We start from the raw sequence: 57,671 nt of genomic DNA, 5'->3' as shown, positions 1-57,671 counted from the left end.
ATAGTTCGGTTTTCTCGTGGAACAGTTTGTGTCCCTTGCTGACGTTGCCTCCGCTGAGCGAAGGTAGCCACTTTCCAAGTGCGTCTGTTTCAGCGAGCGAACGTTGATGTTCGATCAATTGCTGGTTCATCGCATCGTCCAGCTTGCCTTGGGCGGCTTCGATCACGTTCAATTCGACTTCAGCCGCCATCGATCCGTCGAGATAGCTTTGGACGCCACCAATGATCGTGGCCAGCGCTTCGGGCGAATTGCTGGTGCCGAGCAAGTCCCATCCCAATTGGCGGGCTTCGACGTTTCGGCTTTGGGTTGCTTCGATGAATTTGCCGATCGAATTTTTCGAATCGTGTTTCGCCAGAACTTCCAGCGCCGCAAGCAGCAGTTCGTTGGCCGGTTGCATGGGCACCTGATTGGCCAGTTGGACCGCGTCCATTGCGTCCAATTTCGCCATCGATGCCAGCGCGGTCGCACGCAGTGACGGTCGCAATTTTCCGTCGACGACTCGTTGGGCCAGCAACGGAACGATCTTTTGAATGCCCAGTTCTGACGCCACTTCGATCGCCTTTTCGCGGACCGATTCTTGCGAGGTCATCAAGAGGTCGATCTGGGGCGATAAAGCACTGGCGGCATCCGACAGCGGTCGTTGTTTGGGTTCACGATAAACGTTCGTCACGCGGTCACGAGGATCTGGGATCGCCCAGTCGGCCAACATGTCCATCGCCTCGATTCGCATTTCGGCAACGGCCGAAACTCGGCCCGCATATCCGGCAAGCGCGACGGCCGATTCGGTCGTCCCCAATCGAAAGTTGGCGTTCAAAATTCGACGGATCAGTTCTTGATCGCTCAGTTCCGCGCCCGACTCCGGAACTTTGATCAGCGAGGCAAGCGACTGCAGCGCCATCGGCACCGGTTCGTCGTGGATCGCGCGAGCTGCTTCCGAAACGACCAACGGGCTGGCGTCTTTGAGGAATCGCGAGATCAATCCACTTTTTTGCCGGCGGAGCGCCACCACGGCGGCGCGACGCACTGATTCGTTGGGGTGCGTTGCCAATTCGCCGATCGATTGGGGGGTGATCGCGGACGACAAATACATCACGCCGGCATGACGGAGCGCCGGATCGGCGTTGTCGTTGTTGGCCAGGATGTCGACGACGAAACCCATTGCGGTCGCATCCTTTAGCTTTCCAAGCGACAGCATCGCCGCGTACTGGACGCGAGCGGAATCGTCGGTCAATCGTTCACGCAGGCTCGCCGCCGATGCGGTCACACCACGATCGCCCATGATTTTGGCAACGGCAGCGCGAATGATCGCGTCATGTTCGCCAAGCAATTCAGTCAGATCGTCAAGTGCGGAAACGGCGGTCGACGTATCGATCGCATCCGTGCTGGGTTCCCCGGATTCTTCGGTCGTTGCTCGGGCAGTCGCGGCGCTCGCTTTGGCAAGTTGCATTCGCGAGACTTGGTCGATACCCCAAATCGCGTGTAGGCGAGTGGTGGTCGGTGCCTGGGTGTCCATCGCGATTGTCGAAAGGGTATTCACGTCGCTGCGGCGAGCCAATTCCCATTGGGCTTCGAAACGAACCCGGCGATCGACGTGTCCGATCAGTTTCGACAGCTTGGCCGATTCTTGCTCGGTCCAGTCGTCGGCGAGCAGCGTTTTCACTTCGGACACAATCGGTTTGGCGATTTCGTTGGGGTCGCTCAATCGGTACACGCGGCCCTTGCCCAGGCCTTCCCATCCGTCGACCCAGTCGCTGACATATATGTGACCATCGGGACCGAACTTGATATCCGTTGCCAACACGGTCCAGATCGGATCCGAGTCTTCGCCCATCTTGTAAAACGCGCCGTCGTTGTCCAGCTTGAACGAACGAATGCCGCTGTTGGCCGGACCGCCGCGGAAGTCGCAAATCAGAAACTGGCCGTTCAGTTGGTCGCCGAAACCGGTGCCCGGGTAATGCTCCAGTCCGCTCGGGCCGTCGGTGAAATTGATGATCGGCGGCACGATGTAGGCGGGTTGTTCGTTGTGGAACGGTTCCCAGATTTTATCGCGATTGAAGGGGCCACGATCCGCCAGATACTGATACTGCATCCGCCATCCGGAATCACCGCCTTCCAAAATGTTGATGATCCGAGCCTTGTCGCCGCTATCGCTGTTGTTGTCGACCGAGAACAGATCGCCGACGTCATTGAAAGCCAATTCTTGTGGATTTCGCATGCCGGTGGCGAATACCTCTAAGCCCGATCCATCCAGTTCGCAGCGAAACACAGCGCCCGATTTTGGATTGGCTAACACTCGGCCGTCTTCGGTTGTGACGTGATAACCTCGGTCACCGATGCTGAAGTACAGACGCCCATCGGGACCGATGATCAAACCGTGCATGTCGTGACCGCGAAACGCTACGCGAACTCCGTATCCATCCGACAGAACGACTCGCTCGTCCGCCTTGCCGTCATCATCGGCATCGACCAGTTTCCAAAGCTTCGGAATGCACGTGTAGTAAATGTTCTCGCCGCGAACCAGCACGCCGGCGCCGGTACCCTCTTCGATGCGGTTGAATCCGTTGGCGACCACGACACTTTCGTCGACTCGTCCGTCGCCGTCGGTGTCCACCAAGCGGCGGATTCGATCGTCGTGTTGGGCGTAGGTGACGGCCGCATCGCCGAGCAGGCGTTTGTGGTAATCGATTCGGTCTTGCACCGTCTCGGATTCCAAGTCGGCCAGCAACCATTCTTCGTCATGCCCGCGGTTGTCGGTCACGCCGCGGCTTTGTCGATAGCTTTCACACACAAACAATCGACCGCGATGATCGATGTCAAATGCGACAATGTTGGCGACATCAGGCTCTGCGGCGTAAAGTTCGATCTTCCATCCTTTGGGGATGCGAATGCCCGCCATGGATTCGGTGGCTTCGGCCGACGCTTCGGCGATCTGGGGTTCAAGCGGTTCGGGTTGCTTGAAGTCGCCAGCGGTCGCTGCGCTCACCAGAATCACCGAGTTGGCCAGAATCACCGCCAGGCAGCAAAAATTCCGCAAACGCGTGGCCCAAGACCAATTGATTGCCGTCGCTTCTGGTGCGGACTGGTTAGCGAGGCGAAACCAAGTGCGCCCAGACATGGGATTCGGCATTCAATCGATCCTACGAAATCAGTGGGTGGGATGAGTTTGGAGAGGGATTCTAAGAGAACTGCCACCGATCACGTCGACCGACAATCGGGAATTGCCGGCCGCGTCCCATCACCGTCGTTCATTCGGTTGGGTAAGATCAAGCATAGGGTGTGCCGCGATTCTCAAAGGATGCGTGTCTAGGATAGTCGGCAGACCGTAATTTTGGCAACGAAGTTTCTTTCGGCTGGGCCGCGAATCCATGAACGATAGACAGTCCGATGAGGTTGCGGTTGATCCGGCGACGGGGTTGGCAGCGGAATCCGTCCGAATCGGATCACCGTTCGCCGTCGATCCTCTTCCGCAAACGGTTGCGATCGAACCGTTGTTGGACGTCGGCCCGATGCGCTACACCGCGATGGGTGCGGTTGCCGCATCGATGATGGTGGTCGGGTTTGCGTCGGCGGCTTTGTGGTGGTTTCCCGCCGGCGGAGCATTGGTCGCGGCGCTCGGAAGTGTGCTTGCTATTTCGGGGCTGTTTTCAAATTATCGAACCGCGTCGCTGGTGTTGTTGTTCGTTCATGTCGGTTTGTTTGTGGCCAACTATTCTCAAGTGCTCCGGTGATTCGTCGCTCCACTGGTATTCTTCGTGACAGGGTGAGTCTGTGAATTCTATCGTTTGGTCGTCGATTGATACTTGGATCATTGTGACCTCATCGCTGGTTGCGATGGCGAGTGCGATTCCCGGCTGCTTTTTGTTTCTGCGCAAGCAAAGCATGATCGCCGATGCGCTGACGCACGCGGCGCTGCCGGGCGTCGTTGGTGCGTTCATCGCCGTCGGGATGTTGCAAGGTTGGGGCTGGGTCGACCCGGATGCCGGTTGGGCGTTTCGTCAAACGATGATGTTCGGCGGCGCTATGGTCGCCGGGCTTTTGACCGCATTTTTGACGCAGTGGGTAACGTCGGCCGGTTGGATCCGCGGCGATGCGGCGCTGGGCGTCGTGTTCACAACTTTGTTCGCGATTGGGCTGATCATGTTGCGTCAATTCGCCGACCAAAGCGACGTCGATCTCGAATGTGTATTGTACGGTCAGCTAGACACGATCGGGTTGTCCAAGGGCATTCCCTCCGAAGCGATCACGTCCGCAATCATGCTGGTGATCAATTTGGTGCTGGTGGTCGTCTTATTCAAAGAATTGATGATGACGACGTTCGACCCGCAATTGGCCGGCACGCTGGGGTTGGATCCGCGCTGGGTGCACTACGGATTGATGACGATCACGACGGCCACGATTGTGACCGCGTTCGAGGTCGTCGGCAGCATCTTGGCGATCGGCATGTTGGTGATCCCGCCGTCGACGGCGTTCTTCATCAACCGCCGACTGCGGCCCATGATCTTGGTGTCGATGGCCGCCGGCGTTTCGGCGTGCGTGTTGGGGCATTTGGCCGCCATCACGCTGCCCGGTCCGATCACCCGTGCGTTGGGGTTGCCTTACGTCGAGAGTGTGACGACGTCGGGTGCAATCGTGTTGGCGGCGACACTGCAAATGCTGGTTGCCATGCTGTTTGGCCCCGAGCGGGGCCTGTTGGTCGACCGCTATCGCGCCACCAGTCGATCGGTTGGGCGCGAAACCGCGTAAGCGGATTACTCTTCGAGTTCGACTTCTTCAGGTGCTGGGTTTTCGTTGACCCATTGGGACAGTTCGTCCTGGCTGGCGGCAGGCGCGGTTTCGGATGGTCCGCCACAACCGACGATGGTCGAAAGCGTTAGCAGGAACAAAGCGAGAAAGGTGAAGCGTTTCATTTTTGGCGTTTCGGTTTGGAAAACGGGACGGAAATGGATCAGATCTAGAAAAACACGGCCGGCAGCCGATGGGGCTGCCGGCCGTGCGTCGATGGCCAGTGATTGCTCGCAAAGCGAGCAGCCGAATTACTCGATGGTGACGTCGACTTCTTTCGCACCGCGGGTACCCAAGGCACCCCAAAGTCCGAACGGGCTTTGCGATCCGGGCGGCACCAAGTTAGCTCCAGTGCCGACGTGAGCGCTGCTGCGATTGCCCGTTTCGATCGAATCGGTGACGAATTTGACAGCGCCATCGCCCATCAAAACGTGGACCCCACCTTGGTGACGGCTGCTGGCGGGCAGCAGTCCGGTGTTGAAGTTGTTGCTGTCCATGCAGATCAGGCCGTTGGGCGGAAGGATCGTATTGAAAACGCCCCAGATCGAGCGGCTCATCGCCCATTTCAGGCCGCGGCGTTGTTCAGGATCGGTACCGCCACCTTGCAGCAGCACGGGAACGTAATTGCCCGCAACATTCCAAAACTGGGGACGCAGTGGATCCCTTTGAATATCGCACAGTAAGTTCCCACCGGGTTGGCGAACGTTGCCGCCCGAGAGTGCACCGCGGCTTCTGGTGTCGTTGTCGCCCAAGTCGGTGATGATTTCGCCGGCCATGATGGTATTGGACAGTCCGTCCAAGACGTCACGGAAGGCGGCCTTTTCACGCGGTACGAAAAAACCGCGGCACGACGCTTGACGATTGATCGCGGCCTGGGTGCTTGCCACGTTGCCGTTGTCGCCAATGCTGCCGTTGATCTGTTCGGCCGAGTCGCCTTGGCAGGCGATGTAGTTGGTTCGGCCTTGACCGGGCAGTCCGACACCTGGGTCACTCGGGCAACGGAAGCCAGGAACTTCTGTCATCCAGGGATCGTAAAGCGTAACTGCATGGTGAGCGAGCCAGCGTCGTGGGCCAGGGCCCATTGGCGGGAAAATCGCACCTGAGGCAACATCTTGGAACGGATTGGAAATTTGCTCCCACAAAGCTTGTTGTTCGATGAACGGCGTCAGTCCAACCAACCAGCTTAATTCAAGACGGCTGTTCGCCGTCGGTGCACCGGCAACCGTTTGGCCGTCGGGTTGGCCGCCTAGGTTGGGTGTGCCCGTGCCTTGTCGCGGCAACTGCTTGTATGCCGAGTGGTAATTGTGGACGGCCAAGCCGATTTGCTTGAAATTGTTGCTGCAGCTCATTCGGCGAGCCGCTTCGCGGGCCGCTTGAACGGCCGGCAACAACAAGCCAACCAACACGCCGATGATCGCAATGACCACCAACAATTCGACCAGCGTAAAAGCTGATCTGTTTCGAGACGATGACATGTGAAATTCCTTAACAAAAGCGATGAAAAAAGCTCAGTTGAGCTCGGTAACCGATAAGTCGCCTTACTCCGATACGCGATCCCCAATCGTGAGCGACAATGCGACTGGTCGAGCCGCGGATGTTCGCAGCGTTGTGCCACCGGAAGGGCCGGTAAAAATCGCGTTTACGGATCAAAATCTGACTTAAGGGCTAATCATAGGCACACTGCAAGACCGAATCCTTAACAGAAGGGCCGAAAACTAGCACGATGATGCCAGGATACGCTGAAAATCCGAAATTTCGAGAAACAACCGTGAATGTTTTCTCGGTCGTCGCGAAACGCCGTCAATCACGTCAATCCGCTTCGGCCATGGGGGGTGTCCCTTCCAGGGCGGCCGTCGCATCGCGTCCGGCCAGTTCATGGTTCAGGATTTCCAGCAGCGTCTGCAAGAACACCACGACCATCGGGCCCACCAGAATTCCGATCGGGCCAAACACTTTGACGCCTCCCAGCACACTCAACAACGCAAACAACGGATGCAGCGTCGATCGTCCTTGCAACACGTACATCTTGATGACGTTGTCGATCGATGAAACGATCGTCGTGCCGTAGATCGCCAGCACCACCGCCGCCGTCCATCGTTGGTCGACGGTGCCCAAGTAGACGGCACACGGAAGCCATACGGATGCGGCGCCCAAGAATGGCACCAGCGCCATCATCGATGTGATCAGAAACAACAAGATGATCGACTCGAAGCCACAGAACCAAAACGCGATTGCCGATAGAACACCCTGAACCAGAGCGCTAAGTACGCTCGCCAACACGACCGCACGGCTGGTTCGGTCAAACTCCATCAACAACCGGGCTTCGTAGTTGTCATCAAGCGGGCTCAATCGCATCAGCGTTCGAATCATTGCCGCACCATCGATCAAGAAAAAATAAACGGCGATCACCAGCACTGCTAAGCCGACCAGGATCTGGATCAAGTAGGTGCCCGTCGCGCTGGTCAAGCTGACAAATCGCGGTTGCAGTGTCTCGCGAACTCGCGACAACAAATTTTTGAAGTCTTCGGCGCTGGGGTTGGCCAGCAGCCGAAGCTGGCTGGTGAACGTGCCGCCCAGTTTGGCTCGCATCCAATTTCGAATCGATGCCGAGGCCGCCAAGCTTTGTCGATGAAACCGTTCTTCAGCATCAAGCTTACCGATCGGATTCTCTTCATCGACGGCGGGTTCTTCCGTCGCGGGCGATCCGAACTCTCGCAATTGATCCATCGCGATGTCGGCAAACGCAGCCGCCGTCTCGGGGCCTTCGACTTCTCGCTGAAGGAAATCGACCAACGCGTAGGCTTCATTGACATTCGCAACGACGATCGTGGCGTCTTCGGTTTCATCAAGCGAATCGCTTAACTGGTCCAGTCGACGGAACTGTTCGGCATGCGCAAGTGAAATGCCCAGTTGTTCGCGGCCACGATCAAGTGCCTGGGTCAGGGCCTCGAAGTTGACGTGGCTGACCATGGCAGTGAATTGGCTGGTCGCTACCGAGATGATCAGGATCAACGGCATCAGTACCACCGCCAACACCAGGCCCGTCGTCGCAAGCGCCGACACCCGTTTTTTTCCACCGGTACGAAGGAAGATCCATTCGTGAACGGGACGAAAGATCACAACCAGCAACGCCGCCAAAAACAACGGGACGAAGAACCCGGCCATCACTTTGTAGAACAACGCACCGACCGCTATGATCCCCAAGATCAACATCACCACCGACAAGATGCGCGACAACGATGGTAACGCCGTCCGATTTTCGGGCGGATGGGTGTCTGCTGTTTCGGCGGCTTCCACGGAAGCTTTGGTTGTTTTTTTTGAGCGATTGGCCATAGGGGCAAGCTTTGCCGAAGGAACAGACGAATGAAACGCCCGGAAATTGTGGACGATCGTGTCGCCTTTGAACAGCCTTTGGCACTGAAGTGCCGTCGAGACCCAGCCGCCGTGAAAGACAACCTTTGTGCTGAATGAATCAAACGCAACGGACGAAAGTGAGGATCGATCATCCACGCCACATGCGGGTGCGCCGGTTTGGAAACGCGCCGCGCAAGTTGTTATCGCTGGTATTGTCGTCGTCGGTTTGGTGTTGGCGGGACGATCGTCGGTGCAGAACTGGCGTTTGCAAACGACGAAGATCGAAGCAGAAATCGCGTCGCTCGAGAAGGCGATCTCGGAACAACCAGATGACGCGGCGGGCCGATCGATGTCGGACCGTGTGGCGACGCTGAAGACTTCACTTCCCAGTTTCGCGAATATTCGCTGGGGGCGAGTTGCCGCGTCGGCGGTGATCTACGCGTTGGGATTGCTGCCGTCGGCGATGCTGTTGCACCGCGCGGTCACGTCGTTGGGCGGTCGGCCGAAGTGGTCGACGGCGATCGTTGCCCAAACGCTTGGCCACGTCGGAAAATATGTTCCTGGCAAAGCCATGGTGATCGTGCTTCGTGGCGGAGTGTTGGCCCGCGATGGCGTCCAGCCTTTGACTGCGACGATCGGCGTTTTTTTGGAAACATTCTTGATGATGGCTGTCGGCGCCGTCGTCGCCGCCGTCGCGACGGTGAATCTGGAACTGCCACGTTGGATTTCGATCACTGCCATCGTGACGGCGGTGTTGGCCGGATTACCGACGCTGCCGCCGATCCTGCGACGGGTCGCGATACGCGTCACTCGTGTCTCACCACAATCGTCGGATCGCAACATCGGTTGGAGCCTGTTCGCGTCCGGTTGGGCTTGGTCGTTGTTGTCTTGGCTGTTGATCGGCGCGTCGTTCACGGTGCTGATCACGGCGATTCCGTCGGCTGATCCATTGCCGCAGATCACGTCGCTGTATCCGATCGCAACCGCTGCGATCTCACTAGCGATGGTGGTCGGCTTTGCATCGCTGTTGCCCGGTGGGGCGGGCGTACGCGAATTGGTGCTGACGTCGGTTTTGGGGGTTGCGATCGGGCCCGTCCATTCTCTTTTGGTGGCGGTCGCGGCAAGGATCGTCTTCATGGTGGTCGAAGCCGGTTTGGCGGCGGCATGTTGGATTTGGCTGAAGTCGCATCCCGCAGAATGATCTCGCCGTCGATTCCAGAGTATTCGCGTGCGATCGTCCGACCGTTTTCGTATAGTGGAGCGACCTTCGTTTCCCATCAACCCGAAAACAATCGCATGTCGAAAGATTCTGATCATCCGACAGCAGGCCCGCCGGAGGATGCCGACGAGAATCTGCGCCGACTGTTGGAATTACAGTTGGTGAAGATTCGCTGCGAAGCGTCGGCAGCACGCCTGGACGCACAGGCGGCCGAAATCGAGCTGATGATGCGAAAGATGCGCGGCACGCAACCAACGAATAAGTCGACGGAACCGAGATTCGAGGGACCGAAGCACGTGATCCATCGCGTGGACACGGCCCAGTCGCAGCCGATGTCGGCGCCGAAGCGATTCAGCACTTGGGACGAAGTTCATGCTGCCCAACAGCGATTCAAGTCTGTCGCTTTTCGGTCGCCCTCCCCTGCCCCGATCTCACTTACACCGATCTCACCTACACCGATCTCACCTACACCGTTCACGCGATTCGATTCCGCCGGGCACGCAGTTCCCCGACCTCGCTTTCTGGATCTGGATTCGGGCGAGTCAACCGAAGCACCGTTGCCTGAAGTTGATGAAGATGTGTGCACCGAAAGGCCCGGCGTTGAGGCGGATCCAGAACCCAAGAAGCGGTTCATTGGCGAGGAGACTTCTGCGCCGCTGGCGTCGGTTGATCTAGAGGATGTCCAGATCGACGAGGATGATGACGAAGCCGAGCATGCATCCAAACGTCGTCGACCAAGTGCGATCGTCTTCAGCGCCGTGATGCACGTCGTCGCATTGTTGGTCTTAGCCGGTATCGGATTGAAAACGCATACGCCCAAAGATCAAGTCGCGTTGTCAGCTTCCGCGACATCGGCAAGCGAAACGGCGATCGAAAACTTCGAAATCGAAACCAGCGAAGCGGTGCCCGAGACGGAAGTCGCCGATCCGATGGCAAGCGATACGGAGTTCGAAATCAGTCCCATCGGCGAACTTGCCGTGACTCAGTTTTCGCCCGATGCCGCACCGACGGCGCCCACGTCCATGGCATCATTGTCGAGTTCGGCATCCAGCGCGGCGTCGGCGATGTCGATGAAGTCGGTGTCGAACAAGAAGATGGAATTTTGTGGCGTCGAAGGCGGCGGCAATCACTTTGTCTATCTGGTCGATAGTTCCGGCAGCATGCACGAAGCGTTCGATTCGGCGATCGAGGCACTTTTGGGTTCGATCGATTTGTTAACACCGGACCAGCGTTTCTATGTCATCGTCTACGACAAAAAGCCCGACTACATGCGGTTGAGTGACCCCAACGTCGACGAACCACGCAGTGTCTTTGCAACCGACGAAAACAAACAGGCGCTCAAGCGATGGGTCCGCCGCGTGACTCGCGACCTCGGTTGGGCGCCCTATGAACCGGTAAAGTTCGCGCTCGAAATGCGGCCCGATGTGATCTTTCTGCTTTCCGATGGCGAGTTCACCCAGAAATTCGAAGACATGTTGGCGGAAGAAAACGTCGTCACGAATCTGTTCGGCGACAGCAAGCCGATCAGCATCATTCACACGATTGCCTACCACAGCAAAGTCGGCGAGAGCGGCATGAAACGGATCGCCAAACAACATGGCGGCCAATTCCGTTACGTCCCCAAGCCTTAGGATAGATCTTGACCGCGTAGCACGGCGCGAATCGTTTCCATTCGAATCTTCAATTCGGCTTCGAAACCGCGATCGACCGGTTCATAGTAAGTTCGGTCGACGCCCAAGTAGTCCTGTGCCGCAACGCCGCCTTTGGCATCGTGCGAATACTGATAGCCTTCGCCGTGTCCCAGGTCCGCCGCGCCGCCGTAATGTGCATCGCGTAAATGTTTTGGCACCGGCACGATCTTGTTCTCTCGCACGTCGCGACGGGCATTCCCGATCGCCATCGTGGCGGCATTGCTTTTCGGCGCCAGCGCCAAGTAGGCGACTGTTTGGCTTAGCGTCAGTTGTGCTTCGGGCAATCCGATAAATTCGCACGCTTGCATCGCTGATACCGCGACCTGTAACGCTTGCGGATCCGCATTGCCGATGTCCTCGCTGGCCAGAATCACCAACCGTCGACACAAGAATCGAATGTCTTCGCCGCCTTCGAGCATCCGCGCCAACCAGTAGATGCCCGCGTCGGCGTCGCTGCCGCGAATGCTTTTGATCATCGCGCTGATCAAGTCGTAGTGATCGTCGCCGCCCGCATCGTAACCGCCCAATCGGCTGCCAAGCGACTCGGCCACCACATCGCGAGTCACCGTTTGATCCGCCGAACTTCGCACCGCGATCTCTAGCGCCGACAAAGCCCGCCGCGCATCGCCTTCGCACGCTTGGGCAAGGTAAACGATCGCGTCTTCGTCGACGTCGGTGTTGCAGTCGCCCAGTCCTCGATCGGGATCCGAAATCGCACGTCGAAGCAGTCCCTGGACATCCTCCGCCGATAGGGCTTCCAGTTGGAACAGTTGGCTACGGCTCAGCAGCGCGCCGTTGACGGCGAAATACGGGTTGCTGGTCGTCGCACCGATCAATGACACCACGCCCGCTTCGACATCGGGTAGCAATGCATCCTGTTGGCTCTTGCTGAAGCGATGGATCTCGTCAATGAACAGCAGCGGTCGCGGCCCGCCCGACGCGATCAAATCGCCGGCCCACGCAAGCACTTCGCGAACGTCCTTCACGCCGCTCGAAACGGCGCTCAATGTTCTCAAATGGCTTCCCGTTTCGATCGCCAACAAGTGAGCCAGCGTGGTTTTGCCAGTGCCCGGTGGCCCCGAAAAAATGACGCTGCCCAGACGGCCAGCATCGATCATCCGTCTTAGCAGTTTGCCTTCGCCCAAAATGTGTTGCTGTCCCACGTATTCGTCCAGCCGTTTCGGCCGCATCCGAGCCGCCAGTGGTTGAACGTTCTTCAAGTTGTCTTCTTCGGCGTCGGCAAACAACGATCGGTTCTGATTCACAGCAAAATTTCTCGGGTGGGTCGGACGATGGTTGCCGAATTATAGCGGACGAACGCGGGAACTCTGGTACGGCCAAGTCCAGGGTTGTCTTGCCGATGTCCTTTTCCAGCAGCACCCCAAGCTGCTATCCTTCGCCCATGAATGCACCGCAAATCTATCGTTTAAGTTCGCTGTCGATCATTGACGTCGGTGGCGCCGATGCCGCAGCGATCGTTCACAACGTGACGACCAATCAAGTTAAATCGCTCGAAGTTGGCGAAGGACGCGAGACATTCATCACGGATGTTCGCGGCAAGACACTTTGGCATGCGTTCCTGTATCGCCAATCCGATCGCTTTCGACTGATCGGTCCATCGGGCCAGTCGCAGCGTTTCGTCGAGCACCTGGATCGCTACACGATTCGTGAAGACGCAGTGCCGTTGATCCGCGACGAAGATCATTTTGTTTTTGTCGTTCCACCCGGCGGCAGTGATGCGTTGGGGATATCGTGGCCTGAATCGTCCGACAAGGGTTCCATTCATTCGTGGTCACTTTCGATGGGTGATGTCGCGGTGGAAGCGTTTGTCACCCGGTGGCTCGGTGAATCAACCGTCGTCGTGTTGGTACCGTCGGATCAAATCACACGATTCGACCAGTGGATGGTGGAACAGTCGTTGGCCGTCGGCGGCGACGATGGTTTTCATCGCATGCGAATCACCGTCGGCTTTCCGTGGTACGGCGCCGATATGACCGACGCAAACTTACCCCAAGAAGCCGATCGGGACGACCAAACGATCTCGTTCACCAAGGGGTGCTATTTGGGGCAGGAAACCGTCGCTCGATTGGATGCGCTCGGCCAAGTTCAAAAGAAATTGGTTCTTTGGACCATTCGCGGTGCGATACCCGAAGTCGATGCCAAGTTGGAATCCGACGGAAAAACGGTCGGACGTCTGACCAGCATCGCGAAGGTTGATTCACCAGAAGCGGACGCCGTGGCGATCGGATTTGCTCGGCGAAGCCATTTTGAGCCCGGCGCGACCGCCGCGGGAGTCACTTCGGCTGGCGACGCCTTCGAAGCCAGCGTTATCGCGACCTGACGACTGACCGGCAGCGGAACCACTATCATTGTGAGCATGGAAAAATCACCCGAAAGTATCGCCGAGCTTCTCGAACTTGTACGGCAAGGCGACGAAGATGCGACAACACGCTTGTGGGAAAGCTATTTTCAACAACTCGTCCGCGTCGCCGCCAAGCGATTGCCCGCCAATTTACGGCGTAGCGGTGACGAAGAGGATATCGCAATCTCCGCCTTTCACAGCTTTATCGCAGGCGTTCGCCGCGATCAGTTCCCGGATTTGAGCGGTCCCGAGAACTTGTGGGGATTGTTGATCACGTTGACAAGCCGAAAGTCGCAAGCGCATTTGCGAAAGCAAACGCGTCAGAAACGTGGCGGCGGACGTGTGCGTGGTGAATCCGTTTTCATGGATTCCAGCGGCGATCTAAAATCGGGCGGCATCGGCGGCGTTACCGGCGGATCCGAATCGGCTGATATCCACGCCGAACTGGCCGAGGCATGCGACGGATTGTTGGATCAACTACCCGACGAGCAACTTAAACAAATCGCCATCATGCGAATGGACGGTTACTTGGTCGACGAGATCGCGGTGAAACTGGATCTCAGCAAGCGAGCCGTTGAACGTCGTTTGCAATTGATTCGTCGGACGTGGTCCGAACAGGTTCAAGACGAAGATCAAGACCAGGGCCAGGACGGACAAGACGGATGAATTTGGATGATCTACCGGCCAACGAATTGGCACGCATCGACGCGGTTTGTTTGCAATATGAATCGGATCTGCGAAGCGGCGCGTCGCCGTCGATCGATTCGATCGTCGATCGGCACGGTGGATCCAGCGCAGCTATTTTGCGGCGCGAACTGGAAATCGTGCGAGATGAATTGACTTCACAGCGCCCTTCGAACGTTACGTCGCAGCCATTCTCGATCGCGTCCCCACCACCAATGACGTCATCGGAATCCGCATTGCCTGGTACTGGTACTGGTACTGTGATCGGACCATACATGATCGAAGGCATTCTCGGTCGTGGCGGAATGGGCGTGGTCTACAAGGCGACCGATCAACGTTTGGAAAGAACCGTTGCGATCAAGATGCTGGATGCTCGCATCGCCACACGCGACGACCTGAGCGAACGGTTCCAACGCGAGGCACGCGCCGTCGCGGGACTCAGTCATCCCAACATCGTCGAATTATTTGATGTCGGATCTTTTAACGGACTTCCCTACGCGGTGATGGAGCACCTGGATGGTGAGTCGTTGGATGCCAGATTCGAGCGATCGCCTCTTTCGATCGAAGAAGTCCGTCGACTCGGTTCACAGATTGCTGATGCGCTGGAAACGGCCCACGCCGCGGGAGTCGTTCACCGCGACCTGAAACCGGACAACGTGATGTTGGTCCGGCGACGTGTGTCATCGCCGTCGGATTCGGGAATCGGTACGACACCCGGCGGACTGCCTGATGGAAAAAACGATTCAAAATCGACAATCGTCAAGCTGTTTGACTTCGGCTTGTCACGCGTGCCGCCGTCAGCGGTGGCCAACGACGCTCACCAAACGCACGAGGGCACCGTCATGGGCACGCCCGGCTACATGGCGCCCGAACAGGCTCGTGGCGAAGGCGTGACGCCGGCGGCAGACATCTTTTCGCTCGGTTGTGTCCTGTACGAAGCGTTCTATCGTCGGCCTGCGTTCGATGGTGATACGAAAGCCGCCCGCATCACTGCTTCATTGAATGCGGCGGCTGATATCGATCCTATTCGTCGACGGGACGACCCCGATTTGGCCGACTTGATCGATGAGTGTTTGCAGAAGGCGATCGCCGACCGGCCCGCGTCGGCTGAATCGATTGCGCATCGTTTACGATCAGTGACCGATTCAGATGTTGCGCTCGCATCGCGTCGTGGTGTCCAACCAAGTCCACGCCGACCGCTTGGTTTCGGATCGATCGTCGCTGTGGCATTGGCGGGCGTTGTGATGACGCTTTTGGCGTTTGCAACGATGTCGGATTGGATGTCCAGCAAGAATGTCGTTCGTTTGGACCAAATCCGCTCGTTGGCCGTGCTGACGTTTATCGACAAGTCTCATCCGGAATGGATTGCCACGGACACGAAGTCGTCCGACCCACTCCAACCCATCGGGGACAAGCCGATGCACCAGGGCGAACAATTGTCGGCATTATTGGTTCACGAATTGTCGCGGATGGCCAAGGTCCGCGTCCCTCGGTTTCGACCGATGGACGCAGATACGCCCGACCAGTTGCGGCAATTGGGCAAGCAATGGGACGTCGACGCGTTGCTTAGCGGAACGATCGAGACCGTCACCATCGGCGAAGACCCGTTCGTCGAACTGGATTTGGCGTTGATCTCGTCGGCGACGGGGAACCAAATTTGGGGCCGGAAAATTCACTTGCAGGCCGGCGAGAACTTTTTGGAACAGAGTCGTTTGGCGACTGAGGTTGCCACCGTTGTCGGACAGACGTTGACGGCAACCGCGGCGGAAACCGCGCCACCAACGATCGAGTCGTTTCGATGTTTGATCGATGGTGAAACTCGGTCGGATCCCGATAGCGTTTCGGGACTGGCGATGGCGCTTAAGTGCTTTAAAAAGGCACACGAAGCGGATCCTCGTTTTGCCGATCCACTTGCCGGAATCGCATTGACGTCGATCACCTTGGCGGGCCAGTCGTCGATCGATGACACGGCGGGTCTTGTCATTGCGGCACGCACGGCTGCGGAAGACGCGATCCGTCGCGACCCCGGTTCGGTCGATGCCCGATTGGCGATGGCGATGCTTGATTGGCAAACGCTGACTCGATACGACCAAGCCGAACGAGTGCTGCATGAATTGACGATGGTGGATTCGAATCACTGGCAGGTTCAACATCAATATGGTTTGCTGTTGTTGACGATGGGGCGTTTCGATGCGGCGGCGGTAGCACTTCGCGAAGCATCGTTGTTGAACCCGATGTCATTGATTGTGAAGGTCGATCGGGCTCGCGCCGCTTGGTTTGCCGGCGACGCGTCGCGAGCGATCGCGGATGCCAAGACGCTGATCGATCGGTACGGCGACAATCCGATGGTGTCGGGATTGCTGGTTGATATTTACGAGACTCAATCGTTGTATGATGCTGCCGCCGCATTGCAACGAGACTTTCCGAAGCAAGCGTCGTGGACCCGCGAGGATTACTTTGCCGAACGAGAGAAACATTTAGCGTCGTCACCCTATGGACCGTTGGGCGAACAATGCAATCGAGCGATTTGGCAGTCACGTCGAGAGTCGATCATCGATGACATCACGCTGGCACGTTGGCTCGATCCGATGCCGCCCATGATGCCGATGATCTTGGCGAGGCATCCGGCCCTGTCGGAAGTTCGTAAGTTGGACCGCGCCGCCGAGGTGCTGCCGCAGGACGAGGACCTTTAGGCGAAACGCTCGCAGCCTAGATCAACTTAAGATGTCTTTGACAACGTGACCATGAACGTTGGTGAGTCTGCGTTCAAGGCCGTTGTGGTAATACGTCAGCCGTTCGTGATCGAGCCCCATTAAGTGCAGTAGCGTCGCGTTGAAATCGTAAACGCTGGTTTCGTTGACGGCGGCCTTGAAACCGAACTCGTCGCTTTCGCCGTAGCTGAATCCTTTCTTGACTCCCGCACCCGTCATAAAGCAAGTGAATGCATCGGGGTTGTGGTCGCGGCCGGTTCCGTTGGCTTGCAAGAATGGCATGCGACCAAACTCGGTGCACCACACCACCAGCGTGTGCTCCAGCATGCCGCGTTGTTTTAAGTCGGCGATCAGTGCAGCGGTCGGTTGATCCATGATCTCGGCCTGCATCGCGTGCGTCTTCTTGATGTCGCTATGCGAGTCCCAATTGGTAATGCCGTTTCCGCCGGCCGGGTCGCTGCCGTTGAACAACTGTACGACACGCACACCCTTTTCCAACAGTCGTCGGGCCAGGATGCAATTGTTTGCGTAGGCTTTCTTGAGTTCTGTTCCCGTACCGGTTCCATACGCTTCGTGAACGTGCGCCGGTTCGTTGGCGATGTCCATCACGTCGGGCACGGATACTTGCATCCGACCGGCAAGTTCGTAACTGGCAATTCTCGCGGCCAAGTCAGCGTCGCCGGGAAAGTGTTGCAGGTGTTTGGCGTTGAGTCGTTGCAGCAACGACACGCTTGCCCTGTCGGCGGCCGGGCCGTAGGCGTCGGGCCGTCCCAGGTTGGCGGGTGGATTGGCGGCGGTGAAGTCGGTGCCCTGGAAGGCCGCGGGAAGAAATCCGCTGCCGAAATTGTTCTTACCGCTACGTGCCAATCCACGAGGATCGTTGATGGCCACGAACGCCGGCAATTCTTCGGTCTCGCATCCCAACGCGTACGTCACCCACGCACCAAACGACGGGAACCCTTCCATCGTGAAGCCCGTGTTCATGAAGTTCTCGCCCTGGGGGTGAGCACTGGTTTGAGTCGACAGCGAATGGATAAACGAGAAGTCGTCGACGATTTCGGCCAAGTGCGGCAACAGGTCTGAAACCATCTTGCCCGTTTCGCCGCGCGGCTTGAAATCCCAAAACGGTTTCGCGATGTTGCCGGTGGGGCCTTCGAATGTAACTTCGGGCATGCCCGGTGGCTTTTGCCCGTCCAGCTTGTAGAGGTCCGGTTTGTAGTCGAACGTATCCACGTGGCTGACCGCACCTGGGCAATAGATCACCAAGACCTGCTTCGCCGGCATCTCGAAGTGCGGTTTACGCGGTGCGTAAGGTTTCTTGTCATCAATGTTGGGGCGAATCGGTCCACCAGCGCTGTCCGATCCCAACAAGTTGTCTTGGGCCAGCAACTGTGACAACCCGATCGCGCCCATTGCCATGCCGGACTGACCCAGGAAACCGCGACGATCTAAGAGTGATCGTCCGATGGTCGAAAGTCGTTCAGGGTTCATCATCGTGTTCCTGCTAAAGTGTGTCTACGTTTCGCGATTGGATAGTTAATGCCCGCTAAGGCAAAAACGCGAACTCATTGGTGTTGATCAAAGTTCGGCAAAGCAGTTCGAGACTCTGTGATTCGGAAAACTCAATCGCCGTTTCAATTTCATCGTCGCCGGGTTGGCGATCGAGTAGCAACTCGAAACATCTTGCAACCTGCTTAGGCAGCGAATCGCCCGCCTCGTTGCGAGCCCGCTTCGCCAGCAGCACGGACTGTTCAACGACAAAGTCACTGTTCATCAAATTGAGCGCCTGAAGCGGTGTCGTCGAAACCGGCCGCTTCGCGCGAACTTGACCACAATCCGGAAAGTCGAACGCTGTGAAGATGCGGTCATCCACGCGCCGCATCCGTTCCTGGTACAGCATCCGTCGCCACGTCTTGGGGCCGTGGTTGTCCAAAACTTCCCACTGGGCATACGTTTGTTTCTCGTTGTGAATGCGGTAACTACGCCCACCGATCGCCGGATCCAATGCACCCGTCGCCAACAGAACGCTGTCACGAATCACTTCCGCTTCCACGCGTCGCGGCGGGAATCTCCACAGCAACATTGAACTGGCGTCGATGCGAACCGCCTCGGTGTTGGGCGCACTCGATTGACGAAACGCGTCCGACATCACCATCAATCGGATCATCGACTTCATTGACCATGGATTCGCGTCCTTCGCGTCGACGAACTCCGAAGCCAACCAATCCAACAACTGTGGATGAGTCGGAGGGGCGCCGGCGAGACCAAAGTCACTGGTCGTGGGAACGATGCCCGTTCCGAAAATGTGATGCCAAATCCGGTTGACCATGACGCGAGACGTCAGCGGGTTGTCTGTGCTGGTTACCCACTTTGCAAACTCTGCGCGGCGCTGTGCACCCGAAGCCGACGAATCCAGACCGAGATCGCCGCTGAAGATCGCCGGACCGGCTGGTGGCACTTCGTCACGCGGTGTCTCCGGACTTCCTCGCAGCAACACGTGCGTCACATCCGGTTCGACGAATCGACCGACAAAGCTGGGCTGTGGACCGTCTTCGGCCAACGTGTTGATCCATTTTTGAACTTCGTCCAGGATCGCTTTTCGCTCGGGATGGTCTTTGGCAAGTTTTGTCGTGGTCACCCAGGTGCCCGTCCATGGTTTCCAATTGCCCGCTTCGTCCATGATGTCCATGTCATACTGATAGCGAGGCAAGTGCGGCTTCTTGTCCAAGTAATCTGTGTCATAGAAGTACTCGCGATTGCTGCTCAATCGCATGCGGGCGACTTCTTGGGGCGAATCAAATGCGATCTTGACCCACGGTAGTTCGTCCGTGTCCTTGGGCAGCTCAACCCGCCAGTTCATCGTGCCAAATTCGCGATCGTTCAACCGATCGATCGGATAGCGTCCTTCAAATCCATCTTCGGGGAACCCGGTCAGCGTGGCACCATTTTTTGGCAGGGCCAGGTTCTTACGCGAACTTTCCGAACCGAAGACTTCAAGTTCATCCAGGCCGACGTTGGGAGTCTTGAACCGCACGCGAATCGCGCGGGTGGTGATCGGCTTGAAGTGGATCTCGCGATAGGCGCCCCAATCCTCTTCCCAGCCACCGATCGCGCTGAGTTGTTTGCGGTACTTCGAAATTTCTTGTCGAACCTCTTTTCCGCGTTGGCGGCGCGGATGTTCGTCAGCAAACTCGGGAAACCGACTGCCGAATTCGATGTCTTGGAACACGGCCGTCAACGAGTAGTAATCTTTGATCGAGATCGGATCGAACTTGTGGTTGTGACAACGGGCGCATCCGACCGTCACGCCCATCACGGACGCGCCGACGGTTTGCATGACTTCGTCCAACCGATCCGCACGCGCCTGCCGAATGGCTGACGGTTCGCGACCAACCGTCGCGGCCGGGACGTGCGGACCAGCGACCAGGAAGCCGGTTGCCTCACCGACGCCCATCGAGTCACCCGCAATCTGCTCGCGGACGAATTGGTCATACGGTTTGTCTTCGTTGAATGCGCGAACGACATAGTCGCGATAGATCCAAGCGTTCTTGCGATACAAGTTGGCTTCCGAACCGTTCGTTTCGGCCCAACGGATCACGTCCAACCAGTGTTGGGCCCAGCGTTCGCCGAAGTGCTGTGAGGCAAGCAATTCGTCGACAAGCTGCTCGTAAGCAGCGTCTCCATCGGCTTGGCAGGCGGTTACAAACGCTTCGGTCCGTTCCGGAGTCGGCGCAAGTCCTGTCAAGATGATCGACGTGCGTCGAATCAATGATCTTGGATCGGCGGGAGCGGAAAAGTCGAGGCCTTCTTGCGCAAGTCGCTTGCGAAGGAACGCATCGATGGCATGATCTTCGTCACCGCCGACAACTTCAGGAACTTCCGGGCGGACCACCGGCAAGAAAGACCAGTGCTCGGTATCCTCGGTGACGACGTCGTCCATTTGTCCAGGCCACACGGCGCCTTCTTGGATCCATCGGGTCAGCAACTCGATCTCTTCGGCTGGCAGTTTGTCTTCGTCCGGCGGCATCGCGATGTCCGCTTCGGCGTGATTGACCGCTTCGATCAAGTAGCTGTTCTCGGGGTGGCCGGGAATGACCGATGCCAATCCGGAATCACCGCCGCGAAGCATGAACACGCGACGATCTAAACGTAGGCCCGATTCGGACTCGTCTTCGCCGTGACAATGAAGACAGTTGTTGTCGAGGATCGGAAAGATGTCGTTTTCGAAGTCGATGTCTTCTGCGCTGCCTGACGATACGATTCCGCACGCCATCGCGACAAGCAACAGTTTGAGCGAGAGTATTCGGTTCATAGTGAGGCCTCCCAACCGGCTTGCCATTGTTGTGTCAACGATTGTACGAGTTCTGGATTCGCGTCAGCGATGTTCTTCGTTTCATTCGGATCCGTTTGATGGTCGAACAGTTCGACAAAAACCGGCGCGATTGATAAGTCACGGTGATCCTTCCACAAGACCAGTCGATAGCGATCCGTTCGCATCGTGTAGCCCATCAGGTGCTGTTCAAACAGCTCGCGGTCCCATCGATTGCCCTGCTGTGTTTTGATACGGTCTTCCACTTCGGTGATCAAAGGGCCGAACCATGTTTCTCGCATCGCAGGTGAAAGCGGATTGGCCGCCCATTCGCGAAGCGCTGGGTTCGGATACTGGCTGAACGCGGCTTTCTTCCAGGGCTGGTTCGCGTCGTTCATCAGCGCAGCAAAGCTGTGCCCTTCCAAGTGGTCCGGTTTGGACACACCCGCCAAATCGCAAAGGGTCGGATAGATGTCCACCAATTCAACCAACGCATCGGTCTTTGCGCCACGCGACTTCATATCGGGAGCCCAAATCATCAGCGGCACACGCGTCGCAATCTCGTAGTTGGTTGCTTTCCCCCACACGCCCATGTCGCCGAGGTGCCAACCATGGTCGCCCCAGACGACGATGATCGTGTTGTCACGAACGCCAGCTTCTTCCAACGCCGCGATCATCATCCCGATCTGTGCATCGACATAGCTGACGCAAGCCAGGTAGGCATGCTTCAGCGTTCGCGACAGTTCGGGCCCCAGCGGTCCCGACTTTGGAATTCCTGCTCGCGTTCGCAGTTCAAAAGAAGCGTGTAGTCCCATCGCTGCGCCGCCGTCGGGCGGTTCGACTTCCGTTGCCATCGGAATCTTTGCAGGGTCGTAAAGGTCCCAGTATTTCTTCGGTGAAACCCAGTTGAGGTGAGGCTTCTTGAATCCAAGGGCAAGAAAGAACGGCTTGTCATCGCTGGCAACCATCTGCTTCATGGTTTCGATCGCCCGCAACGTGTTGTATCCGTCTTCGTAGCCATGGTCGGGAACGTCAGCGCCCTCGTACGCGGGGCCGCTTGCCAATCCGTACTTCGCCGCGTCGCCATACTTAGCGATCATCGCGGTACGGTCATCCGATTGAATTTTTTGATTTTCGGGTAACGCGAACGCTCCGGCGGATTTTTTGATCCCTTTGATCCACTTCACCGGATCGCGGTTCCACGAAACGCCCTCGTCCGTGTCACCTTGGTGAAAGATCTTGCCACAGTAGGTCGCTTCGTATCCGTTGGCGATCAAATGCTGTGGCAGCGTGACGATGTCGGGTTGCAGTTCCCGAAGCGAAACATAGTTGTGAAACAGTCCCGTCGTCTCAGGTCGCGCACCTGTCATTAGACTCGCGCGAGACGGCCTGCAAATGGCTTGTTGGCAATACGCCCGATTGAACAGCAGCCCGCCGCCGGCCAACGCATCAAGGTTGGGCGTGATCGCGATCGGCGATCCATAGCACCCCAGTTCTGGCCGCAAGTCGTCAACGGCAATGAACAGAATGTTGGGTCGATCGGCGGCTTGGGTACTGGTGGCCAACGCAAGGATCAAAAGCAGCGAAAGGCTCGGTTTCATAATGTTAACTTTCATGATTCGATTCGTCACAATTCTCACTTGGCCGCTTTTTCGGCGAACCAGTCCTGGCGTTCGGTACCTGACGCGATTTGGTCACCGTTGGTATCGATCTCGTCAAAGTTTGATTCGACCTTCGCTTGATCCCAGTTCCATCCGTTGGCCTTCCATTTCGCTTGTTCCTTTGCCACGTATGCTTCTTTCGTCCAATCCGTCGACGACTTCGAGGCAACCGCTTGGGCAGCAAAGTCTTCGGGACGTTGCCAGATGCGGACGTAGTCGACCGACATCACGGTCGGGAACCCATCGGTGGTCGTTTTTTCCGCGACGGTGCTTCGTTCTCCACCTTCGTACTTCACAAACGGGTAACGAAGTCCCAACGAAAGCGTCACGTGCATCGGCAAGTGCCAATACAAGTTTTTCTTGCGTCCGACTTCTTGGCCGTCGATGTACCAGACGATCCATTCCTTCGAGTTTTGGACACCATACACGTGGTAGTCCTCGCGAGGATCCCAGGGCGAATCGTAGTGGTTGCTGCAGATTTCGGGTCGGTTGTTGGGACGCGCCCACACCCGCTTGCCGTTCTGAATCAGCGTCGTGTGAAGGTTACAGTCGATACGGTTGACAAGAAAATGAGTTTTCGTCTCGAAGTCGAACTCGCTCTGTTGAAGCTCGACGACGTCGATTTCTGAATAGGCAACCGTTTCGCCGTCGCTGGCTTGATAACGGTTTTGTGGACCGATGCTGTAAAGCCAGAAAGATGGACATGCGCCTGGGTATCGCGAACAACCTTTGATGCGTGCCTCGAAATAGCCGTATGTGATTGTGCGTTCGTTGCGAGCCATGCCCGAAGTGTAGAACAGGGACTGATTGCCCCGTTTGTGATCTTCTTGCATCATTCGCAAATGCAACGACCCCGATTTTTGGATGACGTTTTCTGGTTTCCAACTCCAAGGTCCAAAGTCTTCCGTGTCGGTGTTCCAGCGTTTGGGATCCAGTTGAGCGTCGTCAAACTCGTCCGATTGATCGGCAACGATTTTCCATTGGCCCGCTTTTACCTCGGGGGCATCCGACAGCGGCAGAAGATCGGCGGCCGGCGCTTTGGGCGAAACCGACGTTAGCCCGCAAAGGACCACAGACCACAGGATGGGATGAAAGCTTGCCAGAGATATCTTGTTCATGCTTGCACAAATCCTGTTTCGTTTTTGAGAGTCAATGAGTCACGTCGTTTCATCATTCTGAATCGCCAGCGGAGTCCAATCAGTACCCGAGTGGCTTCCCTTGTTCAAATAGTTTGAGGACTTCGTTCGCATTCAGCGCGGCATCAAAGACCGCCAATTCATCAATGGTTCCGTTCAAATTGCGAACGGCAAACCACGGCGAATCGCGAAACGGTTGACCCCAGTTACCGATTTCCGCCGGACCGATTCGCAATCGATCCACGAAGAACTTGTCCGCGATTGCTTCGTCGCTGACTTGTTCTCCGTTGCAGTACTGTGTCACTCGGCGGTTCGCCGGATCGTAAACCGATGCCAAGTGAAACCAGCGTCCGCTTTTAGAAATATCCCAGACTGGATCGGTGATATAGATGCGGTGAAGCCCCCGATCTCGCACCGTTGCCTTATCAAACGCGTTCTTCACAAGGACTTCGGCCGAGTCATCGACCATCACCGAAAACATTAGCCGGCCGTCGTCGCGAATTTGCCAGTGGGGTTCGCCGTTTTCGTAACCGTCGCTCATGAACAGCGAATTGTATCGATGTTCCAAACTGTCGATCCGAACCCAAGTCGCGAACGTGAATGCAGCGAACTCGCCATCGATTCGAGTGCGGACACGAGCTCCGATTCGCTCGAAGTCCAAGCCTTCCGAATCGGTGCCAAAGCGGCCTTCTGTTGAAACGACCGGGCCGACAAGTGTTCCATCGCGAAAGTCCGCGGTGCCTGCCATGTTGGGAACGCTTCGGTCTTGAAGTGAATCCGCAATTGGAAAGTAGGCGATCAAGCGAGTGTCTTCTCGCAGTGCCCGCGAAGCGGTTTTCCACTGGTCGAAATGTTGCGATTCCGCGTCGGTTCTTCGTCGCTGAAGTTCGGCCGGGCCGCTGATGTTGGCGATCATGCTTTGCGAACTCGCAGAGCCAAGGGATTGTCGTTGGCCGGTGGTCAAATGGGTTCCGTCGTGTTGGCCGCCGCGCAGCGCCACTTCGCCATCAATGACTTCGACCTGGGCCGTTGCCGATTCGACTTCGACCGCGAATTCGGTACCCAGGTCCACGATCTCGCTGTCGGCTGCTTTGACAACGAATCCGCGAGCGGCCGGCGGCACGTTTGCTCGCAGACGCCCTTGGACGACCTTCACGGACCAATCGGATTCGATTTCAAGTGATGCCGGGCCTTCGACGGTGACGGTGGCCCCGCAAAAAAAATCTAGCTCGGCAACACCTTGATCGAACTTCAACGTTCCGCCGGGCAGCATGTCGCCGTCGCGATAAGCGACCGCGTCATCGGACCATCGAACGTCAACCGATCGACGAAGCATCGCATGTCCGGCAATGATCTGTTCTTCTTCACTCGATGGATCGGACTGAGCCTGCTGCGATGGCGACGCGTCGGATCCGAAAAAATAACCAGCGAATCCGACCGCAAGCAAAACGCTAGCCGCCAACCCGAGCAGTGGCAAACTGAGCAATCGACGAACGGTCGCCATGCTCGGCTCGGTCTGCATCGGCGCAATTTCGACCGGAATGTTGCTTGTGAAGACGTCGCCGGGATAGATCGCGCACAGAGCTTCGTGGTTGTCCAGCAATTCGATGTACCGGGTAACCGCCTGGGGCGATTGGGCCAACAACGATTCCAGTCGACCGGTTTGATCGCTGGACAGTCGGCCGTCAATCACGGCAGCGACCAGTTCGTCGATTTCCAATTTTGGATCAGACATCAACTTGCACGTCCTGTTGGAGTCCGTTTCGAACGCAATCGGCTAACTGTTTGCGAATTCGCGTCAACCGCATCGCGACCGCATCCGCCGTCGTCGATCGTGCGGCGGCGATCGGTCCGATCGGTTGGCCATCGCGATAGCGAAGCTGGATCAGTTCGCGGTCCTGGTCGCGTAGTCGTTCCAAACAACCCCTCAAAACCGGGACGCGGTCATCGACCGACGCTGATTCTTCGGCCGCGCTGCGATCGATCAACTGAGCCACGTCGTCAGAGAAAATTAGCTTGCCGGCGTGCGCGGATTTTCGCCATGCCATCACTTGGAATTTGGCGATCGTGAACGCCCAAGCGGTGAAGCTGGAACCCTGCTGGAATTGGTCCGCCTTACGGCAAAGGACCAAATTAGTTCTCTGCAGCACTTCCAGCGTTTGCTCGCGATCGGCCAGCCGTTTTAGGATGAATCCGTACAAACGCGGCTGAATCTCCGTGATTCGGACCGCGAGTTCTTCGGTGCTGGACGGTTCGTTGGCGGAATCATGCATCGGCATACTATCGTTGATAGCCGCTACACCCGAAACCTAACAGCAATTTCTAGAGAATTCTTGTAGCGATCGAATCGACGGTCTCTAGCGGTTGGGTCAGTGCGGCGAAGACCCGTTCCGAATTGCGTCCGATCCATAGAGTCACCGGTGTTTCGCCGGTCGGACGATAGCGTTTGGCCAGTACCGTGGGGTCGTGGTCGGACCCGCGGACTTTGATCGTTTCGGGATAGACGTTTCGCGACCTCAGTTCTCGGCGTAGCTTTCGATCATCGGCTGCTCCGGACCAAATCACGCGTCCCACCACCGCCAGATCGGATTCGGCGATCGCTCGCGCGGCTGTTTCGTCAGCCGTCAAAAAGCCAGACGGTTTTCCGAGCGTCGCCATCGCGAATCGATTCGCGAACTCGATCGTTAACCCGGCCGCACGAATCGCAGCATCGGGGTCAACAAGGTACTCACTGATTCGCGTCGCCTTTTTGGATCGCTCGTCTTGTGCGGTCAGCGAAACAAACGATGACCATGACGCGTCGTTTCGAACGCGAAAGGCCGAACGACCCATGACGGGAAGATCGGCCATTCGGATAGCGTCGCCGCATATCATCGTCTGTTCCCGAACGGTGCCGGCCAGCGAGATCCACGACCGATGGGCGGGTGGGCACGTGGATGTATCCACCGTTGCCGCGGGCGCTAGCTTGACGATGGACGAATCCGTTTTGCCAAGGATGGCGGTGACATCGGACCACGACGGCGAGTACTGGTCTGGATCACTGGTGCGATGGCCCGACGGTCGTCGATCCGGATCGATGTGAACACCATGACCTGCCGGAATGTCAACTGTCGTCACGTCGTCGCATCGCGCGGTTGCAAGCGATGGAGAGTTCATTCGCGATAAGTTCGCCCCAGCCATGGCCGCTGTCACTTCATCTTGATCGATGGCAATGACGTCGCCTCGTCGGGCAAGCTCGATCGCGTCGCCGCCGATGCCCGAACACAAATCCATCATCGGGCGATCGCCAAACCACGTCGCCTTTAATTTCGCGACTTGCCAAGGAGTCGCTTGCTGTAACGATTTCTCGGTCGCCCACCAAACACCCGTCCCGAGTTTCGCTTGGGTTTTGGAAAGCAGCGCCGCAGACGTCAATACGAGCGATGCAATGTCTTCGCCCAGTTCGTCACGAAGCCGCTTGATCGTCTTGGCATCGGGCGATGGTCCGTCGGCCAAGCTGACCATCGTGTCGTGCAAGTCATGCAGTCGTTCCACCAAACCTTCTGTCACTGGCAAACCTTGTGTCACTGGCAATCGTTTTCGCTGGTGTCGCGTTCTTTCGTCGACGAACGTCTTGGAGCGACGGATGTCGGAACAACGCCCGTTCCGACTGCGCGGATTGTAGGCGAAGACGCGATCGTTCGGGCCGGGGGATCGCGATTCACTTTTTCAATGCACGATTCGGTATCTGTCGATAACACCGATGGTCGCTTCCCCTTTCGCGATCACACGCCGCTTCCTTCCATCCATTCGATGTACCATGTTTTCACGCGTTCAAACCGCCGCGCTGTTGGTCGCCGCCGCCGGCGGTCCTTACGTCGCTTCGGAAACCGAGTGGGGGCGCAGCGCCATGACGGTGCTCGGTGAAACGAACACCGCATCGTATCGCGGCGACCTGCCGTCGATCACCGCGACCGGCGCCGCGCACGCGCACCACGAAGTCGAAGCCCTGCGCGGGACCGATGCCCGTCGATATCGATTGGATGAAGAACTCGCCCGGAAATTGGGTGCGATCCCCACCGATCCGGCCGCCACACCGACGCTGGCGGGAACTCGGGTCAGCGACTTACGCGAAGTCATCCGCTTCGACATCTCGCCCGACTGGGTGCTCAGCCGATTCTCGCGGGTCAGCACGGTGCTTGCCGATTTGCGACTTGAGGGGTTACGGGTTCCCATCGTCACCGGCACGCGGGCCGACGATCTTGCCGGGACGTTGACCTATTACTTTGACCAGCAAGGGAAGCTGCAGCGGGCAACTTTCCACGGCTTCACCGGCGATCCCGGTCGTTTGGTCCAAACCATGATTAGCCATTACGGATTGAAGGCCGAACCAGCACTCGAGGCCGGCGTGTACACAAAACGCTGGAACGGAATGCCCGTCCATTTCGTACGATTGACCCACGCACCTGTCGTCTATTCCGACGCCGTTCACCAAAAATACACGGTTTTCTTGGAGCTGAACCAGCCCAGCCTGGTCTACGGGATCAGCGCCGAAGCCCGTCGCATCGGGGATGCTGACCGCCACAGCGGCCGCTGGTAGGCCCCGGCCGCTGGTTCCATGACCGCCAAGTGACCACAAAGCGTCCCAAATTGACATTCCGATACAGAAATCTCTTCCATCGGCTGGCCCAATCACGCTAAAGTGAGGTATGAGTCAAATGACGACCGGAGTTTTCTGGACAGCATCATGCAGCCCGGTTCGTCGGATTTCTGGGAGAAAAGGCGATGAGTGCGAGTTGGTATTACATGGCTAGCGGTTGGCTTCGAAAGGGGCGTCGTTTGGGGCCGATTACCGAGAATGACCTGTTGATGAGAATCGACCAGGGAAAGATCGCGCCCGATACGCTATTGCAAAGCACCAAGACAAAAGGAAAGTGGGTGCCCATGAACACCATCGGGCCGGCGATGCAGCGGTGGCGAAAGCTGCACCCCGAAGAAAAGAAGTAGGCGACGATCGAAACGCCCCTCCGACCATCGGCCGTCATCGAGCGCGCACTCGCTCGTCCGCCTCGATCCAAGACAACCGCGGACTACGCCGCCATTGCCGTAGCGCCAATACTGATCTTCTTGATGATCAGCAGTCTGGCCAATTTCTTGATGCTGGTGATGTATCGCGGCGGCCAACCCGGTCGCGTCTCGTGGACGCTGTTGATGTTCACCATGGGCGCCGTTGGCATCGCCCGAGTTGCGATCGAAAAAGATCGCATGTACTCGCTCGGGTACGCCGGCATTCTTGGCATGGTCACGTTCGTGTCGATGTTGAAATTCGTCGATTCACCGATTTTTTCCGCAATCATCTTGGTTGTCATTGCCTACTTGGCTGATCGCATCACGCGTGACTGTACCTTGATCGATGATGAAGTCGATGCCAGCGGACAGGGTTTGGTCGACTCCGGGCGATTGTTCGTAAAGAAGCAGATCAAGTCGCCTGTGCAAGAGGGGCCGGGCGGCGTGGCCATCGACGCGACCGCCACAAAGGGCAAGCCGGCGCATCAACCCGGACGCACGGTGTTATACCTGGCGCTCGGTGCCCTACCTTTATTCGGTATCGGCCAATTCTTTTTGCATCAAGACCCCGAGACTTGGTCGCGAGCTCAGAAACTTTTGGCGTTCTATCTATTCGCCAGCTTGTCACTTTTGGTGACGACCAGCTTCCTAGGTCTAAGGCGTTATCTTCGGCAACGAAAAGTCGATATGCCGTCCGACGTTTCGGTCGCCTGGTTGTCCGGCGGCGCGGCGCTGATCGCGTTAATCCTATTCATCGCCTTCATGGCACCCGTACCCGGTCAATGGTTGGCGTCGTTCGAACTGCCCGCGTTCTTGGATTCGCCGGGTGACACCGTGGCCAGCAAGCAGGGTTGGGGCGAAGACGGCGCTGACAAGACATCCGACGGCGCGTCGTCGACCTCCGAAGACCAAAACCCTTCCGACAAAGAAGTCGAAGACATCACGCCTGGCCAGAACGCACCGGCAGGCGACGTGGGCGATGGCAAGCGAGACGACGGACCTGCGGGGAAGCAAAAAGGCAACAAGAAAGGCGAATCCGGCGACAACGACTCGGGCGAGTCAAAGCAACCGCCTCCATCAGATCAAAAACAAGACGGTCAAAAATCGGATCAACAAAAGCAAGAAGGTCAAAAGTCGGCCGGAGAGAAATCGGAAGGGCAAAAATCCGATGGCGAAAAATCGGAAGCCGATGAGTCCGACGCTCAAAAATCGGACCCACCCCAAACGGACAAAGCCGACGGCGCCGAGCAACCACCACTGGACGAGTCGAACGAAAAGCAACCTGACGAAAAAAGCGAATCCGATCCCAAGCAATCACCGCCCAAGAACGATAGTCCTCCGCCCAAACAGAATCCCAACCAAGCTGCCGGCCAACCGAAGCCATCGGCCAGCCCACCATCATCCAATCCGGCTCAGTCGATCGCGGATGCCATGCCTGGCATTTCGGATATGTTGAAGTTCATCATCTTCGTCGCGCTGGCGGCCATCGTCGCCACTTTCGTCTATCTCAACCGTCATGCACTCGCACTTTGGTGGAGCAACCTGTTCGCCCGCGGTCCCATCGCGGACAAATCCACCTTTGACGAATTTCTGTCCGCCGAGACTCGCGTGCCACCGCGATCGTTCTCGTCGTTCGTCAATCCGATCGGCAAAGAGACCGATCCGCGACGCGTTATCGTGATCACGTTCTCGGCCTGGGAAGCATGGTGCCGCGAAAACGGCATCAGTCGTGCACGCGACGAAACACCCAGCGAGTTCCTCTCACGCGTGGCCGCTGCCACCGGATCCATGACCGCGCCGGCAACCCGAGTCGTCGACGCCTACAACCGAATCGTCTACGGCCGAGGCAATGCGTCCGAGCAAGACGTTGCCGCCGCCGACCAGGTATGGCGCTCGATGGCGTAACAGCCTGTTGAAAAAAGGGTCTGGCCATCTCCGACGTTTCGAATTCACAATGTTTCAGCAACGTCTCCAAAGGGTCAGCCCCCTTTTTCAACAGGCTGGTAAGCTCGATTGGAAGCAATTTCGAGATGCGATCCGAACGACGCTCGCGAATTCTTCGCGGATATTGGCCCAAACTGGTTTCTGATCCGACGCTGCGTTGAGTAAACTTGTCCTATCATGACCCACGAACCGAACAGCTCCATCGCAAACGAAAATTACCGCCGCAAGCTCATGCTTTTGCTGACCCCCGAGCAACGGATCGAGCGTGCCGAGGAACTGAACCGTCAGTCGATGGAAATGCTGAAAGCGTCGCAAGACGGATATCGAGCCTACTTGGAACGAAATTTCAGAGCCCGCCGACATCGCCCCGAAAACAGATAACGGAAATTGAATCATGACGGACAGCTTGTTGAGTCTGTTCGACGTGCTTGCGGCCAGCGGTGTGTCGGCGGCCATTATCGGTGGGCACGCGGTGAATATTCACGGCTACGTTCGGTCGACGGAAGATGTCGATGTCGTCTTTGTCCGCAATGAGCAAAGCGAGCGTGCGCTGTTCGGCGCGTTGACATCGATCGGAGCATACTGGATCGGCGACGAGATCGATCCGGCGACTGGGATCGAGAAAACTTACCCGGTGAATTTCGACTACATCCGCAGTTCAGCGTTGATGATGCTCGGTACAGATCGAGGATTTCTAGACATTTTCGACCACATCCCCGGCCTACCCCATGAATCCGCTGCGGATTTGGTGGAACAGTGCATCACGGTCGGAGGTCGGCGTTTCGCTTCACTTGCGTGGTTGCGACGAATGAAAGAAGCCGCAGGTCGTCCCATCGACTTGATCGATCTCGAGCGACTTCCGTTGACCGATCGTATCAACTGACCGTCAAGCATCGTCCGCTTCAAAACGGCCCGCGTCATGTAGAGCGGCCTTTCTAATCAGACTCCAAAGCACGCCTTTCGATTTCTAAAATCGTTGGCTCATTCACGTGATGTCGACACGTCTTTCAGTTCATCGAAGTTCAGCAGTTCATCGATCTTTTTTAGGTCCGAAAGTACATCCATCGTAAAGAGTAATTCATCAAACTCACCTTCCTTGGCATCCATCCATCGAAAGCTCGCGTCATAGAGTTCCGTCGCCCCCTCGACGTCCGCGTCCTGAATAACTTTTTCACCGTGGATTTACTGCGGGATATAGACGCCATGAATTTCGCCCACTTGATGTCCTCTCGAAATACCGGTCGCGTTTCGACTTTTTTGACGACGTCTTTCCATCGTGCGTGATGGTTTCATGCAATCGCCGAACAAACAAGGACTTGTTTGTCGACTCATCACGAATCCAACGGTCGACCATCGTTTTCTCGCGAAGGCCATCGTTGCCTTTTTCAACAGGCTGCTAGGTTATCTCGGAGGGTTCCAAGTAGAGACGCCGCTTCAACTTGGGTGTCACGTCCATCTGGTTTTGCATCTCGCACATCCTGTCCAAAACATGGCCGCAAAGGGGCAAGGCTCACGAAAAAAGTCAGGATCGTAAGGAGGCATTTCATGGAAGCACCGATGCATCGAGAGTGCGACAGTTGGAATTCGAGGTCGCCACGTATTCGCTATGAACGCGCATTCCTGTTACGTCGCTCGTAATGGGGCGATTCGTTTCGAACGAGGAAGAACTAACATCGGTTGAAATTCTAGCAAGCCAGAGACTCGATGGCTGCATTTAGTTTCTAATCGGCAATTTTCCGGGGTAACGATGGCGATGCGTCAGCATCTACCGCGTGAGTTCAAACGATTCCTTGCAGTACAAAGTGATCAACTGATCGAGTCGATCGGACAGTGCTTCAGCATCGCCCGTGATGATCCAGTAGCGATATCGGAACACGGACTTGGGCGACAACGTCACCGATTGGATCGGTGCCAGATGCATGCATGGTCCATCCGACGGGTTGTCGCTATCGCCCGTTCCGTGAGGACCAAAATTCCAATGGCCTTTCGACACCGGGCTATACACAGCAACGCCCTGGCCATCGGGTTCAAAGCAAGCCATAGCGGCTAGAGGTGGATTGGCCTTGCCCCACGGTGGACCCGGCGGATGGTTCTCGTCGCGCCATTGGTTGTTCCCCAAATAGCTTTTCGCTTGATCAAATCGACGCGTGAAATAGCATGCCGGCAATTCCTGGTGACGCGGTTTTGGCGGGCCCCATGCATCGCGATCGTCTCGCTGACACGTCAATTGGCAAGTCACCACGATGACGCCATCCATCGCCGGTTCGAACGCCGTCCATTGACGCATCACGGCGCCTGCTTCTTCGCTGGGCATGTCCCAGAGTTTCGGGATCGTTTCGCTGTACAGAACTCCGTCGGTCACCTTCGCATCGACAACGCGAGCCCAAGACCCAACGCCGCCACCTTGAATCGGATTCCACGTCCATGGGCTCCACGCCGGGCTTTGGCCTTCGGCACGTCGATCAAGCGAAGCCCCCGCGTAATAGGATTGTTGAATCAGTCGTCCGGGGTCCGCCACGTTGACCACGTTGGTCGGGTGCCCAGGCCAAGACAGCCACGTGATCGCGGCACCCTTCCCGCGATCGACACCCACGCGAACACCGCCTCGGTCGATGTGCACTAAGTCATCCGCGGACACGACAGTCAACCAAGTGAACAACATCACGACGGATAGTGTGTAAGCATTCAATGGGGGCATCCGATCAGGTTTCTGCTGGAATCTGATTTGAAACGTTGGAGCCGCGTCACTTCGCCTTCTTTCTCGATCCGCGGCCCATGTGCTCCATCGCCCGCATCTCGGTTGGCTGCCCTTCGTCGCCACAGCGTTCCATCCATTGATCCAGTTCGGATCGCAGCGATGCGACCACATCGGCGTACTCGGATTCGTCGGCGAGGTTATCCATCTCCATCGGATCCGCTACGACATTGTAGAGTTCGAATTCTGGTCGGCGCTGGTACTTTCGCACTTTTTCGGCCGCGTCGCGATCACCGGTATCGGCTTTCGCGACCCAGCTTTTGAATTCGCTGGACTGGGTGCAAGCGTTCTTGAAGATTTGATCCGGTGTCAAGTTGCGAATCAGCTTGTGGGTTTCAGATCGGACGGAACGAATTCCGAAATGATCAGAACCGTTGTTGATGCCTCGCGTGGTCATGATGCCGAAGACGTGATGCTTGTGATCTTGTTTGCCGGCAAAGACGGGTATCAGGCTTTGACCCTGGAACGCTTCGATAGGTATTCCGCCACCCGCTTCGACGAACGTCGGTAACAGGTCCACGTATTCAATCATTGCTGGGTTGACGGTGCCCGGTTGGATGTGGCCCGGCCAGCGGGCGATCATGGCGGACTGCAACCCGTTGTCATAGCAAGTCCATTTCGCAAACGGCATCGAACTGCCTTGTTCGCTGACGACGACCAGCAACGTTTGTCCGGCCAACCCGTGTTTGTCAATCACATCGATCGCTTCACCGACTTGACCGTCATAGTAAGTGATCTCGGCCAAGTAGTTCGACATACCCTGGCGAGTCTCCGGTGTGTCGACGAAATACGGTGGCAGCTTAATTCGTTCCGGCGGATATCGCGAGGCGTCGCCCTTGTTCCAAGGTGTGTGCGGTTCGTTTGAACACAACATCAAACAAAACGGCGTTTTCGAATCCGCGCATTGGCCGACGAACTGATCGACTTTGTCAAAATCGGGATTCGATTTGCCTGGGATCTCTTCCCAGTCGAACGCGGTTGCCGGTCCCACGTGTCCCTTTCCGCTATGGGCCACGCGATAGCCGAGATCTTTCATGTAGGTGGCAACGGTCTTGATACCCGGTTCGACACGCGTGTGATTGGGATACGCGCCGCTAGTGACGGGATACAGACCGGTGTAAATGTTGTGTCGCGTCGGCGAACACATTGGCGCCGATTGGAAACACCTTGTGAACCGCATGCCTTCGCCGGCCAGTTTGTCGATATTCGGCGTATACGCCTGGCCGCCATAGCATCCGATGTCACGAAACGTGCAATCGTCGGCGATCATGAAAACGATGTTCGGCTGCTGGGCCGATGCGCCCGTGACAACTGAGAATGTCAAATACGCTAAAGCAAAAAGTCGATACACGGCACGTCCTCAACCAAGGTAAATGGGTCAAGGATCAGTCTAACCAATCGGCATCAACAGCGTCGTTCCTAGGCGGAACGTTTTCGGTTGCCCCCGATCGGCGAACGGCGAGAACCATGTGAGTCGCTGTTTTCCAGGTCTCGCATCGATGGTTGCGAGGGCTGGACACTGGCTAGCCACTTTTTCTGGTCCAAGAATCTCCGAACCGTTGTCAGCAGGCTGTCGCGGAATCGCGAGGCATCGCTCCCGTCTTCGATCCAAGCACGAAGTTCAATGCGCTGGGACCGTTTGCCGACACACACCAATGTGGCCTGAGGGGCCGGTGTTAGCAGCACATCGGGTTGGTCGATGATCAATTCCTGAAGCGTGCGGCAGATGTCGGCGGGGCGTTCGTCTCGCGTGACGGCGACTTCGATCGGAATCACACTCAACCGACCTGCGCCCATCCAATTGACGACTTCTTCGCTGACAAAGTTTTTGTTGGGCACGATCACTTCACGACCGTCGTCGTCCGACAGCACCGTGGTGCGAAATTTCTGCGCCGCGACGCGTCCGGTCACTTTGCCGACGGAGATGAAGTCGCCCAGTCGCGCGGGTTTTTCGAATAACACGATCAAGCCGCCGAAAAGGTTGCGGACCATATCCTGCAATCCGAATCCAAGTCCAACCATCAACCCGACGGCAAGCCACTGGATCGTTTGCCAACGAACACCGATCAATGTACACGCGATCAAGCATCCGATTCCGAACAATAGGCACCGGCCCATCACCAACGTAAAGTGTTCCATGCCTTCGTCGAACGAGACTCGTTGCAGTACCAAGGCGTCGAACAACGCCGGCAACAGTTTGGCAACTTGAAACGCAATGAACAGAGTTCCCACGGCCAACAACAAGTGAAAGGCTGTCACCGGTCGTGGCGTAACAATCGTATTGGTGATGGTGTCGCCCGTTGCATCCAGCGACGTTTCGGTGATCGTGTCTTGGATCGTCCAAACAACCGGGTTTCCCATTCGAGCGTTCGGGAAAACGTCCAACCACATCCATCCGATGCACGCGATCGCGCCCAGAACCAGCGCGCACTGACAAAGGAACGCTAGGTGATGTTTGAGTTCCAAGAAGTGTTCGCCCAGGATGCCCACTTCGGATTCGTTCGGCGCGTCGATCGGGCCGTAAGCATCGTGCTTAGGCGGCGGAGGCGTTGATCCGGTCAGCATTTGCCACAGATGAGCCGACACGATCTTGACACCCGCCCAAACGGTTGCGGCGATCGATAGGGCCGACATCGTGATGATGGCTCGCTTGATCAACTCATTCGCGGTGAAGCCATAGCCTAGCGACGAAAGGGCGATCATCGCCAACGGAAACCCAATGCCGGCGATGTACAGCACGTATCGAACTCGATGAATCACTTTGCCGCCAAACTTGGCGATCAACGGTTCCAGGTATCCGCCGTTGGGTCGCAGTGCCCGGTGGGCGGTCCAAGCAACCAACGATAACGCGGCAATGAACCCGAATCGGGCGACCGAGTCTCGCCACATGCCTCGATCGATCAGCCCCATCAGCGTCACAACGTAGGCCGCTAAAACCAATCCGAAACCGATCAGGGTCAAATACGTGAAGGCGCGTTCGCGTCCGGGTAGTGTGATATCGACGTGCTTGTCGATGTATCCCGATGTGCGAAGCAATTGCCGCGGAACCTCGACGCCCAACGCCACCAAACTGGCAGCAAAGAAACCACTTGCAGCGTGCAGCGTTGATTCCGATACGACACCGGTGCTCAACCAGTTTCCGATCGCATACAGCATGTACGGGTACAGCGATGCCAGCAGCGTCGTCAAAAGACCGGCAACAACTTTGCGGGAATTGTCACTCGCATCCTTCATCTTCTTGCGGTTGCCGATGCTGACCAACCATGATCGCGCGAACAGTCGAACCAGGATGACGACCAAAATCGTCGCGATCAGTCCGATGCCGCTGACGGGGTTGGCTTCCCACTTTTGGCCGAAGGAATAGCCGAAGTCTTGACTGCGTCGTGAATCGAACAGGGCCGCGATGCCGCTTTTCAAGTTCCGCAGATCTCGAAACGCAAGCGGGTCGCCGCTGCGAATCCAAGTGACGTGTCGATCGATCAGTTGTCGATATTCATCGGTCAACTTTGCCGATTCGGTGCTGGCCGAATCGAGCTCGCTGAGTTTGTGTTGATAGTCTTGGTAGCCCTGTTGCAAAGACGACAGCCAACTGCGCCGCTGGTCCAGCAAGTTTTGGATCTGTGCCGACAGCGTACTGCGTTCGGGGTTGTTGGCGTGCAGCCCCGCACTGGTCAGGATTTCCTTGGCTTGTCCGGTCGGGTCGCTGCCGTCATGGCGAACCATTTCCAGTTCGAGTTGTTTTTGCCGCGACCGTCCGAGTTCGGAACTGGTGTAAAGCGTTTGTGAATCCTGGACCTGCCAAAGGTCGAGTTGCTCTTTCTTGTGACGAAGCAACAGCCCCACCGTTGGCGTCAGGCCATAGTGTGTGATCTTCGAGTTCACATCGTCGAAGTCTCGCTGAGTGGATCGCAGTTGAGTGTTGGCTTCATCGACCCGCTGCGACAAGTTGTTGTATGCCGTCGCTAGGTCGATCCACTGCTGGGCCAAGTCTGCGTTCTCATCGGCGACGGTGGCCGTCGTCGGTGACGTGGACTGCGCGATGCTGCGAAATCGTGCCTCGCTTTGCCGCGCCGATTCGATTTGCGATGAACCGTAGGGCGAGGGCGGTTCGACCGGCCAAGGTCGGGACTCGTTCATGTGCGAGTAGCGATCACGGCGCTGGGAGTCATAACGCGGCGAGTCGTAGTCTCGTGTACTTGCCAATCGTGTCAGCGGGTTTTGGGCTAAGTCGCGATCATCGTCGCGTTGACGGTTGGTCGATTGCGATGCGTCGATGGGCGATTCGGATACCGTCGATGTCGAAGCCGTATTGCCGGAATCTGACCAGACGCGGGTGGGGTGCGTCACGACCGACGAGCGGATCGGTTGGCTGATGACCGACGAAGCCGTGGGATACGACTGGGCGGCGGGATAGGTTGAACTGGGATAGCTGGTGATCACCGGCTGTGAGCCTGGATACGAAACGACTGGATACGACGAGCTGGGGTACGAAGATGTTGGGTACGAAGATGTTGGGTACGAAGATGTTGGGTACGAGGAACTGGGATAGCTCGTGATCACAGGCTGCGAGGTCGGATATTGGACGCTCGGATACTGAATCGTCGAGTATTGAGCGGCGCAGCGGTTGCTCGTCGACGAACATGCTAGCGCCAGCAGCACGAGCATGCTCTTGGCGAACCAGAATCGGCCGATTGCCGGTTCACGCCTTGGACGCAAACGCGGGTCAAATTCGCAGATCGCCTGATCGGGGCATCGATTGGTTGGTTGGGTCATCGTTGACCGCTGCCTGGGTGTAAGAGCATCGGAAACGTGGCGCCACGGGACAACTTCCTGCCGCAGCGCACATCGGCGACGTCACCCATACGAAGTTTCCCGAAACGGCTCTACACCGATTGTGTTTCACGGCGAAAAAAGTCTGGGCGGGACGGCGGATCGGACGGGCAGATGGCCGGTCACAACGGGAAGAACGAACGGTCTGTTTCAACGTGATGCCAGCTATCCAGGCCAACAACAGTTACTAAACTGATCTTTCCATTCGAAATTCAAACTCCGATCGAGGTTATTTTTACCGCTTCATGGTCTACCTTTCTCTGTTGCTTGGTTTGGTGATTCTTGTCGTCGGAGCCGAGTTGCTGGTTCGAGGAGCGGTCAGCCTGGCAGAGGTTGCGAAAATCTCACCCTTGGTCATCGGTCTGACGGTGGTGGCGTTCGGGACCAGTGCGCCGGAGTTAGCCGTGTCCGCGGTATCGAGTCTCAAAGGCGACTCGGCGATCGCACTGGGGAATGTGGTCGGCAGCAATATCTTTAACGTGCTGTTGATTTTGGGTCTCTCGGCCGCGATCGTTCCCCTGTCGGTCTCGTCCCAGCTTGTCCGGTTGGACGTGCCAATCATGATCGCGGTTTCGGTCTTGGCTTGGCTGGCCGCTCTCAATGGCGTGATCGAGCGATGGGAAGGCGCGTGCATGTTGCTGGCGTTCGTGCTTTACACCGGATGGCTGATTCGTGCTGGTCGACGGGAATCTCAAAAGAACATCGATCCGCTAGACGCGTCCACCAAGCCGTCGTTGCGGACGTTGGTGCTCAATGTCGTTCTGTTGTTCGCTGGTCTGGCGTTGCTCGTTTGGGGAGCCAAGTTGTTGGTGGATTCGGCGACGACGATTGCTCGGTCATGGGGCGTCAGCGACATCGTGATCGGACTGACGATCGTTGCAGCAGGAACTTCGCTTCCAGAGTTGGCAACGTCGATCGTCGCTGCGATCAAGGGACAGCGCGACATTGCGGTCGGAAACGTGGTCGGCAGCAACGTCTTCAACTTGCTGATGGTGTTGGCGACAGCCTCGATCGTGTCGAAATCCGGAGTCCCTGTTTCGCCGGACGTTCTTTGGTTCGATGGCAGCGTGATGGTGTTGACCGCATTGCTGTGCTGGCCAATCTTCATCAGTCAGGCAACCGTCAGTCGCGCCGAAGGTGTCGTGATGTTCTTGCTCTACGTCAGCTACACGACAATCTTGATTGCTGCGTCACAGTTGTTGCCGTGGGCGACAACGGCCAAGTGGGGCTTCGTTTTTGTTGTATTTCCACTGGTTTGCATCGTCGTTTCGTACCTTGCTTGGCGAAGTCGTGATGCAGCAAAGGATAGGGGCGAGAATATCGCAAGCCCATGAGCTACGAAGGTTGGTTCACGCTCAGCGTCGTTGGGTTGCTGCTTGTTGCGTTGATGAAGAACCTCGCTCCGACGGATATCTTGTTCGTTGCAGCGACAGCATTATTTGCGGCAGCGGGTATCATTTCGCCCGAAGAAGCGTTCTCTGGATTTAGCAACTCGGGAGTTCTGACGGTCGCCTTTTTGTTCGTCGTCGTTGCAGGGCTGCGCGAAACCGGAGTGCTCGATCAAGTCGGACACCATGTTCTTGGAAAAGCAAAGACACAACGCAATGCGCTGCTCCGATTGTCGATGGTGGTCATGCCGATGTCGGCGCTACTGAACAATACACCGATCGTGGCAATGTTTGTGCCCATCGTCATGGATTGGTGCCGCCGCAACGGGGTCTCGCCGTCCAAGTTGCTGATCCCCTTGTCGTATCTGACGATCCTCGGTGGGACCTGCACGGTGATCGGCACTTCCACCAACTTGGTCGTCAATGGATTGATGGTCGAAAACGGAATGCCCGGCATGAGCCTGTTGGAACTCGGCAAGGTGGGCGTTCCCTACGCGATCGTGGGTGCGTTCTATCTATACTTCCTTGGCGGAAAATTGTTGCCCGAACGGGCCGAGTTGATGGAGCGATTCGGCGAATCGCGACGAGACTATTTGATCGAAATGAGCGTCGAGGCGAACTGTCGATTGAGTGGCAAATCGGTCGAAGCGGGTGGTCTGCGGCAATTGCCAGCACTGTTCCTGATCGAAATCGAGCGAGGAACTGAAACGATCACACCGGTACGTCCAGAGGACCGAATCGAAGCCGGTGATCACCTTATCTTTGCAGGGGTCGTAAGCGGTATTATCGAGCTTGAGAAGATCAGCGGTTTGGTTCCCGTCGTGGACTCGAATGCCGAATTGTCGGCAAGCGAGAAACGCGATCGACGGATGTGCGAAGTCGTGGTGTCGCAAAACTCGTCGCTGAATGGCACGTCGATCCGAGACGCCGGGTTCCGGTCTCGATTTGGCGCCGTCGTGCTTGCGGTTCATCGGTTCGGAAAACGTATCGAAGGAAAGTTGGGTGATATCATTCTGCAGCCCGGTGACACGTTGTTGTTGCAAACTCGGCCAGACTTTGTGCAATTGCACCGCCACGATCCGGCGTTTTATATGGTCAGCATGGTCGACCAGTGGCGTCCGCTGCGCCGCGAGCGGGCGCGGATCGCGGTTGCCGTCTTTGCGGTGCTGATGGTTTTGATGACGACCGGTATCGTCCCGATTGCGATTGCCACCGCTTTGGCGGCTGTGTCGATGGTCGCGTTGCGATGTCTGTCATCCGACGGTGCGCGGCAAAGTATCGAGTGGCAATTGCTGATTGCGATTGCTGCCTCGTTCGGCGTCGGCGCGGCAATGCAGAATTCCGGAGCCGCAACGACCATTGCCAACGGCATCGTCGGCGCCACCGGGTCGCTTGGACCGCTGGCCGCACTCGCGATTCTCTACTGTTTCGCATCGCTCTTGACGGAAGTGATTACCAACAACGCTGCGGCGGTGCTGCTGTTTCCGTTTTGCATTGAGCTGGCGCGGTTGTACGGCGTGGACGCACGTCCGTTTTTGATCGGACTGACGCTCGCGGCATCTGCCAGCTTCATGACTCCGATCGGCTATCAAACGAACATGATGGTTTACGGGCCAGGCGGCTATCGCTTCACCGACTACTTGCGAATAGGAGCTCCGCTTAATGTGATCCTTGGGTGCGTCGCGGTGGTTTTGATTCCAATGTTTTGGCCATTCTGATCAAAGGGACACTTTGCCCGGCAACACAATGACGCGAGTGGCGATACATCACATAAACGACATCCCTATTACGGTTCAGCTCTCCTATGTTTTTGGGCAACTTGAACAGCGAATCGTTGCTGCTGCAGGTGATTCTGCAACTGATCATCATCATTGCAGCGGCACGTGTGGGCGGTTGGATCTTTCGATGGTGGGGGCAGCCGCAAGTCGTCGGTGAGATCGCCGCCGGTCTGCTGCTTGGTCCGTCGTGTTTCGGGCGTCTGAGTCCCCAGCTATCGGCGCAGACCTTTCCAAGCGAAACCTCCGAAATATTCATGGTTCTGGGCCAACTGGGACTGATTTTTTTGATGTTCATTGTGGGTCTGGAATTCGACTTCGGTCACCTGCGAACGATCGGCCGCACCGCGGCAGGCGTTGCGCTCGCTGGGATTGTGTTGCCGTTCGGTTTGGGGGCGTTCTTGGCGTACTGCATTCATTCCGAAGTCGCCGCGGAATACAGTCGGCCCGGATTCATTCTGTTTACCGCGACGGCTCTTTCGATCACGGCGATCCCGATACTGGGACGCATCATGATGGAATTTAGAATCACACAGACGCCACTGGGCGTGCTAACGATTTCGGCTGCCGCGATTGACGACGCAATTGGTTGGATGTTGTTGGCCGCGGTCAGCGCCGCAGTGCACGGTTCGTTTGCTCTGATGCCGCTGCTACAGATGTTGGGTTGCACGGCGATATTTATCGCGACTGTTTTCTTCGTCGTCCGACCAATCGTCGTTCGATGGAGCCAAAGCGTGTTGACGCGGCACGGCGGAGCATTACCACTGGTTCCGTTTTCGGTGGTGTTGTTGCTGGTCCTGGCGTCGGCTGTTTTTACAAACTGGATCGGGATTTTTTCGATCTTCGGTCCGTTCGTGCTGGGCGCATCGTTGTGTGATCAGCACGCGTTGCAAACGGCCATTCGTGTTCGGTTGGAAGAATTCGTGACCGTCTTCTTTCTGCCCGTGTTCTTTACCTATACCGGACTTCGCACGAATATCGGTACGCTTGACTCGATGTTCTTATGGGTGGTGTGCGGGCTGGTCGTGATCGTCGCAACGGTGGGTAAAGTCGTCGGTTGCGGTGTCGCAGCACGTATGGGCGGACTGACGTGGCGAGACAGCGCAAGCGTGGCCATCATGATGAACACTCGAGCGCTGATGGGATTGATTGCGGTGAACATCGGCCGTGATCTTGGCGTCATTCCCGATTCCGTTTTCTGCATGATGGTCGTGATGGCGATCGCGACCACGTTGATCACGGCACCGATGCTGCGTCGGTTGCTTCGAATCGATTCACCGCAGGAAATGGGAAGCCCATCGCAGACCAATGCGACTTCTTAATCATCTTCGGGAAGCGGTTGTCCCTTTGTCTCGGGAAGAAAATAGACAACGACCAAGCCGACGATGAAGACCAGACTGACATAGCTGGTCGCGTCGCGGAATGCTGATAAACGGGCCGCAGCGCGGGCCGCCGCGTCAGCCGTTTGCGGAAGGTTGGCAATCGCCGATTCGCCCAATTTTTGTTGCAAGATGCCAAGCGTGAAGGGGCCTGTGGCGGCCAAGAATCGGCCGACGTTGTAACAAAAGCTTGTGCCGGTACTGCGCAGCCTCGTCGGAAACAGTTCCGGCAAATAGATGGCGAACCCCGCGAACAACGCCAACTGGAAAAAGCCCATCACGCCGCTCATCCACAACTGGTCGACACCTTGGAACATGCGGAAGTACAAATTGGTGGCCAAGAACGCGCCCACGAACGCGATGGCGAAAGCGAACCTTCGTCCGGTTCGCTGCGCCACGTACGCAAACGACAGCATGCCCAAGAACGCGCCCACGTTTTGGATGATGCTGTTGAGTCCTTTATAGTACGTCGTTTGGCTAACGATTTCGGTATCGCTTAACCCTTTCTCTTTCAACGATGTTTGAATGACGTCGCCGACCAATTCGGGCGCAAAGAATCCAATTCCCCAAAGTCCGATGACGCCAGCAATGCACAACAGCATTCCCAACAAAGCCGGCTTTCGCCATCGGCCGGGGCCAAGTAACGACGCATACGAACCAAACTTAGCACCCGTCAAAAGTCCGGCCTCGCGAGCCTTGACCCACTTTTCCGGTTCCTTCAATCGCAATTGAATGAACACACACAGAAACGCCGGAATCGCGCCGATCAAGAACGCATATTTCCACGCTTGATCTGACGTGATCCGTTCGGCAGAGATCAGCGTGCCCATGTACATGCTGATCAAGCCAGCCGCCACGTTGCCAATCGCGGACAACGCTTGTAGCACGCCGAGCGCCCACGTTCTTGCGCCCGTCGGCAGCGTGTCGGCGGTCAGGGCGACTGCTAAACCGAAGACGCCACCGACGCCCAAGCCGGTGATGAATCGGTAAATGGCGAAGTCGATCCACGAAGTTGACAATGCCGACAAGCCTGTGAAGACGGAGTAAAGCAATACCGTGATCGTCAACGTCTTCGCTCGCCCGATCCGATCCCCTAACGAACCGAAGATCAGTCCGCCCGTAGCCCAGCCGGCCACAAAGATTGACGTGGCATAACCGCCAAACGTTTTCACATTCGCGCCCTCGGGCATCAAATTCGTGAGCGCCGTATCGCGGAAGAGGATGAAAATTTGTTGATCGAGGCAATCAAACAGCCATGCAAGCGCTGCCATCACAAACACAAACCAGTGATAAGACGTGAGTTGTCTCCACCAGGGTCGAGTGTCGATGGATTCGATTTGGAGTGGTAGTGGCGACTGCATGGATTTCTCGTGGAAATGAAGGTGAGTTCATGGCATTCGGGATGACTCGAGTCCCTACGCGCAGTGTCGCTGACTGGATTTTCGGGCGGGCAATTGAGTCGCGTGCAGATGTGACACTCCTTCGCCAATGTATCAGAAGCATGGTCGGCAACGGATCGATGTTCGCAGCGCGGACAGCGGTGACCAATATCAGAACAGAAAAACGCGGCAACAATCGACCTGCCAATGAGTCATTGATTTGGCAGATCGGATTGCGCCGCGTTTTGTGTTGTGATGCTTTGGCGAGACTGCTTATGCAGCCAGCTTCAGAGAACCTTTGCTGGACTTTCCTGGCTTGATGGGACTTTTGGGATTCACCTCAAAATCAAACTCACCGGGCTCGAAATCAAGTGGTACACAACAATGGGAGGGCTCGATTCCGTTGATCTTCCAATCGAGTCGGCGGAGCCACGGCAGCGACTTTTCCCACTGCTTGATCGCCGCGTGCAGCCGAATTGCCATCAGGTTTTCCGGTTCATGAATTTCGGCGAGTACGGAAAGGGCACCGCTGGGGAGTCCCTTCATCAGTAGCGCAGTCGCGAAATTGCGTTTGGCTGCGTTGCTGACATCGCAGCGCTCGATCAAAGTTCCCGGCATCAGCACCAGCGATCGAAGCGTGTCCACCGCTGCATCGACCCGCCCCATCCGCATCAGGCAAACGCCCAGCGTGTTGCGGACTTGCGGATCGCGTCCTGCGGCGGACAGCGAATTCGCGGCGCCGGCGTAGTCGTTCTTTTGGATCAATCCCAAGGCGCGTTGCAGTGCGGGGCTGAGGGATTGCTTTGGCGGCGAGGCGTTGGGGTTACTGGCGACGGGACTGGTGTTGGTCGCTTGTTTCTTGGATTGGTTTGACTTGATGCGCGCAGACATAGGTTTGACTTTCGTAGGATAAAAAACGTACTTGGAGTGAGATCGATCGAAACGCAAAGCGTTCCTAGATCTGCAATCGCACGTTCATGTCCACGAGTGTCAAAACAGGTCGGCAAGCCATGCCAACGCTGTTCTGTTTCTCGCAAAGTCGCAAGGTGGGCGTCGAAGGTGAAGCTACGGTCCAGCTTCCCAAACCACCCAGCGAATGCTCGGGATCCGTGGATTCCGAAAGCATCACCCGAGCGGGGCCGATGGGCTGTGTTACCCACGACTGCATTTCGTGAGCGTCGACGGCGACCGCACAGGAGTCGTTGTCGGCTACCCTTGCGTTCGAAAATGCGACGCTAGCGGGGAAGACTTGAACCAAAGCCGCCAGCAAAACCAGATTCGCCAGTAACCGACCACCGGCAAAACACGATCTCTTGGGGTTTGAACCCAACAAGAAAAAGCGGTGAAAGGATTGGCGACGGGCCATGGATTCGCAAAAGAAGCGGTACAACGGTTCAACTAATCGTCGAAACTCGTGACCGACTGTACGAATTATCCTGCACGGCTTGCTTTTGGCAAGCCCATTCGCTTACGAATTGGGGAAATCCGTTCGGCAGCATCGCAGGCTATGCCAAGCGGCTACTTCTTGCCCTTCGTGTACACGCCGTCATCGGCATCGCCGCCGGCCATGATGTAGCCGATCAGGTCTTTGACTTCGTCGCCGTTGAACCGATCGATCAAGCCTTCGGGCATTTGGGAAATCTTCGACTCCTCGACCAACTCGATATCGTCGGCTGCCACTTCAACCGACTTTGCGTTCTCGTCGATCGGATAGATGGTCAGATCGCCGTTGTCTTTGGTGACGACCAGTCCCGTCAGCACTTGACCATCGGCAGTCAACACTCGCGACGATCCGTATTGATCGGAGATGTGCTTGCTGGGGTGGATGATCGCTTCGACAAGATATTTTTCGTCGAACTTGTTTCGAACGCTGGTCAAGTCTGGGCCGATGTCGCCGCCCAGTCCCTGCAATCGGTGACACGCGGCACATTTGCCGCTGAAGAACAACGAACGCCCACGTTGGAAGTCTTTCGATCCGCGGTTAGCGCCGAGCGCAGATTCCACGGTCCACTTGCGACCGGGGCCGACCGGTTCGACGATCGCAAAGTCAGGCTTCGGATTGAAGTCTTCTCCAGTCAAGCCTTCCAGTGCCTTACGTTCGGTGCCGCTGCACGTCGCGAGGGCTTCGTCCCGAATTCGGGTCAAGTATCCGGCATAGCTGGCACCGCCCGATGCCGATGCGGCTTGGTTCAGGAATTCGAAGTACGCGCGACGAGCATCCATCGACCAACCTTGACGAAGATTGCGAAGCATGAACGCATAGCCCAGTTCGCGTGTCGGCGGATGATTAGCGATCAACTGCTTCACTGCACTGCCGTATCGCGAGTTCCGTTGGGCCAACTCAAACCACGGCGGAAGCTCTGGTGCATCGCGATGTTGAATCAACTCAATGGCTTTCGCCGCCAACGATTCGTCACGTAGGTAAGTCAGCACACGAATCAATTCCGTGTTTACGTCGGCGTCATCGCTAGGCAGCATTGGGCTTAGCTGTTTGATCACGGCCGATCGCTGCTGGTCGTTGGGTGGGCCAAGTTCCGAAAACGCGAGTGCATAGGCACGCAGTAAGCCGAGTGTTTGGTTGGTCGACAACGAAGCAGCATCCATCGCCAGCAAGCCGTCGACAAGTTTTGCCTGATGCGAATCGTTGCCCATTCGGGCTAGCGCGACGGATGCCGTGATCCGAGACTGTGTTTCGGGTTCACCGGCGACGCGATCTGCCCAGCGGTCGACGGGCTGGCTTTCAATGGCAATGCGCGCCGCATGACGCAAGAAGCGATCGTCGCTTGCCAAAAACGGCCAAGCTGTTGCGATGGCATTGTCGCTGATGATGCCATGGAAGGCTTCCAGGTTCCGTCGTTGTGATCGAGCGTTCGTCGACGCGGGATCGTTGGCCGTCGGCGCGTCTCGTCGCGAGTTACCGACGTAACGGACTCGAAACAATCCCGATTGAGTGCCGCGACCACCGACGGCAAAGTAGAGGCTTCCATCGCTGCCCACGACGGCGTCCGTTAAAGGCAGCGGCGAACTGTAGAGAAACGGTTCCGCTTCGCCGCGATATCCTGCACCGTCTTCGGTCAAGTGAATCGCGTACATGGTTCCGTAAGTCCAATCGAGCGCGAAGATCGCGTCTTGATACTTGGTCGGAAAATCGGTTCCCCCGCCCGACACCATTCCCGTCGGCGAACCGGGCCCGATTTCGACGACCGGTGGCAGTGTGTCTTCGTAGTAGGTGGGCCATTTCCCTGAACCGCTTCGCCAACCGAAATCCGATCCGCTGGTCGCTTGGCAAATCCGCGTCGGACGATACCAGGGCAATCCGAGGTCCCATTCCATGTCGGCATCGTAGGCGAACAAATCGCCGTGACGATTCAGTGCGATGTCGTATTGGTTGCGGTAACCGATCGAGTGAACGGTTTGTTCATGAGTGTTCGGATCCAACCGAGTGACCCATCCGCCCGGTGCCAGTTTGCCACGTGCGTGTCCGCGAGCGTCCCACATCCGAGGCAGCAGCAAACCTTCGGACCACATGGGGACGCGACTTGATTTGTGATCGGCCAACGGCGCGTGGTTGCCGCCGTCCAGATACAACGCCTCGCCGTCTTCGGTTCGGATGACGGCATGGTTGCCGTGTTCGCCGCCGCCTTCCGTGGAGTTCGAAATCACTTCTATGGTATCTAAGACATCGTCGCCGTTGGAGTCACGAACGCGTTGCAGCTTGCCACCGCTTTGGTGAAACCACAAACTATCGTCGGCCCACACCATCCCCTGAGCGCCCGATAAGTCTTTCAACGGTCCGACCGAAACTTTTTCGACCAACGGTGCGGCGTCTTCGCGGATGGTCAAGCGATACAGTCCCGCTTGTTGTTGATCCGACGCGTAGATACGTCCCTTCGGATCGGTGGCTAGCGACACCCAACTGCCTTGGTCGTCGGTCACGTCGTAAATCCGATCCACCACGAATCCGGGTGCCACAACGATATCCCGTGGATCTAATGGCCGTGATCCATCACCCGCGTCATTGGGCGAACCCGGAACGCCCCAAGGTTGTCCGCCGATGGTGCGAATCGTCGTCGCGGTTTTCCAGCTCGCATCGTCGAACGAGGCAGCATCCCAGTCGTCCGCTTTCTGTTCGCTGATCTTCCACGAACCATCGGAAACCACCGTTTGCAGTTTTCCGTCAGCCATTTCGATCACGATCTTGGCGACCATCGCAGCGATACCGCCTTCGTTCTGGCCGGCCACCGCGATCACGTTTTCACCTTTCTCGATCGCGGCGGTGATGTCTTGCGTCAGCGGTTTTTCCCACGCGTTGCTGGCGCCGATGTTTTTACCGTTGATCGAGACTTGGATCTTGTTGTCGCACGTGGCATAGATCTGAGCGTTCTTAACCTTGCCGGCAACGGTGAAGCGATGGCGAAACCAAACGGATTGACCGTTGGAAGCTTCGTCAGCCCAGATCCACGTCGGCTTGGGAGTTTCTTCGACCCGTGAGTTGCTCGTCGGACGCGGCGACGCTTTGGAAGTGACGACATCGTCCGTTCGAAGCGATGTCGTTTCGACGGCGTTCGCCATCGTTTGGGCGGCGTCTTCGCCATCCAGTTTACGAATCAGCAAGCTGCGGAACTCGGCCTTCATCGCGGGGCCCTGATGCAATTGAAGCCCCAGCAAGCCGGACATCTTGGCGTCAACGTGGTCGTCCGTCACATCGACGGTCGTGACGCCGTTGATTTGATGAACCATACGATTGCCGACAGCAACGATTCGTAGTTCGTTCCAGTGGTCACCGTCGGTTGGTTCGATTGGCGCCAATTGATCGGTGACCTGTGGTTTCCCATCGTCACCAATCACCACACGTTGGCCGCCCGTTGCGATGATGCCTCGTCCGGTTTTCTCGCCGTACATCATGCCCAAGTAGTTTTGTTTGGGATGCAGATCGGCTTGATAGCCGGCCAACGCTAAGTTGTCTTTGTCGACGATGCCGCTGCGGTATTGGACGCCCGAGTTGTTGCCCGTGAATCGAACCAAGCATCGGAACTCGAAGTCGCCAAAGTCGCCGCCCTGCCAAATCAAAAACGTGTTCGTCTTGATTGGGTTTTCGGCGGTTGATTCACCGACGATCGCTCCATCACGCACGGACCAAAATGGGGCCAGGCCTTTCCATCCATCTAGGTTTTTGCCGTTGAAAAGAACGTCAAAGGTCGTCTCGGCTGCCGACATTGAGACGCAACTGATCATCATCGATAGCAAAAGAAAAAGACGATTCATCGTCAAGCAAGCTCCAAGGAAACAGATTTACAACGGTTAGGTGTCTGGCACGCGATCGCATCGATTGTCAAAGCAAAACGAAGGGAGCTTTGCTAAGCAGCGTGGATCAAAACTGCCAGGTCTTCAAAACGGTGCCGTCTTCGGCGATCAAGCAAAGGTCGGTGATGGTCAGCGTTCCCGGGCCGCGTGAGGGATCCATGCGAACGGCCAAGATCGGATGACTGGTTGTGAAGGGAACGGAGTAGGTTTGCGGTTTGCCATCGTGCGTGACATCAAACGAGACGCTGCGATCGGCGATGAACGGCGGTTTGATTCCCTGTTCGTGCCAAAAGACTTGTCCGTTGCCTGTCGAATTCGACGTCATCGTGAACTGTAGCGTCCGCTTGCCCGGTGGCACCGGTTTATCCAATGAATAGACCGCGTGCGGATCGCCGCCGTCGCTGGAAAAGACGAGCGAACCATCATTGACGCTCACGGTGCAATTGCCTTCGGCTTGCCATCCGGCGACTGGCTTGGTGGCTTTGCGTGGCGGGGTTCTCGGTGGCGCGTCGGCACCACCTTTCAATGCCGCCTTCCCTTCTTTGTCAGGATCGTATTTTGACGGATCGAAGTTGGGATTGGGCAGGGGCAACGCTGCTTGGGTGTCAGTTAAGAATGCTTCGATCAACGAATCCATTGCCGCGACTCGCTGCGGTTGAGACGCAGACAGGTCATTCGATTCGCCGATGTCGTTGTTTAGGTCGAAGAGCTTAAAGCGGTGTTTTCCATTTTCACCACCGTGGAAAATGCGAATCAGTTTCCAGTCGTCCTGGTGGACGCTAACCGCCGGCGGTAACCAGTCGGGGATTCCCGGCGAATGCGGAAAGAACGTGAAGATGGCACCGCGTTGCAATGTGTCGCCCCGGAGAGCCGGTGCAATGCTGATCCCATCGAACGATTGATCACCTTGGGGTGCGATCGAGAGCAGTTCAAGGATGGTTGGATAAAAGTCGCTGCTTTGAATCACTTCATCGCTGCGGGTCCCCGCGTCCACGATACCGGGTAATGTCACGATCGCAGGTCCGCGAACGCCGCCTTCGTACATCGTTGCCTTGCCGCCTTTTAGCGGCGCGTTGCTGGTGGCCGATGTGCCGTCCACTTCGTTGTACATGTTTCCGCCGTTGTCCGATGCGAAGACAATCATGGTGTTGTCAGCGATTTGCAATCGATCGAGCGTGTCGAGCAATGATCCAACGGCATCGTCCATGCTTTCCACCATGGCGGCGTACGTCGGTGACCGTTGTGGATCATTGGGGTCGATGTTCTTTCGGTATTTTTCGATCAGGGCTGCCTTCGCATCGAATGGCGCGTGAACGCTGAACATCCAGTAGTTCAAAAAGAACGGTTCGTTGCGGTGGGCTTCCATGAAAGCGACGGCTTCCAATGCCATGCGATCTTCGATGTGTTCGTCGGGCGTTTGCGGATCGAAGTCTTGGTACTTCCACGGCGCAACGTAGCTGCCGGCGGGTCCGGGGCCGGGCCAATGCGGAATGTCGACATCAAACCCGTGTTGCAACGGCGAGTACGGCTCAGGGCCCAAGTGCCACTTGCCGAAGTGGCCGGTCGCATAACCGTTGTCACTTAGCATTTCGGCAAGCGTGTAATATTTAGGATCCAGTCGGGTCACCGAACTGGGGATGGTCGCCATCATGTTGGCGGCTCCCGCCGCGGTCGACTCGGCCTGCAGAACCACTTGCGGCAGGTGGCACGTCGGTGACGTGATCCCCGTCCGTGCGGGGCTGAGTCCGGTCAAGATGCTGGCGCGAGTCGGCGAGCACAGAGGGCTGGATGAATACGCGTGCGTGAACGTCATTCCTCGCGCGGCGAGCCGTTCGATGTTCGGCGTTTTGTAAAACTTGGTCGTTTCGAACAGCGTCGTGTCGCTCCAGCCCAAGTCATCCGCCAAAATAAAGACGATGTTCGGCTTCGCAGTTTGTGCTGATGCAGACGATCGGTCCAGCGAAACGGCCATCGCCAGAATCGCCGAGATCGACAAAAGCAAGCGGACGAAACGATCATTTCTTTGGAAATCTTGAACGGGCGTGGGCAAGGGAACTTCCTATGGGATGGCAAACGCGAGCGTAGGGTTATCAGGCGGCATCATAGTTGATGGGCCGTAACGAGGTTAGGATCTTGCGACAAAACCGATGATCGAGTCTGGATCCCCGATTGATATTTTCGGCGCATCAACGATAGTCGAGGCTCCTAGTTCGACTCGATAGCCTGTCAGGCCCCCACGATGACCGAAAAGACTCCAACGCCGGCTACCGATGACCTGCGAATTCGGGCGATGAAGCCCTTGATGCCGCCACAAGAATTGATGGCAGAAATTCCCGTCGAGCCGGAAGTGGCTGAAACTGTTGCCAAAGGCCGTGGTGGAATTCAGCAAGTTTTGGCGGAAAAAGATGACCGTTTGGTCGTTGTCGTCGGGCCCTGTTCGATCCACGACCCCGAAGCGGCGATGGAATACGCCGGTTTGTTGGCGGCCGAACAACAAAAACACCAAGATCGACTGTTGATCGTGATGCGGGTTTATTTCGAAAAGCCACGCACGACCGTTGGCTGGAAAGGCCTGATCAACGACCCGGGACTCGACGACAGTTTCGAGATCAACCGTGGTCTTCGCACCGCGCGAGGATTGCTTCGCGACATCAATAAACTGGGATTGCCAACCGGAACGGAATTTTTGGATCTGATCAGCCCGCAATACATCGCCGACTTGGTCGGTTGGGGCGCCATCGGTGCCCGCACGACCGAGAGCCAGGGGCATCGCGAGTTGGCGTCCGGTTTGTCATGTCCGGTTGGATTCAAGAACGGCACCAGCGGAAACGTGCAAATCGCCGTCGATGCGATCTGTTCGGCCCGGCGGCCACACCACTTTTTGTCAGTCACCAAAGAGGGCACGTCTGCGATCTTTGCAACGACCGGCAACAGCGATTGTCACGTCATCCTGCGAGGCGGCCTGCACACCAACTACGATGCCGCCAGCATCGATGCCGCATCCGCTTTATTGGAACAAGCCAATCTAACGGCGCGGATCATGATCGATACCTCTCACGCGAACAGTCGCAAAAAATTCGCGCGCCAGCGATACGTGTGCCGCGACATTTGCAGCCAAGTGGCCGACGGCGACCGTCGAATCATGGGTGTGATGGTCGAAAGCAATTTGGTCGAAGGCAATCAAAGCCTCAGCGATCCCGATCTGGTTCGTGGCAAGAGTGTCACCGACGCCTGTATCGGTTGGAAAGATACGGTTGCGATGCTGCAGGACTTGGCCGACTCGGTTGATGCACGGCGAACGAAGTAGTTCACCTCCCGCGCCATTGCGGTTCATCGAATCCAGGTATCAAGACCGCGCATGTCTTGGCGAAAGTCAAACTGCAAATCGGGGTGGACTCGCTCGATCGCCTTTTCGATTTTCTTCAGCTGAGATGCGTACATGTTTGCGCTGACTCGGCAGTTCCCGAATCGGATGCCCCGATCGACGAATTGTCGACAGAAGTAAATGCGAATTTGTAGTTCCGTTTCGCGATCGCCCGAATGTCGAATCCGTTTGTCCATGACCCGCACGATCTTTCGGAGCGTTTTCTTGTGGATCGTCTTAGCGGCGGGGATCTGTTCGTCGATCTCGTCGCAAACCTCGGCGACGTAGGCGGGTTCGTCGACGGACTTCATCAAGACGTAAGTTAGCAGTTCCTTGTTGTCGACCTTCGATTTTGCCAATCGCAAGCAGGCATCCAACAAGGCATCGTGATCCAATTTGACGAGCGTTTTTTTGAGTTGGCTGATCGTCGCTGCTTTCATGGTGTCTGCTTCTCGATCACGATTTCGTTTCGAAAGAGTTGCCCTGCTCGACCGACCACCTTCAAGTAGTGGTCGCTTGGCAGTCCCTCGGTCGCCAAGAATTTTCCGCCATTTTGAGTCGGCGGATCATCGGTGCATTTGAAAATGGCCGTTCCCTCATCAACTTCATCAAACATCGCCACATAGATCATTCGGCACTTGATTCGGTTGGCGGCGACCACTTGCGACCATAGAAATTTGCCTTTCAAACGCGGGATCGAATCCAATGATTGTCCGGTCAGGTTGTGCCAGCTGAACCCTGGGAAAACGACCGGCATCAAGTCGAGTTCGCGTTCGACGCACCATTTTAAGTCCGACTGCCAAACCGCGGTTGCGTGTTTCGTCGCTTCACTTGGTGATCGATACCGGCCGACGGTCCAGGGGCTGATGATGTCGGCCAGTTCGATGATGGCATGAAGTCTTGGATCACTCGTCGCATCGCGAGTTCCTTCACGCCAAAACGAAGGAACGCCCAGCATCACGGTACAGCCTTGTGATTTCAGCCACTTCACCAGACTCATGCACTCTTCGATCGAATAGTCGCGATCGTCACTGAATCCGATTCCCCAAATCGCGACGACGGGGCCGCCGCGATGATGAAAGTACATTGGGTCAGCGGTCAGCCTTGTCTCTTGCAGTCGTTGCCAGTCCTCGCGAACTCGCTTCACCGCGCCACGGTGAAGTCCCGACAAGTCGTACATCACCGCGATCCCTCGGCCATTAGCTGCGGCGGCCTTGCGTGCATGGGCCAGAACGTTGTCTTTGTGTCGTCGCAGTTTCGGATCGGCGAGTCCGTTGGCGAATCGTTGGATCATGACACCGTCGATGCCGTATTGCTTCATCCATTGAAAGTGCCGCATCACGGTCGATCGATCGCCGCTGCTGAAGACTTCGGCCGAGCTCCCGTCGGTGTGCAGGAAATCCGTCGCATAGCGTGCTTCGGGTTCCAGTTCCGAAACGTCTGGCCACAGATCGACGCTGACGTTGCCCGGAGCGAGCGGTCGGTTGCGATTCTTTGCCCAGTGGGTCCACCCCAACTCTGCGCCGTCGCCGTCGCAATTGAACCAGCCTTGGTACCCGCAGATGACCTTTCCGTCTAGCGTCGTTGGGTCGATCACGCCGTCGCTTCGAGGTGTGGTCGGCAAAGGCGTGGCTGGCGGGGGTTGCGATTCGTCCGCAATCACGCCACCCCCGCGAGTCGAAACCAAAAGTAATAGCAAGACGCAAAGGTTTCTCATGGTCGTGTCGTCGTTGCTGGTTCGAATTCACGGAGCGGCGAGGTCAGCCCAAATATACTCCGTTTACGGCATCAGCGAGACCGGCAGTTCGAGCAGGTGTTCGCAAACGGTGAAGTGAAGTTTTAGCCATTGGGAAGACTCTCATCGTGATTGAGAATCAGTGTTTTCGTTCGTATGTGAGCAAGTTTACGATGAATGTTTAGATATACTTTGATGCCTTGAATGAATTGAATCTCTTGAAACGAAAGAACTCACCCATGAAATTCACTTTGGCCGCCGCCACGATCCTGCTTGGGTTGACGTTCGCGATGGATCGCGTCAACGCGGAAGACTCGACTTCCGTATCGGTCGATCAAACCTCCCAGCAAATGGTCGCCGATGGCTTCACGCCGCTGTTCAACGGAACGGATCTTTCAGGTTGGCGCAACCCGTTCGACTATGGCGACGCCAAGGTTGTCGATGGCGAGATCCATTTGCTGGCGAATAAAAAGTTCTTCTTGGTGACCGAGAAAACTTACGCCGATTTTCACGTGGTCGTCGACATCCATTTGCCCGACGGTCCAGCCAATTCGGGCGTCATGTTTCGATGTCACGTCGAACCCAATAAGGTATATGGCTACCAAGCCGAGTGCGATGGTTCCGACCGATGTTGGTCGGCAGGCTTGTTCGATGAAGGTCGCCGCAAATGGGTCTGGCCCAGTACCAAAGGCCGATCCGAGAAAGAGTTCTTGAAGTACGAGAAGGAATCGCAAGAGTACTTCAAGCAACCCGAGATCCGCAACGCGCTCAAACGCAACGACTGGAATCGTTACGAGGTAACGTGCCGTGGCGATCATATCGTGATCACGCTCAACGGCGTGAAGGTCACGGACTTGCACGACACGACGGATGCCGAGGGCTACATCGCGATCCAGCACCATGGCGAGAAGGGACAGACCTATCGGTTTCGAAATCTGTTCATCAAAGAGTTTGTTGACTGATCCAAGCGATCGTCGTGAACATTGGTGAACTGTCTAGCTACTGAAACACACTCCAGATTTTGAACTGCTTCCATGAAAATGACCCTTTTTGTACTCGCCTTAAGTTTGGTTGCTGCGTCGGCTCGTAGCGAAGAAGTCGTCTTTCAAGAACTCGGTGGCGTCGTCGCCGTCGAGGCCGAACACTATGCCAGCCAGACGGAAACGCAAGTGCGAGCGTTTCATCTGACCAGCGCGGCGGATAGTCCTGGCGTCGAACCGGACGGAGATCCCTCGCACGCCGATGGTGCAAGTGGCGGTGCGTACTTGGAAGTCTTGCCCGACACCCGCCGGACCCACGCGGACAAGTTGATCGTTGGAACCAACTTCTCGCCCGATCCAGGCAAGATGGCCGTTCTGAATTACAAAGTAAATTTCGATACGCCCGGCAAGTACTACGTATGGGTGCGTTGCTATTCAAGCGGAAGCGAAGACAACGGTTTGCACGTCGGCCTGGACGGCGAGTGGCCGGCAAGCGGTCAACGGATGCAGTGGTGCGAAGGCAAGAACACGTGGCGGTGGGGCAGCAAACAACGCACCGAGAAGGAACATTGCGGTGAACCGCACAAGATCTTTTTGGAAATCACGACGCCGGGCCAACACACGATCTCGTTTTCGATGCGTGAAGACGGTTTCGAGTTCGACAAATGGCTGATGACGACGGATCGCGACTTCGTTCGCCCCGCCGACGCGGGTCCGACATCCAAACTTCATTCGGGAACATTGCCAGCCGCCGGAACACTGATTGCCGAGCCTCCGTCGGTTTCCCAGTCGAAAGCGAAAGCAACGCAAAGCGGATCTGATTCGCTCCGGATAAACGCGGCCGACTTCAATCTTGCCGGTACGGGCTACTACTTGGACAAGGGCAAGTGGATGGCGATCAATCCCGACAAAGCCAAGAAAGCCACCACGTCGATGACGATCCCCTATCCGACGGGTCGTTACGACATTTCATTGCAAGCCATCGGCGAGAGTGATGGAATGTCGACCTACAGCGTGAAGTTAGACGACGAAGTACTGGGTGACTTCACTTGCCCGCTAAGCACGGTGACCTACGAAGAAGGATCTCAATACCGAAAGACTTGGACGAACGTGCAGGTCACCGACGGCACCATCCTCTCGATTTCGTCGGCCATCGCGTCGGAAGATGGCAAAGAGTTTAGCCGCGCCCGTTGGGCTGCGGTCGAGTTCAAGCCGGCCGATGATGCGACTCGCAAGCAAGCCGCATCCTTGATCGCGGTTCAGAGCAGGCAAACCAAGCCGGTTGAAAAGACGCAGCAGGTCAACGCCAGTCCCACCCGACCGGTCAGTGATTTGCCCTTGATTCAACCACGCGAAAGTAACGGTGACGGTTCGGTCGCAATCATTGGCGAAACGAAGCGTTGGCACAAGGTTTCGCTGACGCTGGCTGGGCCATACGCGCACGAAAAGGACAACGAACCAAACCCTTTCACCGACTATGCGATGTCGGTGACGTTCAAGCACTCCGATGGAACGACGTATACGGTTCCCGGATACTTTGCTGCCGATGGAAATGCGGGGAACACGTCGGCCGAGTCGGGGATCGCTTGGCGAGCTCACTTTGCTGCCGATCGAATTGGTGATTGGAATTACAGCATCGCCTTCAAAGCAGGGAAATTAGCTGCGCTGGATGGTGGTGGCCAAGCACTTGCGCCCTATGACGGAAAATCGGGGACCCTGACGATCGGTGAATCGGACAAGACCGGCCGCGACCTGCGTGGGCAGGGACGCTTGAGTTACGTTGGGAAACACTATTTGCAGTTTGCCGGCAGCGGTCAGTATTTTTTGAAGGCGGGCGCCGACGCGCCCGAAACGTTGCTCGGCTACGTTGACTTTGATGGCAC

The 57,671-nt window shown here is 56.7% G+C and carries 41 protein-coding genes (2 of these 41 cut by a window edge); 18 read left to right on the top strand and 23 right to left on the bottom strand.

Translation table 11 applies throughout. From position 1 onward, the window contains the following. A protein-coding gene (locus tag Poly51_RS12560; protein WP_146457958.1) for a PVC-type heme-binding CxxCH protein crosses the window boundary here: on the bottom strand, positions 1–3,115 show its 5' portion. It extends 398 nt beyond the left edge of the window; only the first 3,115 of its 3,513 coding nucleotides appear in the window; the start codon lies at positions 3,113–3,115; the stop codon falls past the left edge of the window. Between the two features lie 250 nt (positions 3,116–3,365). Here Poly51_RS12560 and Poly51_RS12555 point away from each other — a divergent pair, with 250 nt between their 5' ends. Then, the gene (locus Poly51_RS12555) at positions 3,366–3,728 is read left to right on the top strand and encodes a hypothetical protein (RefSeq protein WP_146457956.1); all 363 of its coding nucleotides are present in this window, start codon (positions 3,366–3,368) and stop codon (positions 3,726–3,728) included. A gap of 40 nt (positions 3,729–3,768) precedes the next feature. Further along, positions 3,769–4,743 carry a metal ABC transporter permease gene (locus tag Poly51_RS12550; protein WP_146457954.1) on the top strand — a complete coding sequence of 325 codons (975 nt, stop codon included), beginning with the start codon at positions 3,769–3,771 and terminating at the stop codon, positions 4,741–4,743. Positions 4,744–4,748: 5 nt separating this feature from the next. Here the strand turns inward: Poly51_RS12550 and Poly51_RS30405 are convergent, their stop codons facing one another. The 3 genes from Poly51_RS30405 to Poly51_RS12540 all read right to left on the bottom strand — a co-directional run bounded on the left by Poly51_RS30405 (position 4,749) and on the right by Poly51_RS12540 (position 8,115). Further along, on the bottom strand, positions 4,749–4,907 hold the full coding sequence (locus tag Poly51_RS30405) for a hypothetical protein (RefSeq protein ID WP_186775510.1): 159 nt from the start codon (positions 4,905–4,907) through the stop codon (positions 4,749–4,751). Positions 4,908–5,033: 126 nt separating this feature from the next. Next, positions 5,034–6,257, bottom strand: coding sequence for a DUF1559 domain-containing protein (locus Poly51_RS12545; protein WP_146457952.1), 1,224 nt, complete (start codon positions 6,255–6,257; stop codon positions 5,034–5,036). Between the two features lie 334 nt (positions 6,258–6,591). After that, positions 6,592–8,115, bottom strand: a complete 1,524-nt coding sequence (locus Poly51_RS12540) for an AI-2E family transporter (protein WP_146457950.1) — start codon at positions 8,113–8,115, stop codon at positions 6,592–6,594. 127 nt (positions 8,116–8,242) lie between these two features. Here Poly51_RS12540 and Poly51_RS12535 point away from each other — a divergent pair, with 127 nt between their 5' ends. Beyond that, positions 8,243–9,337 (top strand): lysylphosphatidylglycerol synthase transmembrane domain-containing protein, encoded by a 1,095-nt coding sequence (locus Poly51_RS12535; RefSeq protein WP_146457948.1) that lies wholly within the window; start codon positions 8,243–8,245, stop codon positions 9,335–9,337. A gap of 95 nt (positions 9,338–9,432) precedes the next feature. Continuing rightward, entirely contained in the window at positions 9,433–10,986 is a 1,554-nt protein-coding gene (locus Poly51_RS12530; protein ID WP_146457946.1) for a vWA domain-containing protein, read from the top strand. On the opposite strand, the gene Poly51_RS12525 is transcribed toward Poly51_RS12530, so the two are convergent. Further along, complete coding sequence (locus Poly51_RS12525; protein ID WP_246114455.1) at positions 10,983–12,311, bottom strand: replication-associated recombination protein A; 1,329 nt, start codon at positions 12,309–12,311, stop codon at positions 10,983–10,985. The two genes, Poly51_RS12530 and Poly51_RS12525, sit on opposite strands and share 4 nt — an antisense overlap. Before the next feature lie 137 nt (positions 12,312–12,448). Here Poly51_RS12525 and ygfZ point away from each other — a divergent pair, with 137 nt between their 5' ends. The 3 genes from ygfZ to Poly51_RS12510 are packed head-to-tail and all read left to right on the top strand — an operon-like array spanning position 12,449 to position 16,785. Then, the gene (gene ygfZ, locus Poly51_RS12520; protein ID WP_246114454.1) at positions 12,449–13,387 is read left to right on the top strand and encodes a CAF17-like 4Fe-4S cluster assembly/insertion protein YgfZ; all 939 of its coding nucleotides are present in this window, start codon (positions 12,449–12,451) and stop codon (positions 13,385–13,387) included. Positions 13,388–13,423: 36 nt separating this feature from the next. After that, positions 13,424–14,074, top strand: coding sequence for an ECF-type sigma factor (locus Poly51_RS12515; protein ID WP_146457942.1), 651 nt, complete (start codon positions 13,424–13,426; stop codon positions 14,072–14,074). Beyond that, complete coding sequence (locus tag Poly51_RS12510; RefSeq protein ID WP_146457940.1) at positions 14,071–16,785, top strand: serine/threonine-protein kinase; 2,715 nt, start codon at positions 14,071–14,073, stop codon at positions 16,783–16,785. Before Poly51_RS12515 ends, Poly51_RS12510 begins: the two co-directional genes overlap by 4 nt. A 21-nt stretch (positions 16,786–16,806) precedes the next feature. Here the strand turns inward: Poly51_RS12510 and Poly51_RS12505 are convergent, their stop codons facing one another. From Poly51_RS12505 to Poly51_RS12475, 7 genes are all read right to left on the bottom strand, one after another. Continuing rightward, the gene (locus tag Poly51_RS12505; RefSeq protein ID WP_186775509.1) at positions 16,807–18,297 is read right to left on the bottom strand and encodes a DUF1501 domain-containing protein; all 1,491 of its coding nucleotides are present in this window, start codon (positions 18,295–18,297) and stop codon (positions 16,807–16,809) included. Positions 18,298–18,349: 52 nt separating this feature from the next. Then, complete coding sequence (locus Poly51_RS12500) at positions 18,350–21,115, bottom strand: PSD1 and planctomycete cytochrome C domain-containing protein (protein ID WP_246114453.1); 2,766 nt, start codon at positions 21,113–21,115, stop codon at positions 18,350–18,352. Next, positions 21,112–22,728, bottom strand: coding sequence for a sulfatase (locus Poly51_RS12495; RefSeq protein WP_246114452.1), 1,617 nt, complete (start codon positions 22,726–22,728; stop codon positions 21,112–21,114). The genes Poly51_RS12500 and Poly51_RS12495 overlap by 4 nt, the downstream gene beginning before the upstream one ends. A gap of 20 nt (positions 22,729–22,748) precedes the next feature. Continuing rightward, positions 22,749–23,891, bottom strand: a complete 1,143-nt coding sequence (locus Poly51_RS12490; protein WP_146457934.1) for a kappa-carrageenase — start codon at positions 23,889–23,891, stop codon at positions 22,749–22,751. A 79-nt stretch (positions 23,892–23,970) separates the two neighbouring features. Beyond that, positions 23,971–25,644: a LamG-like jellyroll fold domain-containing protein gene (locus Poly51_RS12485; RefSeq protein ID WP_146457932.1), complete on the bottom strand. Its 1,674-nt coding sequence runs from the start codon at positions 25,642–25,644 to the stop codon at positions 23,971–23,973. Beyond that, the gene (locus tag Poly51_RS12480; RefSeq protein ID WP_186775508.1) at positions 25,637–26,182 is read right to left on the bottom strand and encodes a sigma-70 family RNA polymerase sigma factor; all 546 of its coding nucleotides are present in this window, start codon (positions 26,180–26,182) and stop codon (positions 25,637–25,639) included. The genes Poly51_RS12485 and Poly51_RS12480 overlap by 8 nt, the downstream gene beginning before the upstream one ends. A 49-nt stretch (positions 26,183–26,231) precedes the next feature. Further along, a complete protein-coding gene (locus tag Poly51_RS12475; protein WP_146457928.1) occupies positions 26,232–27,482 on the bottom strand; it encodes a class I SAM-dependent methyltransferase in 1,251 nt (416 codons plus the stop codon). 226 nt (positions 27,483–27,708) lie between these two features. Here Poly51_RS12475 and Poly51_RS12470 point away from each other — a divergent pair, with 226 nt between their 5' ends. The 5 genes from Poly51_RS12470 (at position 27,709) to Poly51_RS12455 (ending at position 31,782) form a co-directional block, all read left to right on the top strand. Then, positions 27,709–28,488 (top strand): DUF6690 family protein, encoded by a 780-nt coding sequence (locus Poly51_RS12470; RefSeq protein WP_146457926.1) that lies wholly within the window; start codon positions 27,709–27,711, stop codon positions 28,486–28,488. A 185-nt stretch (positions 28,489–28,673) separates the two neighbouring features. After that, positions 28,674–28,895 carry a DUF4339 domain-containing protein gene (locus tag Poly51_RS12465; RefSeq protein WP_186775507.1) on the top strand — a complete coding sequence of 74 codons (222 nt, stop codon included), beginning with the start codon at positions 28,674–28,676 and terminating at the stop codon, positions 28,893–28,895. 123 nt (positions 28,896–29,018) lie between these two features. Next, complete coding sequence (locus Poly51_RS12460) at positions 29,019–30,860, top strand: DUF4129 domain-containing protein (protein ID WP_146457924.1); 1,842 nt, start codon at positions 29,019–29,021, stop codon at positions 30,858–30,860. 270 nt (positions 30,861–31,130) lie between these two features. Beyond that, positions 31,131–31,280 carry a hypothetical protein gene (locus tag Poly51_RS30400; protein WP_186775506.1) on the top strand — a complete coding sequence of 50 codons (150 nt, stop codon included), beginning with the start codon at positions 31,131–31,133 and terminating at the stop codon, positions 31,278–31,280. Positions 31,281–31,293: 13 nt separating this feature from the next. Next, positions 31,294–31,782, top strand: coding sequence for a hypothetical protein (locus Poly51_RS12455; protein ID WP_146457922.1), 489 nt, complete (start codon positions 31,294–31,296; stop codon positions 31,780–31,782). Between the two features lie 98 nt (positions 31,783–31,880). Here Poly51_RS12455 and Poly51_RS31590 read toward each other — a convergent pair whose 3' ends face one another. The 4 genes from Poly51_RS31590 to Poly51_RS12440 form a co-directional block, all read right to left on the bottom strand. Next, positions 31,881–32,006, bottom strand: a complete 126-nt coding sequence (locus Poly51_RS31590; protein ID WP_261344116.1) for a hypothetical protein — start codon at positions 32,004–32,006, stop codon at positions 31,881–31,883. A gap of 658 nt (positions 32,007–32,664) precedes the next feature. After that, positions 32,665–33,597: a hypothetical protein gene (locus Poly51_RS12450; protein WP_246114451.1), complete on the bottom strand. Its 933-nt coding sequence runs from the start codon at positions 33,595–33,597 to the stop codon at positions 32,665–32,667. Between the two features lie 46 nt (positions 33,598–33,643). After that, positions 33,644–35,005 carry a sulfatase family protein gene (locus tag Poly51_RS12445; protein ID WP_246114450.1) on the bottom strand — a complete coding sequence of 454 codons (1,362 nt, stop codon included), beginning with the start codon at positions 35,003–35,005 and terminating at the stop codon, positions 33,644–33,646. A 68-nt stretch (positions 35,006–35,073) separates the two neighbouring features. Next, on the bottom strand, positions 35,074–38,427 hold the full coding sequence (locus tag Poly51_RS12440; protein WP_246114449.1) for a mechanosensitive ion channel domain-containing protein: 3,354 nt from the start codon (positions 38,425–38,427) through the stop codon (positions 35,074–35,076). Between the two features lie 302 nt (positions 38,428–38,729). Between Poly51_RS12440 and Poly51_RS12435 the strand changes: the two genes are divergently transcribed. From Poly51_RS12435 to Poly51_RS12425, 3 genes are all read left to right on the top strand, one after another. Continuing rightward, positions 38,730–39,818: a calcium/sodium antiporter gene (locus tag Poly51_RS12435; protein WP_146457920.1), complete on the top strand. Its 1,089-nt coding sequence runs from the start codon at positions 38,730–38,732 to the stop codon at positions 39,816–39,818. Further along, positions 39,815–41,590 carry an SLC13 family permease gene (locus Poly51_RS12430; protein WP_146457918.1) on the top strand — a complete coding sequence of 592 codons (1,776 nt, stop codon included), beginning with the start codon at positions 39,815–39,817 and terminating at the stop codon, positions 41,588–41,590. The genes Poly51_RS12435 and Poly51_RS12430 overlap by 4 nt, the downstream gene beginning before the upstream one ends. An 86-nt stretch (positions 41,591–41,676) precedes the next feature. Further along, on the top strand, positions 41,677–42,969 hold the full coding sequence (locus Poly51_RS12425; protein ID WP_146457916.1) for a cation:proton antiporter: 1,293 nt from the start codon (positions 41,677–41,679) through the stop codon (positions 42,967–42,969). Here the strand turns inward: Poly51_RS12425 and Poly51_RS12420 are convergent. The 5 genes from Poly51_RS12420 to Poly51_RS12400 form a co-directional block, all read right to left on the bottom strand. Continuing rightward, positions 42,966–44,387, bottom strand: coding sequence for an MFS transporter (locus Poly51_RS12420; protein ID WP_146457914.1), 1,422 nt, complete (start codon positions 44,385–44,387; stop codon positions 42,966–42,968). The genes Poly51_RS12425 and Poly51_RS12420 overlap by 4 nt on opposite strands. 291 nt (positions 44,388–44,678) lie before the next feature. Then, positions 44,679–45,296: a tetratricopeptide repeat protein gene (locus tag Poly51_RS12415; RefSeq protein ID WP_146457912.1), complete on the bottom strand. Its 618-nt coding sequence runs from the start codon at positions 45,294–45,296 to the stop codon at positions 44,679–44,681. Between the two features lie 64 nt (positions 45,297–45,360). Next, a complete protein-coding gene (locus tag Poly51_RS12410) occupies positions 45,361–45,771 on the bottom strand; it encodes a hypothetical protein (protein WP_146457910.1) in 411 nt (136 codons plus the stop codon). 152 nt (positions 45,772–45,923) lie between these two features. Next, positions 45,924–49,670, bottom strand: coding sequence for a family 16 glycoside hydrolase (locus tag Poly51_RS12405; protein WP_146457908.1), 3,747 nt, complete (start codon positions 49,668–49,670; stop codon positions 45,924–45,926). Positions 49,671–49,776: 106 nt separating this feature from the next. Then, positions 49,777–51,759 (bottom strand): sulfatase, encoded by a 1,983-nt coding sequence (locus tag Poly51_RS12400; protein ID WP_246114448.1) that lies wholly within the window; start codon positions 51,757–51,759, stop codon positions 49,777–49,779. A 189-nt stretch (positions 51,760–51,948) separates the two neighbouring features. On the opposite strand from Poly51_RS12400, the gene Poly51_RS12395 reads away from it, so the two are divergent. Next, the gene (locus tag Poly51_RS12395; RefSeq protein WP_146457906.1) at positions 51,949–53,016 is read left to right on the top strand and encodes a 3-deoxy-7-phosphoheptulonate synthase; all 1,068 of its coding nucleotides are present in this window, start codon (positions 51,949–51,951) and stop codon (positions 53,014–53,016) included. Positions 53,017–53,039: 23 nt separating this feature from the next. Here the strand turns inward: Poly51_RS12395 and Poly51_RS12390 are convergent, their stop codons facing one another. Both Poly51_RS12390 and Poly51_RS12385 read right to left on the bottom strand, forming a co-directional pair. Beyond that, positions 53,040–53,513 (bottom strand): hypothetical protein, encoded by a 474-nt coding sequence (locus tag Poly51_RS12390; RefSeq protein WP_146457904.1) that lies wholly within the window; start codon positions 53,511–53,513, stop codon positions 53,040–53,042. Further along, positions 53,510–54,790, bottom strand: a complete 1,281-nt coding sequence (locus Poly51_RS12385; protein WP_146457902.1) for a glycoside hydrolase family 71/99-like protein — start codon at positions 54,788–54,790, stop codon at positions 53,510–53,512. Before Poly51_RS12385 ends, Poly51_RS12390 begins: the two co-directional genes overlap by 4 nt. Positions 54,791–55,047: 257 nt before the next feature. Between Poly51_RS12385 and Poly51_RS12380 the strand changes: the two genes are divergently transcribed. Next, positions 55,048–55,770 carry a 3-keto-disaccharide hydrolase gene (locus Poly51_RS12380; RefSeq protein WP_246114447.1) on the top strand — a complete coding sequence of 241 codons (723 nt, stop codon included), beginning with the start codon at positions 55,048–55,050 and terminating at the stop codon, positions 55,768–55,770. Between the two features lie 78 nt (positions 55,771–55,848). After that, on the top strand, positions 55,849–57,671 hold the 5' portion of the coding sequence (locus Poly51_RS12375; protein WP_146458492.1) for a DUF5060 domain-containing protein. The gene runs 1,267 nt beyond the window's last position; only the first 1,823 of its 3,090 coding nucleotides appear in the window; its start codon is at positions 55,849–55,851; its stop codon lies off the right edge, out of view.

Source organism: Rubripirellula tenax, from assembly GCF_007860125.1.
In the GTDB taxonomy this organism is placed as follows: Bacteria; Planctomycetota; Planctomycetia; order Pirellulales; family Pirellulaceae; genus Rubripirellula; species Rubripirellula tenax.
The sequence above is the reverse complement of the archived record's forward strand: the minus strand, read 5'-3'. Positions and strand labels throughout refer to the sequence as shown.

Bases quoted from the DNA above. Each gene is read 5' to 3' on its own strand.
- Poly51_RS12555 (WP_146457956.1), top strand. From the start codon at position 3,366: ATGAACGATAGACAGTCCGATGAGGTTGCGGTTGATCCGGCGACGGGG.
- Poly51_RS30405 (WP_186775510.1), bottom strand. From the start codon at position 4,907: ATGAAACGCTTCACCTTTCTCGCTTTGTTCCTGCTAACGCTTTCGACC.
- Poly51_RS12545 (WP_146457952.1), bottom strand. From the start codon at position 6,257: ATGTCATCGTCTCGAAACAGATCAGCTTTTACGCTGGTCGAATTGTTG.
- Poly51_RS12540 (WP_146457950.1), bottom strand. From the start codon at position 8,115: ATGGCCAATCGCTCAAAAAAAACAACCAAAGCTTCCGTGGAAGCCGCC.
- Poly51_RS12530 (WP_146457946.1), top strand. From the start codon at position 9,433: ATGTCGAAAGATTCTGATCATCCGACAGCAGGCCCGCCGGAGGATGCC.
- ygfZ (WP_246114454.1), top strand. From the start codon at position 12,449: ATGAATGCACCGCAAATCTATCGTTTAAGTTCGCTGTCGATCATTGAC.
- Poly51_RS12515 (WP_146457942.1), top strand. From the start codon at position 13,424: ATGGAAAAATCACCCGAAAGTATCGCCGAGCTTCTCGAACTTGTACGG.
- Poly51_RS12510 (WP_146457940.1), top strand. From the start codon at position 14,071: ATGAATTTGGATGATCTACCGGCCAACGAATTGGCACGCATCGACGCG.
- Poly51_RS12505 (WP_186775509.1), bottom strand. From the start codon at position 18,297: ATGATGAACCCTGAACGACTTTCGACCATCGGACGATCACTCTTAGAT.
- Poly51_RS12500 (WP_246114453.1), bottom strand. From the start codon at position 21,115: ATGAACCGAATACTCTCGCTCAAACTGTTGCTTGTCGCGATGGCGTGC.
- Poly51_RS12495 (WP_246114452.1), bottom strand. From the start codon at position 22,728: ATGAAAGTTAACATTATGAAACCGAGCCTTTCGCTGCTTTTGATCCTT.
- Poly51_RS12490 (WP_146457934.1), bottom strand. From the start codon at position 23,891: ATGAACAAGATATCTCTGGCAAGCTTTCATCCCATCCTGTGGTCTGTG.
- Poly51_RS12485 (WP_146457932.1), bottom strand. From the start codon at position 25,644: ATGTCTGATCCAAAATTGGAAATCGACGAACTGGTCGCTGCCGTGATT.
- Poly51_RS12480 (WP_186775508.1), bottom strand. From the start codon at position 26,182: ATGCATGATTCCGCCAACGAACCGTCCAGCACCGAAGAACTCGCGGTC.
- Poly51_RS12470 (WP_146457926.1), top strand. From the start codon at position 27,709: ATGTTTTCACGCGTTCAAACCGCCGCGCTGTTGGTCGCCGCCGCCGGC.
- Poly51_RS12465 (WP_186775507.1), top strand. From the start codon at position 28,674: ATGAGTGCGAGTTGGTATTACATGGCTAGCGGTTGGCTTCGAAAGGGG.
- Poly51_RS12460 (WP_146457924.1), top strand. From the start codon at position 29,019: ATGATCAGCAGTCTGGCCAATTTCTTGATGCTGGTGATGTATCGCGGC.
- Poly51_RS30400 (WP_186775506.1), top strand. From the start codon at position 31,131: ATGCTTTTGCTGACCCCCGAGCAACGGATCGAGCGTGCCGAGGAACTG.
- Poly51_RS12455 (WP_146457922.1), top strand. From the start codon at position 31,294: ATGACGGACAGCTTGTTGAGTCTGTTCGACGTGCTTGCGGCCAGCGGT.
- Poly51_RS31590 (WP_261344116.1), bottom strand. From the start codon at position 32,006: ATGGATGCCAAGGAAGGTGAGTTTGATGAATTACTCTTTACGATGGAT.
- Poly51_RS12450 (WP_246114451.1), bottom strand. From the start codon at position 33,597: ATGCCCCCATTGAATGCTTACACACTATCCGTCGTGATGTTGTTCACT.
- Poly51_RS12440 (WP_246114449.1), bottom strand. From the start codon at position 38,427: ATGACCCAACCAACCAATCGATGCCCCGATCAGGCGATCTGCGAATTT.
- Poly51_RS12435 (WP_146457920.1), top strand. From the start codon at position 38,730: ATGGTCTACCTTTCTCTGTTGCTTGGTTTGGTGATTCTTGTCGTCGGA.
- Poly51_RS12430 (WP_146457918.1), top strand. From the start codon at position 39,815: ATGAGCTACGAAGGTTGGTTCACGCTCAGCGTCGTTGGGTTGCTGCTT.
- Poly51_RS12425 (WP_146457916.1), top strand. From the start codon at position 41,677: ATGTTTTTGGGCAACTTGAACAGCGAATCGTTGCTGCTGCAGGTGATT.
- Poly51_RS12420 (WP_146457914.1), bottom strand. From the start codon at position 44,387: ATGCAGTCGCCACTACCACTCCAAATCGAATCCATCGACACTCGACCC.
- Poly51_RS12415 (WP_146457912.1), bottom strand. From the start codon at position 45,296: ATGTCTGCGCGCATCAAGTCAAACCAATCCAAGAAACAAGCGACCAAC.
- Poly51_RS12410 (WP_146457910.1), bottom strand. From the start codon at position 45,771: ATGGCCCGTCGCCAATCCTTTCACCGCTTTTTCTTGTTGGGTTCAAAC.
- Poly51_RS12405 (WP_146457908.1), bottom strand. From the start codon at position 49,670: ATGAATCGTCTTTTTCTTTTGCTATCGATGATGATCAGTTGCGTCTCA.
- Poly51_RS12395 (WP_146457906.1), top strand. From the start codon at position 51,949: ATGACCGAAAAGACTCCAACGCCGGCTACCGATGACCTGCGAATTCGG.
- Poly51_RS12390 (WP_146457904.1), bottom strand. From the start codon at position 53,513: ATGAAAGCAGCGACGATCAGCCAACTCAAAAAAACGCTCGTCAAATTG.
- Poly51_RS12385 (WP_146457902.1), bottom strand. From the start codon at position 54,790: ATGAGAAACCTTTGCGTCTTGCTATTACTTTTGGTTTCGACTCGCGGG.
- Poly51_RS12380 (WP_246114447.1), top strand. From the start codon at position 55,048: ATGAAATTCACTTTGGCCGCCGCCACGATCCTGCTTGGGTTGACGTTC.